This is a genomic window from Streptomyces sp. NPDC016851 (assembly GCF_055562795.1).
In genome coordinates this window covers 170026-226280 of record NZ_JBVHEP010000012.1, presented here as the reverse complement: position 1 = coordinate 226280, position 56255 = coordinate 170026, and the positions used below count along the sequence as shown (strand labels likewise).

Here is a 56255-nt window from a genome sequence, read left to right as displayed (position 1 = left end):
CCTCGCGGACCGCCCCGTGCTGCTGCTCGACGAGCCGACGGCCGCGCTGGACGGGGCCACCGAGGCCGAGGTCGTGGCGGCTGTACGGCGGCTCGCGGCCGGGCGGACGGTGCTGCTCGTGGTGCACCGGCCGGCGCTGCTGGAGGTGGCGGACCGGGTGGTGCGGCTGACGGAGCCCGAGACCGCCGCGGTGCCTGCCGGGTCCGCGGCGGTCCGGAATGCCGGAACGGTTTCCGTAGGAGAGGCCGAGGTGTCCGCTGCGGCCTCTCCTACGGAGCCCGGCGGCAGGCCCGCTTCGGACGGCCGCGTCCTCGCGCGCGTCCGCGCCATGTCCGGTGCCCGGCGCGGACGGCTCGGACTCGCCCTGCTGCTCGGGAGCCTCGCGCTGGGGAGTGCCGTAGGGCTCATGGCGACCTCCGGGTGGCTGATCTCGCGGGCCTCGCAGCAGCCGCCCGTGCTGTATCTCATGGTGGCGGTGACGGCGACGCGGGCCTTCGGGATCGGGCGGGCCGTGTTCCGGTACGCCGAGCGGCTGGTCTCGCACGACGCCGTGCTGCGCATGCTGGCGGACACCAGGGTCGCGGTGTTCCGCAGGCTGGAGCGGCTGGCTCCCGCCGGGCTGCGCCGGACCCGCCGGGGCGATCTGCTGTCCCGGCTGGTCGCGGACGTGGACGCGTTGCAGGACTACTGGCTGCGGTGGCTGCTGCCGGCCGGGGCGGCCGTCGTCGTGTCGGCCGCGTCCGTCGGTTTCACGGCATGGCTGCTGCCGGAGGCCGGGGCCGTGCTCGCGGCCGGGCTGCTGGCGGCGGGGGCGGGCGTGCCCCTCGTCACCGGTGCCGTGGCGCGGCGGGCCGAGCACCGGCTGGCGCCCGCCCGCGGAGTGCTCGCGACACGGGCGGCCGATCTGCTCACCGGAACCGCGGAACTGACCGTCGCCGGTGCCCTGCCCGCCCGGACCGCCCAGACACGCGAGGCCGACGGGGTCCTCACCCGGATCGCGTCCCGCGCCGCCACCGCCACGGCCCTCGGCGACGGGCTCACGGCCCTCATCTCCGGCCTGACCGTCACGGCAGCCGCCCTGGTCGGCGCGCAGGCGGTCGCGGCCGGGCGGCTGGACGGCGTGACCATGGCCGTCGTCGTCCTCACCCCGCTGGCCGCCTTCGAGGCCGTGCTCGGGCTGCCGCTCGCCGTGCAGTACCGGCAGCGGGTGCGCCGGAGCGCCGAGCGGGTGTACGAGGTGCTGGACGCCCCGGAGCCCGTGGGGGAGCCCGAGCAGCCCCGGCAGGCGCCCGCGTCGCCGTTCCCGGTCGTCGTCAAGGGGCTGGCCGCGCGGCACGCGGGGCAGGACCGGGACGCGCTCGCCGGGCTGGACCTGACCCTCGACGAGGGCCACCGTGTCGCCGTGGTCGGACCCTCCGGCTCCGGGAAGACGACCCTCGCGCAGGTGCTGCTGCGGTTCCTCGACGCGGACGCGGGCTCGTACACACTGGCGGGCGTGGACGCGTACGCGCTCCGCGGGGACGACGTACGCGGGCTCGTCGGGCTGTGCGCGCAGGACGCGCACCTCTTCGACAGCTCGCTGCGCGAGAACCTGCTGCTCGCCAGGAAGGACGCCACCGAGGACGACCTGCGTGCCGCACTCGGCCGGGCCCGGCTGCTGGACTGGGCCGGCGGCCTGCCCGACGGGCTCGACACGCTCGTCGGTGAGCACGGGGCGCGGCTGTCGGGAGGCCAGCGGCAGCGGCTTGCGCTGGCCCGGGCACTCCTCGCCGACTTCCCCGTCCTGGTGCTGGACGAGCCCGCCGAACACCTGGACCTCCCGACCGCCGACGCGCTCACCGCCGACCTGCTGGCCGCCACCGAGGGCCGTACGACCCTGCTCATCACGCACCGGCTGGCGGGTCTGGAGGCGGTGGACGAGGTGATCGTGCTGGACCAGGGACGTGTCGTGCAGCGCGGGGCGTACGCGGAGCTGGTGGCCGCGGACGGGCCGCTGCGGGAGATGGCGCAGCGTGAGGCGGCTTCGGAATCGCTGATGGCCGCGCCCTAGCAGGGCCCGACCGGCGCCCCACCGACCGCGTCCCGGCAAGGCCCGACCGGCGCCCCACCCACCGCGCCGGCAGGGCCAGACCGGCGTGGCACTGAGCCGTTCGGGGCAGCCGGTCCCCCGGCCGTACGAGGCGAACAGGGTCAGGGCGGCCCGGCTGGGTGACGATCACTGACATGCGCTCATATCGCCGTCATCGGCTGCTCGTTCCGGTTCTGCTGTGCGCGCTGGCGGTGCTCGCGGCCCGGCCGACGGCGGCGCACAAGGAACCCGGCAGCGGCACCGGCGGGGACTCGACGCTCAGCGCCGAGGTGGCGCGGCTGTACGAGGAGGCCGCCGTGGCGACGCAGCAGTACGAAGCGGGGCGCCAAGAGGCGGAGGAGCAGCGGGCCAGAGCCCAGCGGGCCGAGGAACTCCTGGACGGTCAGCGGCGGCGCATCGCGGCCCTGCACGAGGACCTGGGCCGGATCGCCCGCGCCCAGTACCGCTCCAGCGGCGGCCTGCCGGTGGCCGCGCAGATGATCCTCGCCGACGGCCCCGACGATCTGATGCGGGGCCAGCACGCCTTCTCGCAGACGAATCTCGCCGTGAACAACGCCATTTCCAAGAGCCGCCGGGCCGAGGCACGGCTCGCCGCGGACGAGGCCAAGGCCGCGGCCCACTGGCAGGCGCTGGAGAAACGGAACACCCAACTCGCCGCCCTCAAGGCGGACATCGAGCAGAAGCTGGAAACGGCACGCTCGCAGCTCCAGGGGCAGGCGGACGCCTCGGTCGCTGCCGGGGCGTGCCGCGGGGCCGTGCGGCTCGACCAGCCGGAGACGGGGTTCACGAGCGCGTGGGTCGCGCCCGTGGAGACGTACGAGCTGTCCGCGTCCTACGGCAGCGGCGGTGCACGGTGGTCGAGCCGGCACACCGGGCAGGACTTCGCGGTGCCGATCGGCACGCCGGTGCGGGCCGTGGGCGCGGGCCGGGTCGTGAAGGTGTCCTGCGGGGGTGCCTTCGGCATCGAGATCGTGCTCAGGCACGCGGGCGGCTACTACACGCAGTACGCCCATCTCGCGTCCGTCGCCGTCGACCAGGGGGAGCACGTCGAACCCGGCCAGTGGATCGGCCAGTCGGGCACCACGGGCAACTCCACCGGACCGCACCTGCACTTCGAGACCAGGGTCACGCCGGAGATGGGTTCGTCCGTGAATCCGGTGTCATGGCTGGCGGCTCGCGGCGTGTCGCTCTGACCGTGACAGCTACGGCAGTTCCGTGAGCAGCTGCTCGATCACGACCGCCACGCCGTCCTCGTTGTTCGCGACCGTCCGTCCCGAGGCCGCGGCGATCACGTCCGGGTGGGCGTTGCCCATCGCGTAGGACCGGCCCGCCCAGGTCAGCATCTCGACGTCGTTCGGCATGTCGCCGAAGGCGACGACCTGCTCGTGCGAGATGCCGCGCTCGGCGCAGCACAGGGCGAGCGTGCTGGCCTTGGACACACCGGGACCGCTGATCTCGAGCAGGGCGCTGGGGCTGGAGCGGGTGACGTTGGCCCGGTCTCCGATGGCGAGCCGGGCCAGGGTCAGGAAGGCGTCGGGGTCCATGTCGGGGTGGTAGGCCAGGATCTTCAGGACCGGCTCCGCCGCAGCACGGTGGTCCGGCGACAGCAGTTCCTCCGCCGGGGCGAGGCTGTCGGGGATCTCCATGTGCAGCTTCGGGTAGGCCGGTTCCTGGTAGAAGCCGTACGTCTGCTCCACCGCGTACACCGTGCCCGGAGCCGCGTCGCGCAACAGCCGTACGGCGTCCAGTGCGTTCGCCCGCTCCAGCTCCCGCACCTTCACGAACCGGTGGGAGCCGGGGCCGCCGTGCAGGTCGACCACGGCGGCGCCGTTGCCGCAGATCGCCAGGCCGTGGCCGTGCACGTGGTCGCTCACGACGTCCATCCAGCGGGCCGGGCGGCCGGTGACGAAGAAGACCTCTATGCCCGCCTCTTCGGCGGCGGCCAGCGCGGCCACCGTGCGCGGGGACACCGACTTGTCGTCGCGCAGCAGGGTGCCGTCGAGGTCGGTGGCGATCAGCCGCGGAGGGAGGGTATCGGCGGCGGTATCGGGCTGTCGGGTCGCTGAGGTCACCCGGCCATTGTCCCGCATATGCCTGCACGGGCGTGCGGGAGTCCGCACAAGTGAGTGGATACCGCCCTCACCAGGACCTCCCGAGGGGCTTCCCGCAAGGCCCTCAGCGCAACCGAGGCCAGCGCCACCGAGGGCCCTCAGCCACTGGAGCCCCTCAGCGCAACTGCGCCGGTGCCTCCATGGCGATCCGCTCGAAGGCCTTCTCGTCCGCCGCGAAGGGCGAATCGGGGATGGGCCAGTGGACCACGATCTCCGTGAAGCCCAGCTCCATGTGCCGGCCGGCGAAGTCGACGAAGGCGTCCAGGGACTGGAGCGGCCCGCCGCGGTCCGGAGTGAATCCGGTGAGCAGGACCTTGTCGAGGTCGCTCATGTCCCGGCCGATCTCGGCACAGGTGTCGGCGAGCTTCTCCACCTGCCCGCGGATGGCCTGAACCGACTGTTCAGGAGTGCCGTTCTCGTACAGCTTGGGGTCGCCGGTGGTCACCCACGCCCGCCCGTACCGTGCGGCCAGTCGCATGCCGCGTGGCCCGGTCGCCGCCACCGCGAACGGCAGCCTGGGGCGCTGCACACACCCGGGGATGTTCCGTGCCTCGTGCGCCGAGTAGAAGTCGCCCTCGTACGACACCGCGTCCTCGCTGAGCAGCCGGTCGAGCAGCGGCACGAACTCGGCGAAGCGGTCGGCCCGCTCGCGCGGGGTCCACGGCTCATGGCCGAGCGCGGTGGCGTCGAAGCCCGAGCCACCCGCGCCGATGCCCAGCGTGACCCGCCCGCCCGAGATGTCGTCGAGAGAGATCAGCTCCTTGGCGAGGGTCACCGGGTGCCGGAAGTTCGGCGAGGTCACCAGCGTGCCCAGCCGCAGCCGGTCGGTGCTGGTCGCGGCGGCGGTGAGGGTCGGTACGGCACCGAACCAGGGGCCGTCCCGGAAGCTGCGCCACGACAGGTGGTCGTAGGTGTAAGCGGTGTGGAAGCCGAGCTGCTCGGCACGCGTCCACGCCGCACGGCCGCCTTCCTGCCAGCGGCGATAGGGGAGGATCACGGTGCTCAGACGCAGACTCATGGCATCGAGCCTAAGGGAGCGCTGCGGGTGGCCCGTGTTTCACGTGAAACAGTCACCGTGAGCGGCGCGTCCCGCACAGCACGTCAGCGAGGCCCGGGAAAGCGCAGATACCGCGGCGGTACGGCCTGGGTGAGCCACACGCCGTTCGCGCTCACATGGAAGACATGGCCGTCGCGGTGCATGGCGGCCGCGTCCACGGCGAGCACGACCGGACGGCCACGGCGGGCGCCGACGCGGGTCGCCGTCTCGCGGTCCGGCGACAGGTGTACGGCATGCCGGTTCATGGGCCTGAGTCCCTCGGCCCGGATCGCGTCCAGGGCGCGGGCGACGGTGCCGTGGTAAAGGTACGCGGGCGGAGCCGCCGTCGGCAGCCCGAGGTCGACCTGGACGCTGTGGCCTTGGCTGGCGCGGATCCGGGTGCCTTCGACGGTGAACCGCCGCTTGTCGTTGGTGGCGACGACGTGATCCAGCTCGGAGCGGGTGAAGCGGAAGCCATGGGCGGCGGCTGCGGCGATCAGGGCGTCGATCTCGACCCAGCCGCCCTCGTCCAGGGCCAGCCCGATCCGCTCCGGCTGGTGGCGCAGATGCTTCGAGAGGTACTTCGACACCTTGATGGTGCGTCTTTCGTCCATCCCTTCAGGGTGCGGGAGAGACCTGAATCACGCGATTGAGTTTTACCTTGGAGGTTTGATCCACAGTCAAAGGGTGTTATCCACAGGAGGATTCGAGGATCCTGTGGACAACTAGCCCTCGTGCCAACCCACTTGGCATCACATCGGCGGCTTCAGCCGTGCGATCCCCCGCAGTGCCCCCGGCGCGAACCGCGACAGCCAGCGCGCGCTCCGCGCCTCCGGCGTGACCGGGACCACCGCCTCGTTGCGCACCACCGCCCGCAGGACCGCGGCGGCGACCTTCTCCGGCGGGTAGTTCCGCAGCCCGTACAGACGGGCGGCACGCTGCTGGAGCCGCTTCTCCTCGCCCGCGTCGACCCCGGCGAAGTGCGCCGTGGACGTGATGGCGGTGTTGACGAAGCCCGGGCAGACCGCCGTCACGCCGATCCCCCGGCCGGCGAGTTCCGCCCGCAGGCACTCGCTGAGCATCAGCACGGCCGCCTTGGAGGTGCTGTAGGCGGGCAGTGCCCGGGACGGCTGGTACGCCGCAGCCGACGCCACGTTCACGATGTGGCCGCCCTGCCCGCGCCCGGCCATCCGCCGGCCGAAGAGCCGGCACCCGTGGATCACACCCCACAGGTTGACGTCGAGGACCTTCTTCCAGTCCTCGGGCGTGGTGTCGAAGAAGGAACCGGACAGTCCGATCCCGGCGTTGTTCACGAGGATGTCCACCACCCCGTACTCGGCGGTGACCTTCTCGGCGAGCTTCGCCATGGCCTGCTCGTCGGAGACGTCGACCGTCTCCGCCCAGGCCTCGGGAGCGCCGGCCAGACGGCACGACTCGGCGGTGCGGCCCGCCGCCTCGGCGTTCCGGTCGACGGCGACCACGCGTGCGCCGGACTCGGCGAACGCCAGCGCCGTCGCCCGCCCGATGCCGCTGCCCGCCCCGGTGACCAGCACCAGCTGCCCGCCGAACCGCTGGGCGTACCTGCCGCGCGCCGCCACCGGGGACCGTCCGCTCTCCACGGACGTCACGAACTCCTCGATCCACGTGGCCAGCTGATCGGGACGGGTGCGGGGGATCCAGTGTCCCGCCTGAACCGTCCTGCGGGTCAACTGCGGAACCCACTGCTCCAGCCCGTCGGTGAGCCGCTCCGACAGGAACCGGTCCTCCAGGGGCGTCACGATCTGCACGGGCGCGTGCGCGTACGCGTCCGTACGTGGCCTGCGCAGCCGGGACCGTACGTTGTCCCGGTACAGCCAGGCCCCGTGTGCCGCGTCCGACGGCAGGGACGCGGTCGGATAACCACCCCGGGGCACCTTCTCGACGCGCTCCAGAACTCCGGGCCAGCGCTTGCCGAGCGGGCCGCGCCAGGCCAGCTCGGGCAGCACCGGCGTCTGCAGCAGGTACACGTACCAGGACCTGGCGCCCTGCCCGAGGAGCTGGGCGACCCGGCGCGGGGTGGGGCGCTTGACGCGCTTGTCGATCCAATGGCCGAAGTGGTCGAGGGACGGCCCGGACATCGAGGTGAAGGAGGCGATGCGGCCCTCGGTCCGCTTGACGGTGGTGAACTCCCAGGCCTGTACCGAGCCCCAGTCATGCCCGACCAGGTGCACCGGCCGGTCCGGACTGACCGCGTCCGCGACGGCCAGGAAGTCGTCCGTCAGCTTCTCCAGCGTGAACCCGCCCCGCAGCGGGCGCGGTGCCGTCGACCGTCCGTGGCCGCGGACGTCGTACGCCACGACGTGGAAGTGCCCCGCGAGACGGGCGGCGACCTCGGACCACACCTCTTTGCTGTCGGGGTAGCCGTGCACCAGGACCACCGTCGGCCGCCGCGGATCACCGACCTCGGCTACGCACAGCTCGACCTCGCCGGTCCGCACCCGGCGCTCCCGCGCGCCCGTGAGCAACGTCATCCGGCGAATCTGGCAGTTGTTAGAGACATCGTCAATAGGGCGCCCCGGGGCGCGGTCGCCGGAGTGTTCCCGGTCGTGGTAACCCTCAGGAACCAGGTCCCCTAAGGGCACGTACTACTCCAGGTTGACCTGAATACAGCTCTGCGGAGTGACGACCGCCACGAGCGCGGCCCCTACCTTCGAAGCGTGACTGTGATCGCGACCGAAAGCCTGAGCAAGCGGTTCCCCAGGGTGACCGCTCTTGACCGGCTCTCCGTGGACGTCGGGCCCGGTGTGACCGGACTCGTCGGAGCCAACGGAGCCGGCAAGTCCACATTGATCAAGATCCTGCTGGGTCTGTCCCCCGCCACCGAGGGCCGCGCCGAAGTGCTCGGCCTCGATGTCGCCACCAAGGGCGCCGACATCCGCGAGCGGGTCGGCTACATGCCCGAGCACGACTGCCTGCCGCCGGACGTCTCGGCCACCGAGTTCGTCGTCCACATGGCGCGCATGTCCGGCCTGCCGCCCACCGCCGCACGCGAGCGCACCGCCGACACGCTGCGGCACGTCGGTCTGTACGAGGAGCGCTACCGCCCCATCGGCGGCTACTCGACCGGCATGAAGCAGCGCGTGAAGCTGGCCCAGGCCCTCGTCCACGACCCGCAGCTGGTCTTCCTCGACGAGCCGACCAACGGCCTCGACCCGGTCGGCCGCGACGAGATGCTCGGCCTGATCCGCCGGATCCACACCGACTTCGGCATCTCGGTCCTGGTCACCTCGCACCTGCTGGGCGAACTGGAACGCACCTGCGACCACGTCGTGGTCGTCGACGGCGGCAAGCTGCTGCGCTCCAGCTCCACCACGGACTTCACCCAGACCACGACGACCCTCGCGATCGAGGTCACCGACACCGACGAACACCCGGACGGCACCCGCGCGATGCGCGAGGCGCTGCACGCGCGCGGGGTGAGCGTCGAGGACGGCAGCGGCCTGCCGGGCGCCGGCCACATCCTGCTGCTCACCGCCCAGGGCGAGGAGACGTACGACCTGGTCCGGGACGTGATCGCGGACCTCGGACTCGGCCTGGTGCGCATGGAACAGCGCCGGCACCACATCTCCGAGGTGTTCACGACCAGTGACCAGCACGAGCAGCGGAAGGAGGCGGTCGGCCATGGCGGTTGAGCACTCCACGGGCACACCCGCCCCGGCACCGGGTGACCAGACCCGTATCCACAACATCGGCTACCGCAGCTACGACGGCCCCCGCCTGGGCCGCGCCTACGCCCGCCGCTCCCTGTACTCGCAGTCCCTGCGCGGCGCCTACGGCCTCGGCCGCTCGGTGAAGTCCAAGGTGCTGCCGATGCTGCTGTTCGTGGTGATGTGCGTGCCCGCGGCCATCATGGTCGCCGTCGCGGTCTTCACCAAGGCCAACGCCCTGCCCGTCGACTACACGCGCTACGCGATCATCATGCAGGCGGTCATCAGCCTGTACGTCGCCTCGCAGGCACCCCAGTCCGTCTCGCGCGACCTGCGCTTCAAGACCGTACCGCTGTACTTCTCGCGGCCGATCGAGACCGCCGACTACGTCCGCGCCAAGTTCGCGGCGCTCGCCTCGGCGCTGTTCATCCTCACGGCCGCTCCCCTGCTCGTGCTCTACGTGGGCGCGCTGCTGGCCAAGCTCGACTTCGCCGACCAGACCAAGGGATTCGCGCAGGGAATCGTCTCCGTGGCACTGCTCTCACTGCTCTTCGCCGGCATCGGCCTGGTCATCGCGTCCTTCACTCCGCGCCGCGGCTTCGGCATCGCGGCCGTGATCGCCGTGCTGACCATCACCTACGGCGCGGTCTCCACCCTCCAGGCCATCGCCGACGCACAGGGCAGCGGCGACGCCGTGCCGTGGATCGGACTGTTCTCGCCGATCACGATCGTCGACGGTGTGCAGTCCGCGTTCCTGGGCGCGACCTCCGCCTCCCCCAGCGGGGTGGGCCCGAGCACCGCCGAGGGCGTCGTCTACGTCCTCGTCGCCCTCGGCCTCATCGCGGCGAGCTACGGCCTCCTGATGCGCCGCTACAAGAAGGTGGGACTGTGACCACGCTCTCCATCGACCACGTCTCCCGCTGGTTCGGCAACGTGGTCGCCGTCAACGACATCACCATGACCGTCGGCCCCGGCGTCACGGGCCTGCTCGGCCCCAACGGCGCCGGAAAGTCCACCCTCATCAACATGATGGGCGGGTTCCTGGCCCCCTCCACCGGCACGGTCACCCTCGACGGCCAGGCCGTGTGGCGCAACGAGCAGATCTACAAGCAGATCGGCGTCGTCCCCGAGCGGGAGGCGATGTACGACTTCCTCACGGGGAAGGAGTTCGTCCTCGCCAACGCCGAGCTGCACGGCCTGGGCGCCAAGGCGGCGCAGAAGGCGCTCGCCACCGTCGAGATGGAGTACGCGCAGGACCGCAAGATCCAGACGTACTCCAAGGGCATGCGCCAGCGCGTGAAGATGGCATCCGCCCTGGTCCACGACCCGTCCCTGCTCCTGCTGGACGAGCCCTTCAACGGCATGGACCCGCGCCAGCGCATGCAGCTCATGGACCTGCTGCGGCGCATGGGCGACGAGGGCCGCACGGTGCTGTTCTCGTCCCACATCCTCGAAGAGGTCGAGCAACTCGCCTGGCACATCGAGGTCGTCGTCGCCGGCCGGCACGCCGCCAGCGGTGACTTCCGCAAGATCCGCCGACTGATGACCGACCGGCCGCACCGTTACCTGGTGCGCTCCAGCGACGACCGCGCCCTCGCGGCCGCGCTGATCGCCGACCCGTCGACGTCCGGCATCGAGGTCGACCTCGCCGAGGGCGCGCTGCGCATCCAGGCCGTCGACTTCGGCCGCTTCACGGCCCTGCTGCCGCGGGTGGCCAGGGACCACGGCATCCGGCTGCTCACGGTCTCGCCGTCCGACGAGTCCCTCGAGTCCGTCTTCTCGTATCTCGTCGCGGCGTAGGAGGCCCTGATGTACGACCCCACAGTCGCCCGGCTCACGTACCGGGCCCTGCTCGGCCGGCGCCGGGCCCTCATCCTCGGAGCCCTGCCGCTGCTGCTCATCGTCATCTCGGTGGTGGTGCGCTTCCTCGCCGGGGCGGACGACCAGACGGCGGCGGACCTGCTCGGCGGACTCGCCCTCGCCACGATGGTGCCGATCATCGGCGTCATCGCCGGAACCGGCGCGATCGGACCGGAGATCGACGACGGCTCGGTCGTGTACCTGCTGTCCAAGCCGATCAAACGGCCGACGATCATCTTCACCAAGCTGATCGTCGCGATCGCCGTGACGATGGTGTTCTCCGCGGTGCCGACGCTCATCGCCGGCTTCATCCTGAACGGCAACGGCCAGCAGATCGCCGTCGCCTACACGGTGGCCGCACTGGTCGCCTCCATCGCGTACGCGGCCCTGTTCCTGCTGCTCGGCACGGTCTCCCGGCACGCGGTGGTGTTCGGCCTCGTCTACGCGCTGGTCTGGGAGGCCCTGTTCGGCTCCCTGGTGCCGGGCGCCCGCACGCTGAGCGTCCAGCAGTGGGCGCTGGCCGTGGCCCAGAAGGTCTCCGGCGGCGACTTGGTGACCTCGGACGTGGGCCTCACGACGGCGACGGTGCTGCTCGTGGCCGTCACGGTGCTGGCCACCTGGTACGCGGGCCAGAAGCTGCGCTCGCTGACCCTCGCCGGCGAGGAGTGACGTGCCCCGGCCCTGACGGGGGCTTCACCCCCGTCAGGGCACGCTGGGCGAACGGTATGTAGGGATATCGCACGGAAGTTGGACGGCTGGGAGGGACAGGGATGGCGGACGAGAGGGCTCAGTACGACGACCACGGACAGTCCGCACCCGGGTCCGGGTCCGGGGGCGACGCCTGGGACGACCTCGACGGCGTCGTCCTGGACGAGGAGTTCATACGCTCCGCCGGCACCTCCGAGCCGTCCGCCCGCGCCCGGATGCTCGCCGAGCGCTGGCGCCGCGAGGAGCCTGAGCCGCAGCCCTGGCGCTCCGACGAGCCACCCGCGGGCTGGTTCTTCAGCAAGGCCCGCAGGCGCAGGTGGCGCAGGCGCTGACCGCCCCCCGTCCGACCGTCGATTTAATCGGTGGCGTCCAATTCGTCCGGCAGGCAGAGTGGTTGTCGTCACGGCCGGGCGATGGGTCCGGCGTCACGTTCTGGGAGAGGAGCCGGACGATGTCCATGCACGGCAGTACGTCCAGCTCCCTTCAGGGCAGCCCGCGGCGGGTTCCGGAGTAATTCGCTACCCCTCCGTAGAGCCCGCCCCACACGGGGAGCTGCCCGGGGCGGCCGCTTCGAGCACGCGAATCGCACATCGCGTGAGGCCGCCCACCCGGAGGATTGGCCGAGTGGTAAGGCACTGGCTTGCGCTGTGTTCGATCAAAGCGAGTCATGGTCGGGCTGGAAAGCCCGCGCACGTTCGATCCGTGCATCCTCCGCCGCACCCGCGCGACACGAAGGCTCAGCCCAGCAACCGCTCCAGCACCACCGCGATGCCGTCCTCCTCGTTCGAGGAGGTCACCTCGTCGGCCACCGCCTTCAGTTCCTCATGGGCGTCCGCCATCGCGACACCGTAGGAGGCCCAGGCGAACATCGGTATGTCGTTGGGCATGTCGCCGAAGGCGATCGTGTCGGCCGCCTTCACCTTGAGCCGGCGCGCCGCCAGGGACAGGCCGGTCGCCTTGGACAGGCCCAGGGGCAGGAGTTCGACGATGCCCTTGCCCGCCATGACGACGGTGACGAAACCGCCGGCGGTGCGCGTGGCCACCTCGCACAGTTCGTCGTCCGTGAGCGTCGGGTGCTGGATGTACAGCTTGTTCAAAGGGGCGGCCCACAGGTCCGACGCGTCCGTGAACGGCGTCGCGGGCAGGTTGCCCTGGACCGCGTACCCGGGACCCACCATCACCTCGCCGTCCAGGCCGTCGCGGCTCGCCGCCAGATACAGCGGACCGACCTCCGCCTCGATCTTGGCCAGCGCCACCCCGGCCAGCTGCCGGTCCAGCGTCACCGACGTCAGCAGCCGGTGGGCGCCGGCGTCGTACACCTGCGCGCCCTGGCCGCAGACGGCCAGTCCCCGGTAGCCGAGGTCGTCGAGGATGTGCCGGGTCCACGGGGCCGCGCGGCCGGTGACGACGATGTGCGCGGCGCCCGCCGCGGTGGCCGCGGCGAGCGCCTCACGGGTGCGGGGCGACACCGACTCGTCGGAACGCAGCAGCGTCCCGTCGAGGTCGGTGGCGATCAGCTGGTACGGGAAACCGGTGGTGGTCACTTGGCCACCGGCTCCAGGACCTCCCGGCCGCCCAGGTACGGGCGCAGCACCTCGGGCACCCGCACCGAGCCGTCGGCCTGCTGGTGGTTCTCCAGGATCGCCACGATCGTGCGCGGCACGGCGCACAGCGTGCCGTTGAGCGTGGCCAGCGGGCGGACCTGCTTGCCCTCACGGACGCGAATCGACAGGCGGCGGGACTGGAACTCGGTGCAGTCCGAGGTCGAGGTCAGCTCGCGGTACTTGCCCTGCGTCGGGATCCACGCCTCGCAGTCGAACTTGCGGGCGGCCGAGGAGCCGAGGTCGGCGGAGGCGACGTCGATGACCCGGAACGGCAGCTCCAACGAGGTCAGCCACTGCTTCTCCCACTCCAGCAGCCGCTGGTGCTCGGCCTGCGAGTCCTCCGGGGCCACGTAGGAGAACATCTCGACCTTGTCGAACTGGTGCACGCGGAAGATGCCCCGGGTGTCCTTGCCGTGCGAGCCGGCCTCGCGGCGGAAGCAGGGCGAGAAGCCCGCGTAGCGCAGCGGGAGGCGGTCGGCGTCGAGGATCTCGTCCATGTGGTACGCCGCGAGCGCGACCTCGGAGGTGCCGACCAGGTAGAGGTCGTCGTCGGCGAGGTGGTAGACGTCCTGGGCGGCCTGGCCGAGGAAGCCGGTGCCCGCCATGGACTGGGGGCGCACCAGGGCCGGGGTCAGCATCGGCGTGAAGCCGGCCGCGGTGGCCTGCGCCATCGCCGCGTTCACCAGGGCGAGCTCCAGCAGGGCGCCCACGCCCGTCAGGAAGTAGAAGCGCGAGCCGGAGACCTTGGCGCCCCGCTCCACGTCGATCGCGCCGAGGATCTGGCCGAGCTCCAGGTGGTCCCGGGGCTCGAAGCCATCGGCGGCGAAGTCACGGATCGTGCCGTGCGTCTCCAGCGTGACGAAGTCCTCCTCGCCGCCCACGGGCACGTCCGGGTGGACGAGGTTGCCGAGCTTCTGGAGCAGCTCCTGGGTCTCGGTGGCCGCAGCGTCGCGTTCCGCGTCGGCGGCCTTGACGTCGGCGGCGAGCTGGCTCGCCTTCTTCAGCAGCTCGGCCTTCTCGTCCCCGGACGCCTTGGGGATGAGCTTGCCGAGCGCCTTCTGCTCGGCGCGCAGCTCGTCGAAGCGGACGCCGGACGACCTGCGCCGCTCGTCGGCAGACAGGAGGGAGTCGACGAGCGCGACGTCCTCTCCACGGGCGCGCTGGGAGGCGCGCACACGGTCGGGGTCCTCACGGAGCAGGCGAAGGTCAATCACGTGCTCAAGGCTACCGGTGCGGGGTGACCGTCCACGACTCACTATTCAGGTGTGGCTTACGTACCGCTATGCGGGAATTGCGCACTGTGTCAATAAACCGACCACCTCTCCCCGGAACGAGGCATCGGCAGGGCACGGCATTGACTCGAATCCCTTGCGGTGAGCGGGACTTGGACTCCGGTTGTCCACAGGGATCCACACGTGCCGAAAAGTTATCCACAGGCTGTGGGGAAGATCTGTGGACTTCGGAATTGATCACTCCGGAAGACCCTGTCACGCCGAAGAATTCCCGATGCAAACCCGCTCTACCCTCACTTTCGAGTGGAAATGGGTCACCCTGAAGAGTTACGCAAGGGAAAACGGTGGACGAAGGGTGACCTGCCCGCCGATGGACGCATCGGAGGCCTGTAGGGCGATTTGTCGACTGACTCACGCTTCGTTGTCGACTTGTCCCCAGGTCGAGAAGCTGGCCTGTGGATAACTTCTGTGGACAACGACAATCAGCAGGTACGACCACCCTGGGACCCGCTGGGGACCGGGCTAGAACCGGCCGTCCTGGCACCGCGCGACCCAGTCCGCCGCCGCCACGAACTCGTCGTCCGACGTCCCCAGCCGCGGCGGCTGGACATCCCCGGGCTCCATGTCCGCGCGCGGATAGGAGCCGAGGTAGCGCACCTGGAGGCAGATCCGCTTCAGGCCCATCAGGGCTTCGGCCACCCGGCGGTCGGAGATGTGGCCCTCGGCGTCGATGCAGAAGCAGTAGTTGCCGATGCCCGCGCCGGTGGGCCGGGACTGGAGCAGCATCAGGTTGATGCCCCGGGTGGCGAATTCGCCCAGCAGATCGCGCAGGCCGCCGGGGTGGTCGTCGCGCTGCCAGAGCACGACGGAGGTCTTGTCCGCGCCGGTGGGCGCCGCGGGCCGGGCGGGCCGGCCGACCAGCACGAATCGCGTCTGGGCGTTCTCCGCGTCGTGGATCCCGGTCTCCAGGGCCTCCAGGCCGTAGCGGGCGGCGGCGAACTCACCGGCGAAGGCGGCGTCGTACTGGCCCTCCTGGACCAGCCGGGCTGCGTCCGCGTTCGAGGCGGCCGACTCCCAGTGGACGTCCGGCAGGTGCTTCTTCAGCCAGTTGCGCACCTGCGGCTGGGCGGCCGGATGGGCGGAGACCGTCTTGATGTCCGACAGGCTGGTGCCGGGGCGGACCAGCAGCGCGAAGGTGATCGACAGCAGCACCTCGCGGTAGATCATCAGCGGCGCGCCGGCGACCAGCTCGTCGAGGGTGGTGGTGATGCCGCCCTCGACGGAGTTCTCGATCGGCACGAACGCGGCCTCGGCCTCGCCGACGCGTACCGCGTCGAGCGCGGACTGGACGGACACGTACGGGATGAGCTCCCGGGTGGCGGCCTCGGGAAGCGTGCGCAGGGCGACTTCGGTGAAGGTGCCCTCGGGGCCGAGATACGCATAGCTCGCTGGCATGACCTCACCCTAATGGGCTTGCGGAAGCGCTATCCCCCACAACCCGCACACAGTTCGACTCTCACCCCTCGAGCAACTTCTGCCCCACGTACTCACCCTCCGGGGCCCCACCGGGCACCGCGAACAGCCCGCTCGACTCGTGCCGGATGAACTGCGACAGGGCGTCGCCGCGGTCGAGCTTGCGCTGCACCGGCACGAACCCGCGCAGCGGATCGGCCTGCCAGCAGATGAAGAGCAGGCCCGCGTCCGGGACGCCGTCCTGGTCGATGCCGTCGTGGAAGGAGAACGGGCGGCGGAGCATCGCCGCGCCGCCGTTCTGGTCGGGGCGGGTGATCCGGGCGTGGGCGTTGATCGGGACGACGAGGTTGCCCTTGGCGTCCGTCTTCTCCAGGTCCATCGCGGTCGTCTCGGTGCCGCCGGACAGGGCTGCCCCGTCGGACTTGCGGCGGCCGATCACGTCTTCCTGCGCCTTGACGGAGAGCTTCTCCCAGTCGTCCAGGAGCATGCGGATCCGGCGTACGACGGCGTAGGAGCCGTTCGCCATCCAGGCCGGTTCGCCCTTCTCGGGCACGAAGATCCGCTGGTCGAAGTCGGGCTCGGACGGCTTCGGATTGCGGGTGCCGTCGATCTGGCCCATCAGGTTGCGGGCCGTCATGGGGTGGGCGGTGGCACCCGGCGAGCGGTTGAAGCCGTTCATCTGCCAGCGGACCCGGGCCGCCGAGCCCGCGTCCTTCTGGATGGCGCGCAGGGCGTGGAAGGCCACGAGGGCGTCGTTGGCGCCGATCTGCACCCACAGGTCGCCGTTGCTGCGGTTCTTGTCGAGGTGGTCGGAGGAGAACTCGGGCAGCGGGTCCAGGGCGGTCGGGCGCTGCTTCTGCAGGCCGGTCCTGCCGAAGAAGCTGTGGCCGAAGCCGAAGGTGATCGTCAGCGACGAGGGACCGGCGTCGCGGGCCACGTCGGTGTCGTCGTGCGGGCTCGGCTCGCCCGCCATCAGCCGCCGGGCCGTCTGCGACCAGCGGCGCAGCAGGGCGGCGGCTTCCTTGCGGCCGGCGCCCGCCGCCAGATCGAAGGCGATGACGTGGCCGCGGGCCTGGAGGCCGTCGGTGATGCCGGGCTGATGTTTCCCGTGAAACATCGCCCGGCCGGTGCCGAGTGAGGTGAGCGGGGCGGCGGCATCGGAGGGGGCGGCGGCGTATCCGACGGCCGCGCCCGCCGTGCCGAGCACGAGCCCGGTGGCACCGGCGGTGCCGAGCAGGCGTCGCCGTGAGATGCCGTCGTCGGCCGGGGCCGCTTCGGTCTTCGCCGGGGTGGTGCGGGGAGTGCGGGTTTCCGGGATGGACTGGTCAGCCATGGTGGTTCAGCCGATCTGCGCGTTCTTGGAGACGGTCACCTCGTCGATGTCGGAGGTCCGCACGGTCACGTCGACCTTCCAGTCGCCGGCCATGGGGATCTGCACTCCGTTCGCCGACCAGTGTCCGGTAGCGAGGTGGTCGGGGACGACGGGCAGCGGCCCGAGGTTCTTGGCTTTGAGGGTGAAGTCGACCTTCACTTCGGGGATGTCGAAGGCCCGGCCGTTGGGCCGCTCCACGTAGACGTGCATCTCGTTGCCACCCACGCGTGCGGGGTCGAGGTCGATCGTGACGATGCCCTTGCCGTCCTTGCCGCCGGTGTCGAAGGGCATGTTCAGGGTCAGCGCCCCGGACGCGCCCGTGTCGGGCGAGGTGGACGCGGAGGACGACGTCGCCGCCTTGGCCTCCTCCTCCGTGCGTCCCGGCTCGGTCTGGGTGAGGACGGTGGTGACGGCGAGCAGGACGACGGCGATGCCGGCCTCGGCCAGCACGGAGCGGCGCAGCCCGAAGCGGTGGGGGTCGGCGTCCCGCAGCCGCTTCTGCCGGGCGGCGTCCCGGGCGGCCCGCTGCCGGGCGAGCTGCGCGGCCCGCTCGGTGTCGGCGGGCTCGGAGCCGGGCTGTTCACCGGCGTCGGAGCCGTTCTCTGTGCCCGTGCCGGGCCGGTCGTCGCCGCTCACGGCGGACTCGGCGTCGCCGACAGTGTCAGCGGAGGCACCGGGTCCCGCTCCGGCGGAGGCATCGGCCCCTGCTCCCGTGGAGGCATCGGCCCCTGCTCCGGCGGAGGCATCGGCCATGGCTCCGACCCGCGCCTTCTCCCGCTCCACCGCTGCCGGCACCGTCTCGGCCAGCCGCCCGGTCCACCCTCGCGAGATCCACGCGACGCCGACCAGGACGACCACGAGGGCGATCTTGGCGAGGAGCAGCTGTCCGTAGCGGGTGTCGGTGAAGGCCGACCAGGAGCCGAGCTGGCGCCAGGACTGGTACGTCCCGGTCGAGATCAGCGCGAGGACGCTGCCGAAGGCGACGCGGGAGAAGCGGCGTACGGCCGACGCGTCGACGGGCGCGTCGGCCGGTGCCCGGTACAGGGCGACCAGCAGCGCGCCCAGCCCGCCGAGCCACGCGGCGACGGCGAGCAGATGGAGGACGTCGACCGGCATGGCGATGCCCGCCTGGAGTCCGACCGAGGCGTGCTCGGACATCGCCCAGCTCGCCGCGAGCCCGGCCGCCAGGACGACGCCGCCGATGGCGAGCCCGAAGGTCAGGTCCCGCTTCTCCTGGGGGTCCTCACGCTTGTCGTAGGCACCGAACAGCACGGCGATGAACAGCGCCGCCGCGGCGAGCAGCAGCAGCCGGGACACCAGGGCGGCGCCGGTCTTGGTCTGGAGCACCTGCCCGAGCAGGGACAGGTCGAAGACGTCGGCGACCTTCCCGGAGCCCGTGAAGGAGCCGCGCAGGAGCAGCAGGGCGAGGGTGGCGGCGGTGAGCGTGAGCCAACCGGAGACGACGAACCGCTGCACGGGCCGTACCCCGGAGCCGCGTGGCCAGCAGGCGAGGACGAAGGCGGCGCCGCCGGCCAGCACGATGAACCCGGCGTAGGACATGTACCGCCCGAAGCCGTACAGCCAGCCGACCAGGCCGTTGTCGCCCGTCTGGTCGGAGACCGACACGGACGTCTTCGACGGTGCGCCGATGGAGAAGGTGTAGGCACCGGCGACGGGGTGGCTGTCCGCGGACACCAGCTGGTAGGCGACCGTGTAGGTGCCGTCGGGCAGGCCGGAGTGGAGCCGCACGGCGTACGTCGTGCCGCTGACGTTGGACGGCCCGCCCGTGTCGACGCGCTTGCCCTCGGGGTCGAGTACGCGCAGCGAGTCGTCGGACATCGCGACCTGCTCGGAGAAGGTGAGCGAGATCCGGGCCGGGGCCTTGTCGACCACCGCCCCCTGCGCGGGGTCGCTGCCGGTCACCGCGGCGTGCGCGGAGACCGGTCCGGCGCCGGCAAGGAGTGCGCAGGCCGCGGCCAGGAGCAGCAGCACGACGGTCCGGACGCGGGGGGCGATGGTCTGCGTCACTGTGGTCCCTCCCTCAGTGTCCGGTTTTCGGGGCGTAGGTCGCCGACTTCACCGGCATCTCGACCTCGACCGGGCCGGAGTGGGCGAAGTGCAGCTCGACGGAGACCGTCTGGCCTTCCTTCGGCTTGCGCTTCAGCTGTTCGAACATCAGATGGTTGCCGCCGCTCTTCAGCACGAGTTCGCCGTGGGCCGGGACCTTCAGGCTCTTGACCTCCTGCATGGCCGAGCCGACGGTCTCGTGCACGGTGACCTGCCCGGCGACGTCGCTGGTGACCGAGGTCAGCTCGTCGGCGGCCCCGCCCTTGTTGGTGACGGTGAGGAAGCCGGCCGCCATCTCGTCGGAGACGGGCTGCGGCATGTACGCGGAGCCGACGGAGAGTTCCGCCTTACCGCTGCCGGAACCGGAGTCCCCGGAGTCCGAGTCAGAGCCGCCGCAGCCCGCCAGGGCCAGTGCCCCGGCTATGACGAGGGCCGCCGGGCCGAGTCGCCGCCTCACGGGTTCTCCCCCTTGACGATCTTGGGGAGGTCCTTGGTGTAGTCGTCGACCGTGGCGTCCTCGCCGTAGAGCACATAGCCGCCGTCGGTCTTCGGCGAGAAGGCGATGACCTGGGTGCCGTGCTCGGAGATCATCTTGCCGTTCTTGTCCTTGCGCGGCGGGTCGAAGGAGATGCCGAGGGTACGGGCGCCGGCCTGGATGGTCGGGAAGTCGCCGGTGAGGCCGATGAACTGGGGGTCGATGCCCTTGAGCCACTTGCCGAGCTCGGCCGGCTTGTCGCGGTCCGGGTCGGTGGTGACGAACACGACGCGCAGTTCGTCCTGTTCGGCCTTGGGCAGCTGCTTCTTGGCCACGGCGATGTTGCTCATCGTCGACGGGCACACGTCGGGGCAGTGGGTGTAGCCGAAGTAGATCAGCGTGGGCTTACCCTCGGTCTCCTTGCGGAGGTCGTACTTCTTGCCCTGGGTGTCGGTGAGGACCAGGTCCGGCTTCTCGAAGGGCTTGTCGAGGACGGTGGCGGCCTTCTCGCTGCCGGCCTGCTCCGACACGACGGCGACGGGCTTGTCGCTGTCGTTGCCGCTGCCGCAGGCGGTCAGGGTCAGGGAGGCCGCGGCGAGCAGAGCGGCCGCGGCGAAGGTTTTGGTGCGCATAGAAAAATGTCCCAGATGTCGGTGACCCGGCGCGCACCGGGGTGCCCCGCCCGGAGCGGGAACCCGGCGCGCGCCGTGCAACGGAAACGGCGTCAGGCGGTGGTGCGCCGACGCCCGGCCAGCACGCCGTAGGCGACGCCCGCCGCGCCGACCACGATGCCGACGATGCCCAGGACGCGGGCGGTGGTGTCGGTGCCGCCGGATGAGGTGGTGTCGGCGGCGGTGTCGGCGGAGGCCTTCTCGGCTGACTTGGCGTCGGAGGCGTCATCGCCCGAGGAGGCGTGGTGCCCGTCCTCGGAGGCGGCGGACAGCTCCAGCACCGGGGCCGGGTTGTCAGGCTCCTCCTGGCCCTCCTGCGGCACCTCGATCCAGCGGACGACCTCCTTGTTGGAGTACGTCTGGAGGGCCTTGAAGACCAGCTGGTCGGTGTCCTCGGGCAGTTGACCGATCGAGACCGGGAACTTCTCGAAGTAGCCGGGCTCGATGCCCTTGCCGTCGGCGGTCCAGGTGACCTTGGTGACGGCCTCGGAAATCTTCTCGCCGTGCAGCTCCAGCGGCTTGTCCAGCTTGGACTTGGTGACGTCGATCTTCCAGCCGGGCATCGGCTCCGGCATCACCGAGGCCAGCGGGTGGTCGGTGGGGAAGGTGACCTCGAGCTTGGTGGTCGAGGCGTTGTCCCGCTCGTTGGGGACCTTGAAGTCGACGACCGCGTAGCCGCCCTTGGCGGCGGTGCCCTCGGGCTGCACGCTGACGTGCGCGAAGGCGGGGACGGACAGGGCGAGAACGGTGACACCGGCGGCGGCACCGGCCGCGGCGATACGGGAAGCCTTCATAGAAGGGAACACTCCGCTGTGAGTCGAGTCGGGAGGATGAAGAGAGATGCGCGCACGCGCGCGTGCCGCACGACGGCGATCCCTCTCCGAAACGTCCGAAAGGCGGAGTGGTGGTCGCGTCGCGTCAGGCGGCGAGGGCGAGTGCGGAGGCGCGAGTCATGGCGGCCGGCGGACCGCGCCGGATCACCGTGTGCTGAAGCGCGATCGTGCGCGGCATCGCAGGCGCGGGCCGCACGGCGTGCACGGGGCGCGGACATGCTTCCGGCGCCCGCGGCAGCCCGGCGCGCAGAGCGCGCACCAGCGCGAGCGCGGCCCGCAGGGAGCGCACGAGCGCCCCTTCCGTGACCCCCTGCGCCGACAGTTCGGTGAGCCGCAGCAGGGCCAGGTCGCCATGGCGCAGCAGCCAGCCTGCGGCGATCGCCGCGAGGACATGGCCGAGCAGCATCGGCAGGGACGGCCACAGCGAGGCCGACGCCCCGGCGTCCGACGCCAGATGCGTGTGCGCACCCGTGGACGGCTGGATCCGGGCGTCGCTGAGGATCTTGTGTGCCTGCGCCGGACTGATCGCCGCGGCCGTCGTGCCGCACACCAACCGCGCGGCCTGCTGGACCAGCGCGGCGTCACTCGTGCCCGCGGGCGCCGACGACGTGACGGCGGCCGTGCCGTGCTGACCGAGTCCGAACAGCGTGTGCAGCACAGTCTGGCCGGCCGCGAGCAGCGCCGCGATCCCCGTCAGAGAGCGCACACGCCCGGCGAACGGCGCCGCCACGGCGAGCACCCCGAGGAACCCGGCGCCCAGTGTCCACAGCGGAATGCCGTCGCAGGAGGCGAGTGCGTGACCTGCCCCGGCCAGCACGACACAGACCGCGGCGAACACCGCGGCCCGCAGGATCCGGAGCGTGAGTCCGGAGCGCGTCGCGCACGCGTGGGGGGCAGTCATGGCGGGCTCATCATCGCACTGGCCACCCAGGCCTCGTGCGGCAGGTCCGCAAGATGCCATACGACCGGAACGTCACCCTCTGGCCCCGCCCGTCCCTCCACATACACCGATCAGGGCTAGGGCGCATCCGCCGTATGGGCGGCGTCACGTCAACTTCACGCTTACATGCGGGGACTCAGGGCAATACGTAACGGTATGTCGAGCCGCGGCCAGGAGGCTGGAGCATGAGCATCTGGTGGTCACTCCATCTGCGGCGTGAAGCTGCGAGCGTGCCGCTCGCCAGGCGCCTTCTGATCGGCACGATGGAGACCGCGGGAGTCGATCCCGATGTCTCCTACGACCTCTCCGTCGCCCTCAGTGAGGCCTGCGCGAACGCCGTGGAGCACGGCGGGGACACGGCACTCGGCGGCCCCGGTTCGGAGGCGTACCGGGTCACGGCGTATCTCGACGGCGAGAAGTGCCGGATCGAGGTCGCCGACGCGGGCCCGGGGTTCCCCGCGGGGTCCGCCGGCCGGTCCCGCCCGCCGATCCGGCCCGCGCACACCGACGCGGAGAACGGCAGAGGGCTGTGCCTCATCGAGCAGCTCGCCGACCACGTCCACATCGGCAACAAGCCGGGCCGGGGCGGTGCTGTGGTGAGCTTCGACAAGGTCCTCAAGTGGCGCGAGGACGCCGCGCCCCTGATGGCGGTCTGACCTCCGCCGACACCCGATCGGCTCGGAGGCGGTGTTTCACGTGAAACGTCCGCCCCCTGACCGTCCGCCGCCCCACTGTCCGTCCCCTGGCCGTCCGCCCCCTACAGCGCACCCCAGTCCAGCGTCGTACGCGCCAGCTCCGCCACCTGCGTGAGCAGCGCCAGCCGGGCCGCGCGGACCGCCGGATCCGGGTCCATCACCAGCACCTCGTCGAAGAAGGCGCTGATCGCCTCCACCAGCGGGGCGGAGACCTCGATCAGTGCGCCGAGGTCGTCCTCACGGCCCTGCAGCGCCTGGCGTACGGCCTCGGCGCACTCGGCGAGACGCAGCTCCGCGGGCGCCGTCAGCAGGGACGGATCCGCCGCCTCGACGCCGCCCTCGGGAAGGATGCGCACCACCCGCTGGAACGCGGCAGCGAGTGCCTCGAACTCCTCCGTGCCGATGTGCCGCTCCAGCGTGGCCAGGGTGCGGTCGCCGTGGGAGGGCCGGTCGGCCCACACCAGGACGGCCTGCACGAGCCGGTGCTCGTGCCCGGCGTCCGTGAGCTGCTGCTCGTAGCGCCGGGTGATCAGCTCGGCGGCCTCGGCGACCCGCTCGGCCGGCACCTCGACGCCCTGCGCGGCGTACCGTACGGCCGCCGCGCGCAGCCCTTCGCTCACCCGCACCCCGGCCACGGCGGGAAGACTCCGCAGCACGTTCAGCAGCCCGATCGCGGCCCGGCGCACCCCGTACGGGTCGGAGCTCCCGGTCGGCGCGGCCCCGATCACGAACATGCCGGTCACCAGGTCGAACCGGTCGGCGAGCGACAGCACGGCCCCCGCGTCCCCGGCCGGCAGGGCGCCGCCGGCGGAGCGCGGCAATTCCATCTCGGCCAGGGCCCGCGCGACCTCGGCGGACTCACCGGCCCGGCGCGCGTACTCCTCCGCCATCACCCCGGCCAGTCCGGAGAACTCGATCACCATCTGCGACGCCAGGTCGAACTTGGCCAGCGCACCGGCGCGCCGGACGACGTCCACCGCCTCCTGCGGAAGCCCGGCCCGCCCCGCCAGGTCCACGGCGAGGGAGGCGAGCCGGTCGGCCCGGTCGGCGACCGTACCGAGCCGGTCCTCGAAGGTCAGCTTGTCCAGCCGGCGCCGGAACTCCGCCGGCGGCACCTTCAGATCCGCCCGCCAGAAGAACGCGGCGTCCTCGTAACGGGCCCGCAGCACCGCCTCGTTGCCCGCCCGCACCACGTCGTCGTCGCACAGGGCGTTGGCGAACGTGACGAAGTGCGGCATCAACCGCTCGCCGTCCAGCACCGGCAGATAGCGCTGGTGCTTGCGCATCACGGTGGTCAGGACGCTCGCGGGCAGTTCGAGGTAACGCTCGTCGAACGACCCCCGCACGGCGTACGGGAACTCCAGGATGTCGGTGATCTCGTCGACCAGATCGGCCTGCCCCTCCACGTCGATCCGCCCGCCCACCTCGGCCGCCGCCTCCAGGGCACCGCGGACCACCGCACCGCGCCGGGCGTCCCGGTCCAGCAGGATGCCGTGCATGTGCAGGAAATGCGGGTAACCCTCGGCGGAGGTCACCCGGACCTCCGGGTAAGGGGCCTGGCGCTGCACCCGCGTCGTGTCGCTCGAGGCGAGCGAGGAGACCACCACGGGCAGGGGAGTACGGCCCAGCAGGGCGAGCAGCCAGCGCACGGGCCGTGAGAACGACAGACCCGGGTCGCTCCAGCGCATGTTGCGGCCGGCGCGCAGCCCCGACACGACCTCGGCCAGCAGATCGCTGAGCACCTCGACGGCCGGACGGCCCTCTTCGTGGCGGGTGACGGCCACGTACTCGACACCCTTGACGTTGACGATCCGCACATCGGTCGGCTCGGCCCCCTGACTGCGGGCGAAGCCCAGCAGGGCAGGCGTCGGAGCGCCGTCCTTGAAGGCGGCGGCGACCTTGGGGCCGCGCACGGTCCGCATGGTGTCCCGCTCGCGCGGCTGCACACCCTCGACGGTGATCACGATCCGGCGCGGCGTGGCCATCACGGTGATCGCGCCGTGCCCCAGCCGGGTCGCGGCCAGCTTGGCGGTGACCGACTCGCGCACCGCCTCCGTGGTGGCGGGGACATCGGCGTACGGCAGTTCCTCCACGCCGATCTCGAACAGCAGTGTCTCGGCGTCGGGCACCCTGGGCAGCGCGGCCCGCCGGGCCGGGGCCGGAGCGGCCGCCACCCCGAGCGGATGCTCCAGCGCCGCCCGCCGCCGCTCCCACAACTTGGCCGACTCGTGCGTCAGGCCGCGCATCAGCGCGAACGCCTTGGCCCGCTCGGTGGTGCTGATCGCACCGCGCGCGTCGAGCACGTTGAAGGTGTGGCTGCACTTGAGCACGTACGTGTACGCCGGGACCGGCAGCTCCAGATCGAGCAGGCGCCGGGCCTCGGCCGCGTACGCGTCGAACAGCCGCTGGTTGGTGTCGAGGTCGGCGTCGTCGAGGTAGTAGCGGCTCATCTCGTACTCGTTCTGCCCGAACACCTCGCCGTACGTGATGCCCGGCGCGTAGACGATGTCCTTGAAGTGGGACACGCCCTGAAGGTTCATCAGGATGCGTTCGAGGCCGTACGTGATCTCCACCGACACCGGGTCCAGGGCGACACCGCCGACCTGCTGGAAGTAGGTGAACTGGGTGATCTCCATGCCGTCCAGCCAGACCTCCCAGCCCAGCCCCCAGGCGCCGAGCGCGGGCGAGGCCCAGTTGTCCTCGACGAACCGCACGTCGTGCGCGCCCAGGTCGACACCGAGCGCCTTCAGGCTGCCCAGGTACAGCTCCTGCGGGTTGCCCGGGTCGGGCTTGAGGATGACCTGGAACTGGGTGTGGGTCTGCAGCCGGTTGGGGTTCTCGCCGTAGCGCGAGTCGTCCGGCCGCACGCTCGGCTCCACGTAGGCGACGCTCCAGGGCTCGGGACCGAGCACCCGCAGCGCCGTGGCCGGGTTGGCCGTACCGGCTCCGACCTCGGTGTTCAGCGGCTGCGTGATCATGCAGCCGTTGTCGCTCCAGTACTTCTGCAGGGTGAGGATGGCGTCCTGCATGGTCAGCGCCGTCTGGACGTTCTTCATGATGATCGCGCCTGTTCCCCGAGTCGGACCGGCAAGGTCGGCCATGATCTCACACGCCAACTACCGTTGACCTGCGGTTTTCTGACCACTGTCCGGATGCCGCCGGTCGATTCACAGCCGGCTCTCAGCCCGGCCTCACACACCTGACGGGTGCCGTCCCTAAGTTCCCCCTTCCATGACGGGAAACCACCGGAACACCTCCACCACCCCAGGTACGGCGATGAACAGCCCCGCGGACGAGGCGCTCGCACACGCCGCCGTCGACGCGCTGGTCGGTCAGCTGGCCCTGGCCCCCAAGCCGGGCCTTCCCGACCCGCGCGACCTGACGGCCCGGGCCACCCGCCGGGACCACCGCGCCCTGTGCTGGTCGGCCAGGGCACTGCTCCCCGGCCTCACGGCCATGGCCGCCGCGGCCCGCCGCACGGGCGAACCCAGTGCCCGTCTCCGTGCGGAACTGGGCGCGATCGGCCGCTCGACGGAACACACGGTGGGACTCGCGGGCGGCGGCCACCGGGGCGCTCTGTGGACGCTCGGCCTGCTGGTCGCGGCGGCGGCGCTGCAACCGGGCGCCGCCCCGGCCGAGACGGCGGCCCTGGCCAAGCACATCGCCGCCCACCCCGCCCGCCGCGCCCCGCGCCGCCCGTCCCGCGGCTCCACGGTGTCGGCCCGCTACGGCGCGGCCGGTGCCCGGGGCGAGGCCAGAGCGGGATTCCCGCACGTCCGCCGGGCCCTGAACACCCTCACCGCGGCCCGGGCCCAGGGCGCCACAGAGCCCCAGGCCCGCCTGGACGCCCTGCTCACGGTGATGTCGACCCTCCAGGACACGGAACTGCTGTACACGGCGGGCCCGATGGGCCTGCGCGAAGTCCAGGCGAGGGCGCGCGGTGTGCTGGAGGCGGGCGGCACGGCGACGGAACCGGGTGCCCTGGCTCTGCGAGCCCTGGACACCTACCTCGTCAGCCGTGCCTGGAGCCCCCGAGGCAGCGCCCCTCTGCTTGCAGGGGCGCTGTTCCTGGACGGGTCAGGAGCGCGGAACAGCGTCGATGTGCGGCTCCGCCGCGGGGCGCGACCCGCCCTCACGCACCCGCAGACACACCTCAGCCCTTGACGGAAGCCATCCACGCCTCGACCTCGTCCGCCCGACGAGGCAACGCGGCACTCAGATTCCGGTTGCCGTCCTCCGTCACGAGGATGTCGTCCTCGATCCGCACACCGATACCCCGGTACTCCTCCGGCACCGTCAGATCGTCGGCCTGGAAGTACAGCCCCGGCTCGACGGTCAGGCACATCCCCGGCTCCAGCACACCGTCGACGTACGTCTCGGTCCGCGCGGCAGCGCAGTCGTGCACGTCCATCCCGAGCATGTGCCCGGTCCCGTGCAGCGTCCACCGCCGCTGAAGCCCCAGCTCCAGCACCCGCTCAACCGGCCCTTCGACCAGACCCCACTCGACCAGCTTCTCGGTCAGCACGCGCTGCGCGGCGTCGTGGAAGTCCCGGTACTTCGCCCCGGGCTGCACCGCGGCGATCCCGGCCTCCTGGGCCTCGTACACGGCGTCGTAGATCTTCCGCTGGATCTCGCTGAACCGGCCGTTGACCGGCAGCGTCCGTGTGACGTCGGCGGTGTAGTACGTGTGCGTCTCCACGCCCGCGTCGAGCAGCAGCAGATCGCCCGACCGCACGGGCCCGTCGTTGCGCACCCAGTGCAGCGTGCAGGCGTGCGGCCCGGCCGCGGCGATCGTGCCGTAGCCGACGTCGTTGCCCTCCACCCGCGCGCGGAGGAAGAACGTGCCCTCGATGTACCGCTCGGAGGTCGCCTCGGCCTTGTCGAGGACCTTCACCACGTCCTCGAAGCCGCGCACGGTCGAGTCGACGGCCTTCTGGAGCTCGCCGATCTCGAACTCGTCCTTGACCAGCCGCGCCTCGGAGAGGAAGACCCGCAGCTCCTCGTCGCGCTCGGCGGTGACCTTGTCGGTCAGCGCGGCCTCGATGCCGGCGTCGTACCCGCGCACGACCCGCACCGGTCCTGTGGCCTCGCGCAGCGCCCCGGCCAGCTCGCGCACGTCGGAGGCGGGGATGCCGTACAGCTGCTCCGCCTCGGTGAGGGAGTGGCGGCGGCCGACCCACAGCTCGCCCTGGCCGTCCAGCCAGAACTCGCCGTTCTCCCGGTTCGAACGCGGCAGCAGGTAGATCGTCGCCTCGTGGCCGTCGCCCTTCGGCTCCAGCACCAGGACGCCGTCCTCGGTCTGGTTGCCCGTGAGGTAGGCGTACTCGACGGAGGCGCGGAAGGCGTACTCGGTGTCGTTCGAGCGGGTCTTCAGGTTGCCCGCGGGGATCACCAGCCGCTCGCCCGGGAAGCGCGCGGACAGCGCGGCCCGGCGGGCGGCGGTCTCGGCGGCCTGGGGAACGGGCTGGAGGTCACGCAGCTCGGTGTCGGCCCAGCCGCTCTTCATGTTCTCGGCAAGCTCGTCGGACACGCCGGGGTACAGTCCGTTCTTCCGCTGCTTGATCGGCTCCTCTTCGGCAGTCTCCGGGGTGTCCGAAGGCTCTTCTGCCACGGCGGTCATCCTCCTCGATACGGCGCTGGACCGCCCTCCACTCTACGGCGGCGGCGAAGCGGCCTCAGGGCGATGACGAGGAGCGTTACTCGAACCGCACCGCCAGCAGGACGACGTCCTCCGCTCCGTCCGCCGCGTCGAGTCCGTCCGGCAGCACGTTCCGCAGGACATGGTCGGTAAGGGCGCCGGGGTCGCACCGCAGTGCCCGGGGTGCTCCGGCCGCCGCCGCGTGCAGCCGGGCGAAGGCGCGGTCGGTGGTCTCGCCGGTGCGGTGCAGCAGCCCGTCGGTGTACAGCAGAACCGTCTCTCCGGGCTCGGCGAGGATCTCCACGCTCGGCGCCTCCCAGCAGGCGAGCATGCCCAGCGGGGCGGAGACGGACGTCTCCACGAACTCGGTGCGGCGCTGCCCGATCAGCAGCGGCGGACTGTGCCCGGCACCGGCCAGCGTGATCTTGCGGGCGGCCGGTTCGCAGTAGCCGAACAGGGCGGTGGCCGAGCGGGCCGGCTCGGTCAGCCGCAGCAGCAGCTCCAGGTCGGACAGGACGGCGACCGGGTCCTCCCCCTCCATCACGGCGTACGCGCGCAGGGACGCCCGCAGCCGGCCCATCGCCGCGACCGCGCTGGGCCCCGCTCCGGTGACGGATCCGACGGCGAGGCCGAGGGCGGCGTCGGGCAGCGGCAGCGCGTCGTACCAGTCGCCGCCGCCGCGCGGGCCGGTGCGGTGCCGGGCGGCGAGCTGGACACCGGCCACCCGTGGCAGCCGCGCGGGCAGCAGCTCGTCCGTCATGGTCGCCATGGCCGCGCGCGTGCGCTCCAGTTCGAGCAGCCGGGCGAGGTGCTCGGCGGCGTACCGGACGTACAGGCCGACGAGGTGGCGCTGCCGTTCGACCGGTTCGGCGGGTTCGTCGTAGAGCCACACGACGGCGCCGAGGCGGTCGGCGGACTCGGGGGATTCGGCGGATCCGGTGGACGCGGCCGACTCGGGGACCAGGGGGAGGGCGTAGCTGGCGGCGTAGCCGAGGCGGGCCGCGACCTCGCGGTGGCGGGGGTCGAGCCCCTCCTGGGCGAACAGGTCGGGCTCGGCGATGCCGTCCTCGCCACCGGCCAGTCCGTCGAGGATCCGGCCGTACGACAGGGCGCTGCGGGGCACGGTCTCGATGTGGCCGAGGTCGGCGCGGGCGAGGCCCAGGCCGATGGTGGTGTCCGGGCCGAGTCCGTCGCCCGGTTCCAGGACGACGAGGCCGCGGCGGGCGCCCACCAGGGCGGCGCCGGCCCGCAGCAGTTCCTGGAGCGCCTGGTCGAGCGCGGACGTGCGGGTCAGACGCTCGGTCAGCTCGTGCAGAGTGGTGAGGTCGGAGACCCAGCCGGCGAGACGGTCCTGGAGTACCGCGCCCGGTGGGGCCGGAGGGTTTGGCGGGGCAGCCGGGGAGGAACCCGCCGCGACGGGCGCGACAGTGTGTGCGGGTGCCGGAACCGTTGAATCGATTCCAGCCACTTTCGGAGGGTGCGGGGCGTTCATGGCGTCCGGCTTTCCGACCAGCGCGTACTGCTCAAAAGCATCGCAAACCCCCATGTCATTCTGCGCCGCTAGCAGTGTCTCCACATGTACACGCACTCGTGAGGAGATGTCCAGCATTGTCCTGCTGGGATTCCTGGTGTCCGTGAGGTCTGAGGGAAGAAGTCTCCTTCCTCTTGCGTAATTGCAAAGTTGGCTTAAAACTGCCGCAAGGGACGGCTTATTGCGGTCGACTGGGCTTGCTCGACGGAGCGTCACAGCGGTCGTGATGGGTACGTACTCGGTGAAGGCCAGGGGTGGTTGCGAACCACCCGGAACCTGGTGACGGACCCGGGCGTCCTATCCACCGACGACCGTGCCCCATCCTCCCGTGGCGGAGGCGGAGAGAAATACGCGCGACGGCAAACGCCATACTTCGCCACCCCTACGCCACGCCCGTGCTTTTGATAGACGCAGTATGGGCGGGACGGCCGCGGAGGCAGCCAAAGCTCGACTCACAGGGGTTCCCCTTGCCCACGGCAGGGTGTGATGCGCCAACAGGTACGCACAGTGAAGTGATCGACACATGATGTGATGTGGACCACGGTGTTGCCGGCGTGCAACGGAAAGGAACGAGCGCTCATGCGCGAGATCCTCGGAAGGCGACGCAGGCTCCTGTCCAAGCGCAGCGACGGGAGGCCTGAGCTGATCGGCGCGGCCCTGACCTACGCGACGGAATGGCAGTGGCCCGTACTCCCGGGCGTGGCGGCGGACCCCGAGGGGCGCAGCCGCTGCGGTTGCCCTGACCCCGAATGCACAGTGCCCGGCGCGCACCCCTTCGACCCCGGCCTCCTCGCGGCCACCACCGACGGGCGCATGGTCCGCTGGTGGTGGAGCAACCGGCCGACGGCGCCGATCGTCCTGGCCACCGGCGGCAAGGCCCCCTGCGCGGTCTCCCTGCCGGCCCTGCCGGCGGCCCGCGCCCTCGAAGCGCTCGACCGCTCGGGGCTGCGGCTCGGCCCGGTCGTCGCCTCCCCCAGCCGGTGGGCGATCCTCGTCAAGCCGTACTCCATGGAGCAGCTCGGCGAACTGCTCTACGCCAAGGACTTCGTGCCCGGCTCCCTCCGCTTCCACGGCGAGGGCGGCTACCTGGCGCTGCCCCCGTCCGAGACGGGCCAGGGCGAGATCCGCTGGGAGCGGGCGCCGCTGCCCGGCTCGGCGTCGCCGTGGGTGCCCGATGTGGAGGCCGTGGTGGACGCCGTGGTCGAGGCCCTCACTCGTACGGGTGTGAGCGCGCCCGAGTTCTAGGACTGTCGGGCGCGCCGAGCCCGGGTTCCGCCCCGGGGCGTTAAGTTCCGGGGCCATGCCGCGTCATTCCCGGGGCCGTCCCCGGGACCTCAGAAAGTTCCGGTTTCTCGCCCTCGCGGGTGTCGTGGCGGCGTGCGCGGTCGCACTGCCCCTGGCGGTGGCGTCCGCGGGCTCCCCGGGCTCCCCGGATGCCCCGGGCTCCCGCGGCTCAGGGGACACGGCCCGTGCCGGGGGCTCGGCGGCCCCTGTCGGCGGGCGTTCCTCCCCGCCGTCCGCGGACGGCAAGGCGCCTTCCGCCGAGGCCGGCCTCCCCGCCCTCGGCCCCGGCCTGTCGACCGCCGCGCGCTGCGGTCCCGAACTCTCCTCTCCCGAGGGCGTCGAGGCGCAGACCTGTGTCGTGACGCAGGCCGCGGACACCTGGGCGCGGACCTACTACCGCAACGCGACCGGCGAGGCGCTGGACGCCGTACTGAGCCTGATGGGGCCCGGCGCCCGGACCGTGCGGATCACCTGCGCGGTGGGCGCCGAGGACGAGCCGGGGACCTGTGAGACGCCCCGCGAGCCCGCACGCGGGGATCTGCGGGCGTACACGGCGGTCGCGGAGTTCGCCCGGCGGGCCGGCCAGGGGCCGCTGCTGCTGCGCTCGGGTAGCAACTCGCCCATGACAGCGGGCAGTTGAGGAGCGGCTGCGTTCGGTGAACGGCCGCGCGCATGAAAAGACCCGGTTGCTGGCGACGGGGGATGCACCAGCAACCGGGCTACAGGAACGGTAACAAGAGATCGGCGGTTCGCAAATTCGATCTCGCCCTTTCCGGTCACCGATCGGCCTGTCCCGACGGGGAGTTGTGAAGGGCGTCACCTGTCCGAGCGCGAGGGCCCGGCCGGCCGTCCGAACGGCCGGACCGGTCCCTGTGACGAACCGTCAGCTGAGCGTGACCTGCCGGTTGGTGAGACCGCCACGCGCGCGGCGCTCGTCCGGAGTCAGCGGCGCGTCCGCGGCCAGGGCGGCGGCGAGACGCTCGGCGAACTCCGCCGCCGGCTTCTCCACGTCCTCGGCCGTGACCCCGCTCGGCAGGTCCCAGACCGGCACGGTGAGCCCGTGAGCGCGGAAGGAGCCCACCAGACGCGTGCCCTCGCCCAGGCTCGACCGGCCCGCGGCGTGCAGCCGCGCGAGAGCGTCCAGAAGCTGCTCCTCGGGGTGGGGCATGACCCACCGCAAATGGTTCTTCTCGGGCGTCTCACACCAGTACGCGGCGTCCACGCTCTGGAGCTTGACGGTCGGGATGGCCGCGGCGTTGGCCCGCTCCAGGGAGGCGGTCACCTCCGGTGTGGCGTTCTCCGGGTCCGGCACCCAGAACTCGAAGCCGCTGTGCACTTCTGGCTCGAAGGCGCCCTCCGGGTCGAGCAGATCCTGGAGCCGCGGCCCGTCGGCCGGGGCGCGGCGGCCCTGCACCGGGGTGCCGGGCTCGGCTTCCAGGGCGCGCTGGAGGATGTCGGCGAGGTCGCGGCTGAGGTCGCCCGACGAGGTGTCGTTCTGGAGGCCGAGGAGGACCGAGCCGTCGTCGCGGCGCAGGGCGGGCCAGGCCATCGGCAGGACCGTGGCCAGCGTGACCGACGGGACGCCCTCGGGGAGGCCGTCCTTGAGCGTCAGCCCGGCCGTGGCCGCCGGGACCAGCTCGCGCAGGGCCACCCAGTCGCACTCGCCGGGCAGGCCCTCGAAGGGGCGGTGCACCAGCTCGGTCACGGCGTGGGCCGCGGCCCGGCCGTGACAGGCCTTGTAGCGGCGGCCGCTGCCGCAGGGGCAGGGCTCACGAGCGCCGACGACCGGGATCTCTCCGTCCGTGATCTGCGGGCGCTTGGCCTTCGTCTGGGGTCGCTTCTTGGCCATCGATGGGTCTCCCGGTTACGGCTCGTCTCGTACGGTCGCGAGCCTAGCCGTTCGTGCCCCGGGGGGCGGGGTCCTGTGGACAACGCGGGTCCGGGGCGACGCGGGCCTGTGGACAACCGGGCCTGTGGATGACGCGGGTCTGCGGACAGGGCGGCCCTTGCGACAAGTCGGCCCCTGGGACATGGCGACCCCTGCGACAAGGCGCCCCGGTGACAGGGCCGACCCGGTGGGTGGCAGGTCGGCCGGCGCCGGGTCAGTCCATGTCGTCGAAGGCGTCCGCGAAGTCCAGTCCGGGTATCTGGGACACCGCCGGCGCCGTGACCCGGGTCGCGAAGTCGTCGCGGCGGTGGCCGGCGTCCGGGTCGTGCACGTCGGCGTGGACGACGACCCACACGGTGACCTCGCCGCGGATGTCGTCCCGGACACCCCAGTCGTCGGCCAGCGCGGTGATGATGTTCAGCCCCCGGCCGCCGTGCGCCGTGACCGACGGGGTCGCGGGGGCGGGGCGGGTCGGGCCGCCGCCGTCCGTGACCTCGACGATGAGCCGGCCGGACGGGTCCACGCGCCACGCGGCACGGACGTCACCGTCCCCGGAGAACGCGTCGCCCAGGGGCCTGCCGTGTTTGCACGCGTTGCTCAAAAGTTCGGAAAGGATCAGTACGGCGTCGTCGATGACCGATTCCGCTACGCCACCTCTGCGCAACTGTGCACGCATACGGTGTCTCGCTTCCCCCACGCCCGCAGGGCCATGGGGTACGGCCATGCTCGACGACGTGGGCACCTCCTGTGCCACCACCAACGCCACCCCCGAGACCTCCTTCGCCCCACGCCACGGTGTGGATGCCCCATTGGCCTGTACCGGAAACCGGCCAATCCGCGTCCGGTGACGCATTCACCACGATCGAATACGGACCGAACGCGCCGGAGCACTCCCTGTAATCGTGTGGCTGGATTTCATCGGTATGGCCGAGACGCGAGGATCCCGTCCGGCGAGGGACGAGGTCAAGAGGTGTGCATGGGTCTGGTGGGACTTGTGGGGTCTGCGGACCTCAGCGGCCGAGTTGGTCGAGCACCGCGCGCGGGCGGTTGGTGATGATGGCGTCGACGCCCAGGCCGACGCAGAGGTCCACGTCCTCGGGCTCGTTCACGGTCCACACGTGCACCTGGTGGCCGGCCCGTTTCAGCCGCTCCACATAAAGGGGATGGTTGCGCACGATCCGGAGGGACGGGCCCGCGATCGGCACGCCCGGGGGCAGCCGTCCGTCGCGCAGCCGGGGCGAGGCGAACTGCGCCAGGTACACCGTCGGCAGGGTCGGGGAGGCGGCGCGCACGCGGTGCAGCGAGCGGGCCGAGAAGCTCATGACCCGCACCTGGGACTCCTCGGCGGTGGCCGGGGCGTCGAGGCCGAACCGCTTCAGCAGGACCAGCAGCCGCTCCTCGACCTGCCCCGCCCAGCGCGTGGGGTGCTTGGTCTCGATGGCCAGTTCCACCCGGCGCCCGGCGTCGGCGACGAGTTCGAGCAACCGCTCCAGCGTGAGGACGGACGTCGCCTCACGGTCCTCCGGGCGGTGCTCCCAGTCGGGGTCCTCGTCGCGCCCCTTGTAGGCCTCGCCGCTCTTCCAGGAGCCGAAGTCCAGCGCGGCGAGATCGGCGAGTTCCAGCGCGGAGACCGCGCCGCGGCCGTTGGACGTACGGTTGATCCGGCGGTCGTGCACGCACACCAGGTGGCCGTCGGCGGTGAGGCGCACATCGCATTCGAGGGCGTCCGCGCCGTCCTCGATCGCCTTGGTGTACGCGGCCAGGGTGTGTTCCGGGGCGTCCTCGGAGGCCCCGCGGTGGGCCACGACTTGAATCACATGCTGTCGAGCGTGAGTCACCGCGTCATGGTGCCACCGCGCGCGGGTACGCGTCTGGTCGGACGGACCCGGCGGATTCACAGGTCCGGACGGAGGCACTGGAATTGCATCCTTTTCGTCAGTAATGACCTATATAAAGAATGGCCCCGGACCCACAGCCACCGCTTATGGTGCTCTGACGGCCAGTGGGAAAAGCTGACGGCATACAAAGGGACAAGCACAGCTGTATCGCGCCGGACCGTCGCCAGCGTGAAAAAGCGTGACCGAGTGCGACCCAGGAAACAGCCGTGGATCGAGGAGAGAAGCTGTGAGCACCGAGAACGAGGGCACCGCGGTACCCCCCGCCCCGTCCGCACCCCCCGTGCCGGTGGACGCTCCCGCTGCTCCGGCGCCCGAGGGACAGACATCTCAGGGGCCGGGACCGTACGGACAGGACGCCCAGGGCCGGCCCGCCCCCGGCCAGGGCGCTCCCGGTGACGCCGAGCATCACGGCGTCTCCTCCTCCGCCCCCGACCCCTCCTGGCCCCCGCCCCCGCCGCCCACCTCCCCGTACGGCGACGGCGGTTCCGGTTCCGGCGGCGGCTGGGGTTCCTCGTACCAGCAGCCGGCGCCGAAGTCCGGCCGCGGCCGTGGTGGTCTGGTCGCCGCGCTCCTGGTGGCCGCGCTGGCCGCGGGTGGCCTGGGCGGCGGTCTCGGCTACACGCTGGCGAAGAACAACGACGACAGCAGCGGCTCGACGACGGTCTCCGCCTCCAGCAGCGGGGGCGACGTCAAGCGCGACCCGGGCACGGTCGCGGGCGTGGCCGCCAGGGCGCTGCCGAGCACGGTCACGATCGAGGCCGAGAGCAACAGCGGCGAGGGCGGCACGGGCACGGGCTTCGTCTTCGACAAGCAGGGCCACATCGTCACCAACAACCACGTCGTCGCCGGCGCGGTGGACGGCGGCAAGCTCACCGCGACGTTCCCGAGCGGCAAGAAGTACGACGCCCAGGTGGTCGGGCACGCGCAGGGCTACGACGTGGCGGTCATCAAGCTCAAGAACGCCCCGTCGGACCTGAAGCCGCTCACCCTCGGCGACTCGGACAAGGTGGCCGTCGGCGACGCGACCATCGCGATCGGCGCCCCCTTCGGCCTGTCCGACACGGTGACGACGGGCATCATCAGCGCCAAGAACCGCCCGGTCGCCTCCAGTGACGGCAGCGGCAGCCAGGCGTCGTACATGAGCGCCCTGCAGACCGACGCCTCGATCAACCCGGGCAACTCTGGCGGTCCGCTGCTGGACGCGCAGGGCAACGTCATCGGCATCAACTCCGCGATCCAGTCCACCGGCAACGGCGGCTTCGGCACCGGCCAGTCCGGCTCGATCGGCCTGGGCTTCGCCATCCCGATCAACCAGGCCGAGTACGTCGCCCAGGAGCTGATCAAGACCGGCAAGCCGGTGTACGCGAAGATCGGCGCGTCCGTCTCCCTGGAGGACAGCTCGGGCGGCGCCCAGATCTCCAAGGAGGGCGCGGGCGGCGCCGCCGCACCGGTCGAGCCCGGCGGCCCGGCCGCCAAGGCCGGCCTCAAGCCCGGCGACGTCATCACCAAGCTCGACGACAGGGTGATCGACTCCGGCCCGACCCTGATCGGCGAGATCTGGACCCACAAGCCCGGCGACAAGGTCACGATCACCTACGAGCGCGACGGCAAGCAGCAGACGGTCGAGGTGACCCTGGGCTCGCGCGTCGGCGACAACTGACCGGCAGCCGCCCGCAGCGACCCGTTACCCTTGTCCCGCGCCGCCGATCACGGTCGGCGCGGGGAGGCGTGCCCGAGCGGCCGAAGGGAACGGTCTTGAAAACCGTCGTGGCAGCGATGTCACCGTGGGTTCAAATCCCACCGCCTCCGCAGAGGTCATAGATGGTGCAGGTCAGAAGGGGCGTCCCGGTCTCGGGGCGCCCCTTCTGCGGGACTTCGGTGTGGTGGCAGGCGCAGGTGGGCGGTGATCTGCTTTCCCACGGTGCGGAATCCGACGACGACTGTGTCGCTGACCTTGTGCACCAGGTGGAGTCCGTGCCCGCCGACGCGGTGGCGGTCGCCCTTCCGTACCACCGGTTCGTCGGGGGAGGTGTCCCACACCGTGATCGCCAGTGCGCCGGCTGACAGCTGCAGGACCAGCCCGCACGGGCCGGGAGCATGCCGGATGGCGTTCGTGGCGAGTTCGCTGACGACCAGTTCGGCGTCCATGGCCGGCAAGGCCGGTACGGGTGTGCGGCCGGTCAGCGGGACGCGGGCGAGGAAGGCGCGGAGAACGCGGCGCGCGTCAGCGGCGCTGGCCGCGCCGCTGTCCCACGCCACGTCGGAGCGGAGCGTGGCGTGCTCACCCATGCCCTGCTCATCTGCCGCCTGCTTCATAAGCGGGATGACCATGTGGGGCTCTTTCGTTGTGCTCACCACTCTGGAGCGGCTTTCCGTGCTGCGCATACCCGGGCGCCGCCCGCGCACACCGGGGCGGGCTCCCGGCGCCCGTGGTGCCGAACGGCCCATGCGGGGCACGTCGGTAGGCTGTCAGCGCTCCTTCCCAGGTGGGACGGGGTGGGAGGGGGCGGATCCAGTGGCCGGAGGGATCGGTTTGAAGACCGTCGTGGCAGCGCGAGTTCCGGCGTGAGCGGGCGCATCGTCGTCGTCACCGCCGTGCACGGCCCGTCGGCCCGGTTCCTGCCGGAGGCCCACAAGTCCCTGTGCGAGCAGTGGCTGCCGGAGGGCTGGGCGTGGCACTGGGTGATCCAGGAGGACGGGGAGAGCGCGGACGTACGGCCGTACGTGCCCGACGACGAGCGGGTGACGTTCCGGCAGGGCCGGGCCGGAGGGCCCGGGGTCGCTCGGACCATGGCGCTGGCGCATGCCGAGGGTGCGTACGTGAAGGTCCTGGACGCCGACGACCAGCTGGCGCCGGGCACGCTCGCGCGGGATCTGGCGGCGCTGGAGGCCGACCGCGGCCTCGGGTGGGCGACGTCGCGGGTGCTGGACCTCATGCCCGACGGGTCGACGGCCGGTTTCCCGGGCGACCCCGACCCCGGGCCGATCGAACGCGGGGCCGTGTTCGCGCACTGGAAGGCCAACGGCTTCCTCGCCCCGGTCCATCCGGCCTCGCTGTTCGTACGACGGGAGCTGCTGCTCGCCCTCGGCGGCTGGATGGCGCTGCCCGCGTCGGAGGACACGGGGCTGCTGCTCGCACTGAACGCGGTGAGCCGGGGGTGGTTCTCCGGCGAGGTGGGGCTGCTGTACCGGAAGTGGGAGGGCCAGGTGACCGGCCAGACCGCCCACGTGGACCGGGCCGAGCGGGCTGCCCGGATGGCGGTCGTGGAGGCCAGGGCCCAGGCATTGGGCAGTTTTCGGTGGCCTTTTCCGGCCCGGCACTGACGTGAGCTGATCAACCGCCTAGGACTTGAGCTCGGTCTCCCTCGGCGCCTTCGCGGACAGGTCATGGCGGATGTACCACTCCGTACCGAGCAGCCGCTCCCGCTCGGGCGCCGGCAGCGCGGCGATCAGGCCCGGGGCCGCTCCCCGTTCCACCTCCGTGCGGTGCGCCAGCACGGCGGCGATTTTCCGGTCCAGCCAGCCGGTGACGTCGACGGTCGCCGTGACCCGGTCGTCCGGGACCGTGCGCATCGTCTTGCCCGTGGGGGCCAGGTGGCCGCCCCACGCCCGGACGGCGGAGTGCGGGTGCGTGGACAGGTACAGCGCGCTCGGCTGCCAGGGCTCACCGGCGTCCGGGTAGAGGCGTTCGAATCCGGCGGCGTGGACCGCCGACAGGGTCACGCGGTGGGTGTGCACATGGTCCTCGTGGCCGGTCAGGCCGCCGTAGGCGTCGTGGGTGACGACGATGTCGGGGCGGAAGTCCCGGATCTGGGCGACCAGGGCGCCCACCGCCTCGTCGAGCGGTGCGTCGCACAGGCGCGGGCTGCCCGGGGCCGACCGCGGGACGCGGGAGTCGGCGTAGCCCAGCATGCGTGGCCGGCCGGCGCCGAGGATGTGGAGCGCCTCGGCCAGTTCCGCGGCGCGCGGGGTGTCCCTCGCCCAGGTGGCCGTGACGACGGCCGTGCGGGCGCCCGCCGCCGCGTGCCGGGCAAGGGTGCCGCCCGCCATCAGGGACTCGTCGTCGGGGTGGGCGAAGACCGCGAGCAGGCTCGGTGCCGGCACAGGCCCTCGCTACGGGCGGTCCGGTGATGAGGGCGCGTCGGTGGCGGTGGCGGTGGCGGAGGGGGTGGCGGCTGTGGCGGTGATGCTGATGGCCTGGCTGGGGCACTTCTCCGCCGCCTCCAGGATCTCCGGGGCCTCGCCGGCCTCCTCGCGGCCCGGGCGGACGGCACCGAATCCGTCGACGAACTCGAAGACCGCCGGGGCCCTGTGGACGCACTCGGCGGAGCCGTAGCAGAGGTCGCGGTCGACAGAGACCTTGTGTGCCTTCATTCCCTTCATCCCCCTCATCCCCACCGGCCGATACCGGGAGCCGGTGGACCCGAGGTGTTGACTGCCCAGCGCGAGGCCGGCTGAACCGACCCGCCCTACCGTGCGGCGGCAGCCGCCAGCCAGTGGGCGACCCGGCGTACGGCGGCCTCGTCGAGTCGTTCGGCGAGGGCCTGGACGGTCGCGTCGTCCTCGGGGGAGAGGTCGTAGAGGCCCGCCTTGCTCAGCCCGGACAGGAGGACCTGGTGGCGGCGGCCGGTCATGCGTTCCGTCAGTCCGGTCGGTTGAGGGGCAGAGGTGTCGGACTCCGGGGGTGTGCCGGACGTCAGGGGTTTGTCCGGCTTCAGAGGTGTGTCGAAGCGGTGCCAGTCGCCGTCCTTCGGGCCCCACAGGGCGAAGGTCACCTCGTCCCCACGCGCGCGCAGGGTCTGTGTCATCTCGCCCAGGGCGTGCAGTACGGGCGAGCGGTGGGGCGACTCCGCGGCCGTCCGCCAGGTCTGCTCGGCCGGGCGGCAGTACATCGCCACCCAGCGCGGGGCGCCCTGCGGGCGCGGGCTCTCGGGACGTGGCTCCACTGTGCTCACCCCTGTACGTCGCTTGCAGCGGCAGGGCGACCATAGCTGACGGGTCGTCAGTTATCCAGGGTTGGAGAGCGCGGGCCGCTGGGGAGGATCACCACGTCGTCCGGCACCGGTCCCTCCCCTCGTGGGGACCGGTACCGAACGGTGGGGGTCAACTCGTCCGGCTCCGCTGGAAGCCGCCCGGATCAGTGCGCTACTGCGTCCGGATCCTGCCAGTTCCGGCCACCGACGAGGAGTCTCCGGTTCCGGCTAGGCGGTATTACCGCAGGTCAGGCATATAGAGTGAGTTTTCCGGTCCGGACGTCCAGGCGCGGAGAGTTAAGGAGTGGAGACCTTGGGTTCCGACTCCGGGGCACGTACCGCCTTCGCGGAGCGCCTCGCACTGCTGTACAAGGAAGCCGGGAACCCTCCGCTCAAGCGGGTGTCCGAAGCGGTCGTCCGGCTCCAGCGGGTCGACGAACGCGGGCGTCCCGTCCGGGTCTCCGCGCAGCGCATCAGCGACTGGCGCCGGGCCCGTAACGTACCCGCTCAGTTCACCGCCCTCGCGGCGGTGCTGCACGTGCTGATCCCCGAGGCGCGGCGCGCGCGGCCCACGCCGGTGTCCCCGGGCCTGTACGACCTCGGGCAGTGGCAGCGGCTCTGGGAAGCGGCGGTGGCCGGTCCGGTCGGTGAGCGCGGCTCGGAATCGGCGGAGCAGGAGCGGCCGGAGGCCGAGGCCCCGCCCGTGCCGCCCGGCGGGGTGTGCCCGTACCGGGGGCTGGCCTCCTACCGCAGGGAGGACGCCCGGTGGTTCTTCGGCCGGCAGCGCAGCACGGACGCGCTCGTCGACCAGCTCCGGGCCGTGGCGGGGACGGGCGGCCTGGTCATGCTCGTGGGCGCGTCGGGGGCCGGGAAGTCCTCGCTGCTGAACGCCGGGCTGGTGCCCGCGCTGCGGGACGGGGCGCTGGGTTATGGCGGCGAGCGTGGCGATGGCGGGGACCGCGGGGACCGCGGCGACCGCAGCCCCGGTGGCGCCGGTTTCGGCAGTGGCATCGGTGACGCCCGTGACGACTCCAGTGACGCCGGTGGGGCGGGCGAAGCCCGTCACGCGACGGAAGTCGTGCAGCTCGTCCCCGGCGTTCATCCCCTGGCCGAGCTGACCCGGTGCATCCCCGAGCTGGCACCCGTCGTCTCGGCTGTGATCGCGGCCGACCCCCCCGACGCCCCCGGCGCGGAGGACTCCGTCGTCCCCACCACCGTGGGCCCCGTCGTCCCCACCACCGTGGGCCCCGTCGCCCCCACCACCGTGGGCCCCCGCGTCCCACGAGGCCCCGACGTCCGTGCCGCCGTCGCCGCCTGGGCGCGGCGCGAGGCGCCGTCCGGTGCGCGGCCGGTCGTCATCGTGGACCAGTTCGAGGAGACGTTCACCCTCTGCTCCGACGAGGCGGAGCGCCGTGCGTTCGTCGAGGTCCTGAACGCCGCATGTTCGCCGGCCGGTGACGGAGACCCCGCCCCGGCGGTCGTGGTGCTGGGCATACGGGCCGACTTCTACGAGCAGTGCCTCAGGTATCCCGAACTGGCCGACGCGCTCCAGCACCGGCACATGGTGCTCGGCCCCCTGACCACCGCGGAGCTGCGGGAGGCGGTGACGGGCCCGGCCAAGGCCGTCGGTCTGGAACTGGAACCGGGCCTGGCGGAGCTGATCGTCCGGGAGGTGAGCGCCGACGGCCCGCGCGGGGCGCACGACGCGGGAGTGCTGCCGCTCCTCTCGCACGCCCTGCTCGCCACCTGGCAGCGCAGGAAGGCGGGCCGGCTGACGCTCGCCGGGTACCGCGCGGCCGGCGGCATCCAGGGCGCGGTCGCGGCGACGGCCGAGCGGGCCTGGTCCGGTCTGGACCCGGCGGCACGCATGGCGGCCCGGCTGCTCCTGCTCCGGCTGGTCCGGCTGGGCGAGGACACCCAGGCCACGCGCAGGCGGGGCACCCGCCGCCAGCTGGCGGCGGAGTCGACCGACCCGGGCAAGACCGAGGAGTCCCTGGAGGCCCTGGTCCGCGCCCGGCTGGTGACGCTCGACGCGGAGACCGTGGAGATCACCCACGAGGCGCTGCTGCACGCCTGGCCGCGGCTGCGCGACTGGATCGACGACGACCGGCAGGGCAACCTGCTGCGCCAGCGCCTGGAGGAGGACGGCCGGGCCTGGGAGGAGTCGGACCGCGACACCTCACTGCTCTACCGGGGCTCCCGGCTGGAACAGGCCCACGGGTGGGCGAAATCCGCCGGGGACACCTTCCTGACCCGGAGCGCGGTGGAGTTCCTGGCCGCCTCGGTCCGGCTGCGCCGGCGCATCATCTGGATCAGCCGGGGCGCGGTGGCGACCCTGGTCGTGCTGGCGGTGCTGGCCGTCGGGGCGGCCGTCGTCGCCTGGAAGCAGCGGGACGAAGCCGTGTTCGAACAGGTACTCGCCCAGGCGGATCGCGTCCAGTACACCGACCCCTCGCTGTCCGCGCAGCTGGACCTGGTGGCACACCGGCTGCGCCCGGACGACAAGGGCGCGAACAGTCGCCTGATCTCCATCGTGAACGCCCCGCTGTCCACGCCGCTGGCCGGCCACAGCGGCGCGGTCTACCTCACGACGTTCAGCCCGGACGGCCGTACCCTCGCGACCGCCAGTTACGACCGGACCGTACGGCTGTGGAACACGACCGACCCGAAGCGTCCGAAGCCCCTGGGCAAGCCGCTCACCGGTCACACCAGCTGGGTGAGCAGCGCGGTCTTCGGCCCGGACGGCCATACCCTCGCCAGCGCCTCCGACGACGGCACGATCCGGCTGTGGGACGTGACCGACCCCGGCCACCCGAAGCGGCTCGGCAAGCCCCTCACCGGCCATGACGGCACGATCTACCTGGTCGCCTTCAGCCCGGACGGGCGCACGCTGGCCTCCGTCGGCGACGATCACACCGTCCGGCTGTGGGACGTGGCCGATCCACGCCGGCCGCGGGCGCTCGGCAAGCCCCTGACCGGGCACGAGGCCGCCGTGCGGTCGGTGGCGTTCAGCCCGGACGGCCGGACGCTGGCGGCCGGCGGCGACGACGGCACGATCCGGCTGTGGGACGTGGCGGACCCCCGGCGTCCGGAGCCGGTCGGGGAGCCGCTGACCGGCCACACCGCCACGGTGCACTCCGTGGCCTTCAGCCCGGACGGCCGTACGCTCGCCAGCGGCAGCTCGGACAACACCATCCGCCTCTGGGACATGGCCGACCGGCGTCGCCCGGCAGCGATCGGAGCGCCGCTCACCGGGCACACGGGCCCGGTGTGGTCCGTGGCCTTCAGCCCCGACGGCAGCATGCTCGCCGCCGCCAGCGCGGACAGCACGGCGAGTCTGTGGAAGGTCGGTGATCCCGCGTACCCGTCGCAGGTCGGCGCGCCTCTCGCGGGCAGCAGTGGCGAGATGTACGCGCTCGGCTTCAGCCCCGACGGGCGCACCCTGGCCACCGGGTCGGGCGACAACAAGGTCCGTCTGTGGGCGCTGCCGACGGCGGACATGATCGGCCGGACCGGAGTGTTCCGGCCGGACGGGCGGGTGCTCGCGACGGCGGCGCTCGACGGGCGGGTCCGGCTGTGGGACGTGCGCAAGCCCGGAAGGCCGGTGCCGATGGGTGAGCCCTTCCGGCCGAAGGGCGGCGTGCGCTCCCTGGAGTTCTCCGCGGACGGCCGCACCCTCGCGATGGTGACGGGGAACCGGGCCCTGCAACTGTGGAACGTAGGCGACCCGGACCGCCCCGTCCCCCACGGGTCGCCCGTCCCGCTGCGCATCCGGTTCGCCGACCCGCTGGCCTTCAGCCCGGACGGGCGCCTGCTGGCGACCGCCGACGACGACCGCACCGTGCAGCTGTGGGACATCGGCGACCCGGCCCGTCCGCGCCCGCTCGGCGCGCCCATCACCGGGCACAAGGGGTACGTCAACTCCCTCGTCTTCAGCCCGGACGGCCGTACGCTCGCCAGCGGCAGCGCCGACGGCACCATCCGGCTGTGGAACGTGACGGACCCCGGGCGGGCCGTCCTGCGCGGCGCACCCCTCACGGGGCATCTCGGAGCCGTCAACGTCCTCGCCTACAGCCCCGACGGGCGGACGCTGGCCAGTGGCGGCGACGACACCTCGGTCCGGCTCTGGGACCTGGAGAACCCGGCCGAGCCCTCGCAGCGGAAGAGCCTCAGGGGCCACACGGAGGCGGTCGTGTCACTGACGTTCAGCCGCAGCGGCCACACCCTGGCCAGCGGCGGCAACGACAGCACCGTACGGCTCTGGAACCTCTCCGACCCGGCCAAGGCCACCGCGATCGGCCAGTCGATGAGCCCCAACGCCAAGAGCGGCGGCACATTCCTGTCGTTCAGCCCGAACAGCCACATGATCGGGGTGTCGAGCGGCACCGACACCATCAGGCTGTGGAACCTGGACGTCGAGGCGGCCGCACGCCGCGTCTGCACGATGACCCGGGGTGTTCTGACACCGGAGACCTGGAGCGAGTACCTGCCCCGGCTGTCCTACGACCCGCCGTGCGAGCCCTGACGGGGCCGGTCGCCCAACAGGCCGCTCTCGCCCGGCAGTTGAGTGATACGAGTCACAACCTGGGCTTTGCTGACGAACAGTCGGTTCCGATGGGCAAGCGCTTGTTACCCTTGGCCATAGCCCGACCGCTGGTGCATCCCCCGTCGCCAGCGGTCGGGCCTTTGCGTGGGCGCGTCCGGCCTTATGCGTGCGCGTGAGCCCGCAGGTCGAGCCGCATCAGGATCCGGGGGTGGCCGGCCAGTACCGAGGTGGTGGCGGCCGCGTAGGTGAAGCCGGCGCGTTCGAAGTTCTTGCGGAGGCCGGCGTACGCCATCGTCAGGTCGACCTTGGCGTCGCCGTTGTCCAGGGGGTAGGCCTCGATCGCCGGTGCGCCGTGGGCGCGGGCGAACTCGACGGCGCCGGCGATGAGGGCGTGCGAGATGCCCTGCTTGCGGTGACCGGGGCGGACCCGGACGCACCACAGCGACCAGACGGGCAGGTCGTCGATGTGGGGGATCTTGCGGTTGCGGGCGAAGGAGGTGTCCGCGCGCGGGGCGACGGCGGCCCAGCCGACCGGTTCACCGCCGTCGTAGGCGAGCACGCCGGGCGGGGGGTCCTGGTGACACAGCTCGGCGACGTACTCGCCGCGGGCCGGGCCGCGCAGCTCGTTGTTGAGCTTCGAGGGAATCCGGTAGCTCAGACACCAGCAGACGTTCGCCCCGGGCGACTTGGGTCCCAGCACGGCACGGACGTCCTCGAAGACCGTGGCCGGCCGAACGTCGATGCTCATGCCCCCACGATGTCACGAACCGCCCGGCTAGGCCCTCGGACCCGGTGACACGGCCTGGCTGAACGCGTCGTAGAAGGGCTGCGCCATCCCGGCGATCGCCGACGCGCCCTGCGCGAACGGCGTGATCGGATCGATCGCCCCCGACCGCCCGCCCCCGCCTTCGCCACCGGGTTCGGCGGCCAGGGCGGAGGAACCGCCCTGGAGGGCGACGAGCACGAGGAGCAGCACAGCGGCACGGGAGAGCAGACGACATCGCATGCCCGCTTCAACGAACTGCTTCGTCGCTGGTCACAGGGCTGCCATTAGTGATTTAGGAGTACGGATACGCTTCCGTCATGGACGTCCATGTCGAGATCATCCGGGAGCCGAGCGAGGAACTCGTCGACGCCTTCGGCCGATTGCTTCCGCAGTTGTCCACGACGGCTCGGCCCCTGGACCGGGCGGCGGTCGACCGGATGGTCCGCTGCGACGCCGTCACCGTGCTCGTGGCCCGGGCCGGTGGCGTGATCGCCGGCACTCTGACCCTCGTGCTGCTGCCCCTGCCGTCCGGGCTGAGGGGCCGGGTCGAGGACGTGGTCGTCGACGACGCGGCGCGCGGGCAGGGCGTCGCGGGCCTGCTCATCGAGGAGGCCGTGCGGATCGCCCGCGAGGCCGGGGCCCGCACGGTCGACCTCACCTCCCGGCCGGACCGTGCCGCCGCCAACCGCCTCTACGAGCGGCTCGGATTCCGGGCCCGCGAGTCCACGGTCTACCGCACGGCGCCTTAGGGCCTGTCGTTTGCATCACGCCGCAGACGCGGGGCCTGGCACGCGCATCTGCGGCGTTGTCGTCGGTCACCGACTCCCCCACGCTCGGCTTCGCTCACGCGGGCAGTGCCCCCATCGCGTCGACTCCCTCCTCCGCCTTTCCCTCCTCCGCCTTGCAGCTGCACGCACCAGACCCCGCTCACCGGCGCTGAGAAGCGCTGCCGATTTCCTGCGACCTGATCCAAACGACAGGCCCTACGCGGAAGCCGCCCGCAGCATCCGCAGCTGGCCGATCTCCGTCACGTTCTTCATCAGTTCCGCGTTCACCCACGCCACCATGTGGGCGACGGTGTACTCGGGATCGTCCGGTGAGGGGAACATCGCTGTCGTGTCCAGGTCGGTGTCGGTGAGGCCGTCCAGGACGGTCAGCCATTGGGTGTGCAGGCCGCGCAGCCAGTCGATGGCCGGGGTGCCCTCGCCAGGCCACACCACGTCCGTGCGGTCGCGGGGCGGGCGGCCCTGGGCGTGGTCGAGGGTCACGCTCCACCACCAGCCGATGTGCCAGCTCACCCAGGCGATGGTGGGGACGGGCACGGGGTCGGGCTCGGTGTCCGCCCAGTCCGGTACCCAGGTTCCGTCGGGGCCCCTGCGCATCGTCCAGCAGAGCGGGGCCGGCTCCCAGAGGAAGTCCTCCGGCTCCAGCCGCTCCAGGTGGTACTCGAACAACGACCAGGTTAACTCGTGCTGCCAGCGCAGCAGTTCTGTGCGGGAAGCGCTCATTGCACGACCCTACGCAAGCGCCCGTGCGTCCCGGGCCAGTCCCGCCCAGTCGAGGTCGCGCAGTCCGGGCTCCGCGTCGCAGCCCGAGGGCAGGCGGGGCGTGGCCTGGAACCAGACGACGGTGAGCCGTGAGCGGTAGGTGACCGGGTCGTGGGCGGGATCGAGAGCCGTGGAGTGGAACGTGCCGACGCAGGCCACGGCGGGCAGGACCTCGACGGGCCCGAGGCCGCCCGCGTACTGGTCGGGGTAGGCACGCCGGGGCGGGAGCAGGTGGACCGGTGTGCCGGGGCGGGCCCGCTCGGCGGCGCGGAGCAGGCCGCGGATCCGCCGGTCGTTCACCGGCTTGCAGGGATAGCCCTCCAGCAGATCGCCGTACGTCGACGTGAACCGCAGCTCGGCGAGATCCACCGGGCGGCCGGAGGCCAGGACGAGGCGGGCGAGCGCCAGGGCCGGCGTTTTGACGTGCTGTCGCATGGAGGTCTTTCGGTGCTCATGGGCAGGCCCTGGCTCAGGGCCGGTGCCCCGTCAGCCGCGCTGCCGACGCGATCGTCGCCCGGGCCTCGCGTTCGGTGAGGCCGGTGCCCCGGGCGGCGTCGACCAGCGCGTCCACGAGCGCGGGGCCGATGCCGTCCTCGTAGGCCCGGCAGGCCGCCCAGAACAGCCGGGTGTTGCGCTGGCCCTCGTGCGCGGCGAGGACGAACTGGACCAGGCCCTGGCCGTGTCCGCCGGCCGCCGGGGGTGTGGGGTGGTGGGCGCGGGGCGGCGGGAGGAGCAGACGCAGGAGGGAGCGCGGGCAGGGGGCGGGGGCGAGATGGGCGGTTCCCGGGGCCGCGGCGTACACGCCCTGGCCCGTGCGGGAGCCGGGACCGACGAGGTAGCCGCCGGCGCCCCGGATGTCGATGCCGGGGGCGAGGCGGCCCGCCGAGTTGGGGACGACCACGTCGGGCGGGCCGCTCAGCCAGAGGTGACGGCCGCCGGACGGGGTCACGACGACCACGGTCGGCGGGATGGTGAACAGGTGCCGCAACGCCAGCTCGCGCAGGGCGGCCGAGGCGTCCGTGCCGGTCTTCACGTCCAGGTCGAGGCCGATCAGATGGTGCGGGGGCAAGCCGCAGGCGATGCCGTACCCGGTCGCCCAGGGCGCCGCGGCGAACAGTTCGCGGATGCGGGCGGGGTCGCTGGAGGCGTCGTAGATCCCATGGCCGAGCCGGCCGCACTCGCCGTGGCAGGGGGAGGGGGCCGGGTCGTCGCGGTGCGGGGAGCGCAGGGCCGGGAGCTTGGTGCGGGACAGGGGGATGACGGCCAGTCCGCGTTCGGCGGCTGACAGGGCGTGTGCGAGGGCCAGCGTCGTGGCCTGCCGGTCGGTGGTGGCCATGCTCCTAGTTTCGTACGTACGTTCGAAAAAGGAAAGAGGGAACGGGTGCGACGCGCCGGGGCGGAGAGGCGGACGGGAAAACACGGGAACGCTTCGGCCCTTGCGGCACCTGGGTTCGAACGCCCCCTTCTGCTCCCGTCCGGGACGGAAGTGACGCAAAGGGGTTTATCGACATGTCATCACGCTTGCGTGCGAATGGTGGCTTCCGGTCTGGTTCGCCGGGGATTCGGTGGGCAACTCTGGACTCGCGACGTCGCGTACCGCACCGGGGTGGTCGGCCGATTCCCCTGGTGGCAGCAGTAATTCTGAAGTCCTGGAGGACAACAACATGGCACGTATCCGTACCGGCCGCGTCATCGCCGCCGTCTCCGCCCTCCCGCTCGCGGCCGCCCTCTTCGCCGGTGTCGCGACGGCGGACAACGGCGCCTTCGCGGACAACGGATCGATCGCGTCCGCCACGGAGGCCGAGCAGGGCCTCCTCGGCAGCGGCGTCGGCGGCGACAACTTCGGCAACGCGGCCACCACCCAGCAGCAGGCCGTCGGTGAGGGGGCCTCCAACCAGAGCAACACCGCCCAGGTCAACGGCACGGAGCCCACGATCGTCAACCAGGGCAACGCCAACACCGCCATCAGCTTCTCCCCGCTGTGGTGGTGAGCTGAGCGGGCCGGTGCGCCGGCATCGGCCCGCGTCCTGTGTGGGTGTGCTTCGTGGGGTGACAAGCGCCTGGGCGGCGGTACTTCGGTACCGCCGCCCAGGCGCTTTCGGCGACTGCGGGGCCTTGACGGAACCACGTATCTGACGGACAGTCAGAAACTGTGAACGGTGAGCCGGAGGTCCACGAGGAGTTCGAGGCGCGCCTGAAGGCCTACGAGGGCCGCCCGGCCGCCGCCACCGGGGTCGGCCGGGACCCTGTCAACGCCCCGATGATCAGGCACTGGTGCGAGGCCATGGGCGACACCAACCCGGCGTACACGGGCCCGGACGCCATCGCTCCCCCCACCATGCTCCAGGCGTGGACCATGGCCGGCCTCTCCCGCCGCCCCGAACGCACGGCGGCCTACGACGAACTCCTCGGCCTGCTCGACGAGTCGGGCCACCACGCGGTCGTCGCCACCGACTGCGAGCAGGAGTACCACCGCCCCCTGCGCCCCGGGGACGAGATCACCTTCGACTCGGTGATCGAGTCGGTGTCGCAGCGCAAGACCACGAAACTGGGACCGGGCTACTTCGTCACCACCCGCACGGACGTCAGGGCGGCCGGCGAACTCGTCGGCACCCACCGCTTCCGCATCCTCAAGTACGCCCCCGCACGCCGGCCGAAAGCGTCGAACGCCCCTGAAGAGCGCCGCCCCCGCCCCGTCGTCAACCGCGACAACGCCGGCTTCTGGGAGGGCGTGGCGCGCCGTGAACTGCTGATCCAGCGCTGCACCGGCTGCGGCACCCTGCGTTTCCCCTGGCTCCCGGGCTGCAACAGCTGCGGCCGGCCGGGCTGGGACACCGTCGAGGCGAGCGGCGAGGGCACGGTCTATTCGTACGTGGTCATGCACCACCCGCCCTTGTCGGCTTTCGAGCCCCCCTTCGCGGTGGGGCTGATCGAGCTCGCGGAGGGGGTGCGGATCATCAGCAACGTGGTGGGGGTGCCGTACGACAAGGTGCGGATCGGCATGCCGGTGCGGCTGGAGTTCCGCCGGTACGACGACGAGCTGGTGCTGCCCGTCTTCCAGGGGGTGACGCGGTGAACCCCGGCGACCGCCTCCCGCCGCTGGAGATCCCGGTCACCCGCACACTCGTCGTCGCCGGGGCGATCGCCTCCCGGGACTACCAGGACGTGCACCACGACCCGGAACTCGCCCGGCAGAAGGGCTCCCCCGACATCTTCATGAACATCCTGACGACCAACGGCCTGGTCGGGCGCTACATCACCGACCACTTCGGGCCCCGGGCGGAGCTGCGCCGGGTGGCGATCCGGCTCGGCGCGCCCAACCACCCCGGGGACACGATGGTGCTGACGGGCACGGTCGAGGAGGTCGACGGGGACACGGCGACCGTCAGGGTCGTCGGCGTGAACGGCCTCGGCGAGCACGTCACGGGCACGGTGACGGTGAGGGTTCCGGCATGAGTCTGAGAGGACGGGACGATCTCGGCGGGCGCGCGGCCGTCGCCGGCATCGGGGCCACCGAGTTCTCCAAGGACTCGGGCCGCAGCGAACTGCGCCTGGCCGTCGAGGCGGTGCGCGCGGCCCTCGCGGACGCGGGGCTGACACCCGCCGACGTGGACGGGATGGTCACGTTCACCATGGACACCAGCCCCGAGATCACCGTCGCCCAGGCGGCCGGCATCGGCGAGCTCTCCTTCTTCTCCCGCGTCCACTACGGCGGCGGCGCGGCCTGCGCCACCGTCCAGCAGGCCGCCCTGGCGATCGCCGCGGGCGCGGCGGACGTGGTCGTCTGCTACCGGGCGTTCAACGAGCGCTCGGGCCGCCGCTTCGGCTCCGGGGTGCGCCACCGGGAGCCGTCGGCGGAGGGCACGGCGCTCGGCTGGGCGCTGCCGTTCGGCCTGCTCACCCCGGCCTCCTGGGTGGCGATGGCGGCCCAGCGCTACCTCCACACGTACGGGCTGACACCCGAGGCCTTCGGGCACGTGGCCGTCGTCGACCGCAAGTACGCGGCGACCAACCCCGCGGCGTACTTCCACGGCCGTCCCATCACCCTCGCCGACCACGCCGCGTCCCGCTGGATCGTCGAGCCGCTGCGGCTGCTGGACTGCTGCCAGGAGACGGACGGCGGTCAGGCGCTCGTCGTCACCTCCGTGGAGCGGGCCCGCGATCTGCCGCACCCGCCGGCCGTGATCGCGGCGGCCGCCCAGGGCGCCGGACGCGCGCAGGAGCAGATGACCAGCTTCTACCGCGACGACCTGACCGGCCTGCCCGAGACGGCGGTGGTGGCCCGGCAGCTGTGGCGGACCTCGGGACTCGCGCCGGCCGACATCGACGTGGGGATCCTCTACGACCACTTCACGCCCTTCGTGCTGATGCAGCTGGAGGAGTTCGGCTTCTGCGGCCCCGGCGAGGCACCGGACTTCGTGGCCGAGGAGCGCCTGCCGCTCAACACGCACGGCGGCCAGCTGGGGGAGGCGTACCTGCACGGGATGAACGGCGTGGCGGAGGCCGTCCGGCAGATCAGGGGGACGGCGGTGAACCGGATACCGGGTGCGCAGCGGGTCCTGGTGACGGCGGGGACGGGCGTGCCCACCTCGGGACTCGTACTGACAGCCGACTCTCAGGGTTGACCCGCAGTACCCCGGGCCCTTCGCTCCACCTACAGGAGGTGCGGGGAACCCCACCCGTACAACCTGAGGGGGACCCCGCTTCGGGACCTGCGGCCGATCCGCTGACGGTGGCCCCGCTCATAGCGTTGAGCCATGACCACACTCGTCTGCACCAGCGCGTCGAAGGCCGCTGCACCAGCGGCGCAGGCTCCTCCGTACCCGTCGTTCTCGTCGTACGTCAGGGCCCGCCAGCCGGTGCTGCTGCGTACCGCCCGCTCGCTCACCGGCAACCCGAGCGACGCGGAGGATCTGTTGCAGACCGCGCTCACCAAGACGTACGTCGCCTGGGAGCGCATCGAGGACCACCGCGCCCTCGACGGCTATGTGCGCCGGGCCCTGCTGAACACGCGGACCTCGCAGTGGCGCAAGCGCAAGGTCGACGAGTTCGCCTGCGAGGAGCTGCCCGAGCCGGATCCGGTGCCCGCCGGTGACGACCCGGCCGAGCAGCAGGCGTTGCGCGACGCTATGTGGCGGGCGATCATGCGGCTGCCGGCCCGGCAGCGGGCGATGGTCGTCCTCAGGTACTACGAGGACCTCAGCGAGGTCCAGACGGCGGAGGTGCTCGGCGTCTCGGTGGGCACGGTGAAGTCGGCCGTCTCCCGTGCGATCAGCAAGCTCCGGGAGGACGCTGAGCTGGGGCTTGTCCGTAGTTGAGCGGACGTGTCGGTCGCCGCTGAGCGGTTCCGTCGGCAGCCGTGACCTGATCGATCACCCGGTCCTAGTGACATACCACGCGGTATGTGCGCAGAATCAGCGCAACCTTTACCACCGCGCAGGCAATGTCGCCCCGGGAGGACGCCGTGCTGAGCACCATGCAGGACGTACCGCTGCTGATCTCGAGAATCCTGACCCACGGGTCGACGATCCACGGGACATCGCAGGTGACCACCTGGACCGGGGAGGACGAGCCGCACCGCCGCTCCTTCGCCGAGATCGGCGCCCGCGCCGCCCAGCTGGCACACGCCCTGCGCGAGGACCTCGGCGTCGCCGGTGACGACCGGGTCGCCACCCTGATGTGGAACAACGCGGAGCACGTGGAGGCCTACTTCGCGATCCCCTCCATGGGCGCGGTCCTCCACACCCTGAACCTCCGGCTCCCGCCCGAGCAGCTGGCCTGGATCGTCAACCACGCGGCCGACCGCGTGATCATCGCCAACGGCTCGCTGCTCCCCCTGCTCGCCCCGCTGCTCCCGCACCTGAAGACGGTCGAGCACGTGGTCGTCTCCGGCCCCGGGGACCGCTCCCTGCTCGCGGACGCGACCGCGCGGGTCCACGAGTACGAGGACCTGATCGCCGGGAAGCCCACCTCGTACGACTGGCCCGAGCTGGACGAACGCCAGGCCGCCTCCATGTGCTACACCTCCGGCACCACCGGCGACCCCAAGGGCGTGGTCTACAGCCACCGCTCCATCTATCTGCACTCCATGCAGGTCAACATGGCCCAGTCGATGGGCCTGACCGACGAGGACACCTCGCTGGCCGTGGTGCCGCAGTTCCATGTGAACGCGTGGGGGCTGCCGCACGCGACCTTCATGACCGGCGTGAACATGCTGATGCCGGACCGCTTCCTCCAGCCGGCCCCGCTCGCCGCGATGATCGAGAGCGAGAGGCCGACCCACGCCGCCGCCGTCCCGACCATCTGGCAGGGTCTGCTCGGCGAGCTGACCGCGCACCCCCGCGACGTCTCCTCCCTCACCCAGGTCACCATCGGCGGCTCGGCCTGCCCGCCGGCCCTCATGGAGGCCTTCGACAAGCTGGGCATGCGGGTCTGCCACGCCTGGGGCATGACGGAGACGTCCCCGCTCGGCACGATCGCCCGTCCCCCGGCCGGAGTGGCCGGCACGGAGGAGGAGTTCGCCTACCGCCTCACCCAGGGCCGCTTCCCGGCCGGTGTCGAGGCCCGGCTGACCGGCCCGGGCGGCGAACGCCTCCCCTGGGACGGCGAGTCGGCCGGTGAGCTGGAGGTGCGCGGCCCGTGGATCGCCGGCGCCTACTACAACGGCCAGGGCGCCGACCCGCTCCGCCCCGCCGACAAGTTCAGCGAGGACGGCTGGCTCAAGACGGGCGACGTCGGGACGATCTCCGCCGACGGCTACCTCACCCTCACCGACCGGGCCAAGGACGTCATCAAGTCCGGCGGCGAGTGGATCTCGTCGGTGGAGCTGGAGAACGCCCTCATGTCCCACCCCGAGGTGGCCGAGGCGGCCGTCGTCGCCGTCCCCGACGAGAAGTGGGGCGAGCGCCCCCTGGCCACGGTCGTCCTCAAGGAGGGCTCCACCGCCACCTTCGAGACCCTGCGCGCCTTCCTCGCCGAAGACGGCGGCATCGCCAAGTGGCAGCTCCCGGAGCGCTGGACGGTCATCGAGGCGGTGCCGAAGACGAGCGTCGGCAAGTTCGACAAGAAGGTGCTGCGCAGGCAGTACGCGGAGGGGGAGCTGGACGTGACGCGGCTCTGAGCCCGTGGCACACCCGGGAGGCCTGACCGCCGTCACCGCCGTACGGCGGTCAGCCCCCACCCCAGCACCAGCCACAGGCCCGCCACCCCGCACACGCCGCCCCAGCCGAAGTGGCTGAAGGCGAACCCGGCGAGGGCCGAGGCGCCTGCGCCGCCCGCGAACCCGGCGACGACATAGGCGGTGTTGGCGGTGGCCGGGGTGGAGGTGGTGGTCAGGGCGAGGGTCTGGTTGGCGACGTGGGACGCGACGAGCGCCGCGTGGATCAGCACGGCGGCGGCGAACAGCGCCCCCAGCACCTGCCCGCCCAGCCAGAACAGCGGCACGGACACGGCGGCGAGCAGGTACGCGGACCGCACGACACGCGCCGCCCCGAACCGGTCCACGAGCCCGCCGGCCAGCGGCGCCACCGCACTCGCCGTCAGCCCGAACAGCCCGAAGAGCCCGGCCGTCGCCGTGGACAGCCCGTACTCCGGCCCGGTCAGCAGCAGGGCGAGCGAGGTCCACAGCGCGCTCCACGCCCCGAACATCCCGGCCTGCCGCAGGCAGGCGCGCCACAGGTCGGGCGAGTGGCGCAGCACCGCGGGCAGCGCGGCGAGCCCGGCGAACAGCGGGCCCTCCCGCCGCCGCTGTGACGGCAGGACCAGGGCGGTCGCGAGCCCCAGGACGAGGGTGAGCACGGCCGCGCCCGCGAACACCCACCGCCACCCGAAGGCCTGCCCGGCCAGTCCGCCCAGCACCCGGGCGGCGACGATGCCGGTGAACAGGCCCGCGATGACGGCCGCGACATGGCGGCCACGCCGCTCGGCCGGGGCGCGTTCGGCGACCAGCGGGACGAGCAGCTGCGGGATCACGGTCGCGGCCGAGGCGACGAACACGGCGACCGCGAGGGCGGTGACCCCCGGGGCGGCCGCGCTGGCGGCCAGCGCGGCGGTCGTGACGAGCGTGAGTCCGCCGACCAGCCGGCGCCGGTTCACGCTGTCGCCGATCGGGGCGAAGAAGAGCAGGCCGACCGCGTAGCCGAGCTGCGCGACCGAGGCGATCCAGGCGACGGCCGAGGGCGCCGAGCCGAAGTCGCGGGCCATGAGCGAGAGCAGGGGGGCGGCCAGGTAGATGTTGGCGGCGGTGACCGCGCTGCACACGGCGATCAGGGTGAGGAAGACACCGGGGCCGGGAGTACGCGCCTCGCGGGCGGGGGCGGTGCCGACCGGGCGGGACGTGGTCGTGGCGGTGGTGGCTGACGGCATGGGAGGAGGACTCCTTGGAGTCGGCTCTAGCAACTAACTGGTTGGTTGGATGATGAGGAAACAGTGTGGGGCGCCCTTCGATTCCCTGTCAACCAAACAGTTGGTTACTTGGCGCGCTACCCTCTCCCCCATGGGAGCAGCAAGGGACCCCGAGGCCACCAAGGCCCGGATCTTCGAGGCGGCGGTCGCCGAGTTCGCCCGGCACGGCATCGCCGGCGCCCGCATCGACCGCATCGCCGCCGAGGCGAAGGCCAACAAGCAGTTGATCTACGCCTACTTCGGCAACAAGGCGGAGCTGTTCGCGATCGTCCTCGAGAAGAAGATGCTCCATCTCGCCGAGGCCGTCCCCGTCGACCCGGACGACATCGAGGGCTGGGTCGACCGCCTGATGGACTACCACTCCGCCCACCCGGAGCTGCTGCGCCTGCTCTTCTGGGAGGGCCTGGAGTACGGCACCGACGAACTGCCCCACGAGTCCGACCGCCAGGAGCACTACGCCCGCAAGGTCGCCGCCCTCCAGGACGGCCAGGACCGCGGAGTCGTCACCGACGCCATCCCGGCGGCCGACCTGCTGTTCCTGCTGACGGCCCTGGCCAACTGGACCGTGGTCGTGCCGCAGATGCGGCGCATCCTGGTCGGGGGCCAGGAGCCCGACCAGGACCGCCTGCGCAGCTCGGTCAAGGAGGCGGCGCGCCGCCTCACGGCCCGGTAGGACCAGCCAGGTAGGACCGGCCAGGCAGAACCAGCCAGGCAGTCCCTAGTTGGTCCCGATCCGGGAGAGCAGCTCGACGATCCGGGTCTGCACCTCGCCGCTGGTGGACCGCTCCGCGAGGAACAGCACCGTTTCGCCGGAGGCCAGCCGCGGCAGGTCGGCCTGGTCGACGGCGGCCGTGTAGACGACGAGCGGGGTGCGGTTGAGCTGCCCGTTCGCGCGCAGCCAGTCCACGATCCCAGCCTGCCGCCGGTGC

52 protein-coding genes and 2 tRNA genes (2 of these 54 only partly in view) are annotated in these 56255 nt (G+C 72.0%); 24 read left to right on the top strand and 30 right to left on the bottom strand.

The annotated features are described in order from the left end of the window. Together cydD and ACZ3I3_RS21370 are read left to right on the top strand one after the other, a co-directional pair. A protein-coding gene (gene cydD / locus ACZ3I3_RS21375; protein ID WP_467367267.1) for a thiol reductant ABC exporter subunit CydD crosses the window boundary here: on the top strand, window positions 1-2050 show its 3' portion. 1451 nt of this gene lie to the left of the window's left edge; 2050 of the gene's 3501 nt are visible here — the last part of the coding sequence; the start codon falls outside the window, past its left edge; it ends in the stop codon at window positions 2048-2050. Window positions 2051-2223: 173 nt separating this feature from the next. Beyond that, a complete protein-coding gene (locus tag ACZ3I3_RS21370; protein ID WP_467367265.1) occupies window positions 2224-3282 on the top strand; it encodes a M23 family metallopeptidase in 1059 nt (352 codons plus the stop codon). Window positions 3283-3291: 9 nt separating this feature from the next. On the opposite strand, the gene ACZ3I3_RS21365 is transcribed toward ACZ3I3_RS21370, so the two are convergent. The 4 genes from ACZ3I3_RS21365 to ACZ3I3_RS21350 all read right to left on the bottom strand — a co-directional run bounded on the left by ACZ3I3_RS21365 (window position 3292) and on the right by ACZ3I3_RS21350 (window position 7746). Next, window positions 3292-4179 carry a Cof-type HAD-IIB family hydrolase gene (locus ACZ3I3_RS21365; protein ID WP_467367263.1) on the bottom strand — a complete coding sequence of 296 codons (888 nt, stop codon included), beginning with the start codon at window positions 4177-4179 and terminating at the stop codon, window positions 3292-3294. Window positions 4180-4315: 136 nt separating this feature from the next. Continuing rightward, window positions 4316-5218, bottom strand: coding sequence for an LLM class flavin-dependent oxidoreductase (locus ACZ3I3_RS21360; RefSeq protein WP_467367261.1), 903 nt, complete (start codon window positions 5216-5218; stop codon window positions 4316-4318). 83 nt (window positions 5219-5301) lie between these two features. Then, window positions 5302-5850: an RNA 2'-phosphotransferase gene (locus ACZ3I3_RS21355; protein WP_467367259.1), complete on the bottom strand. Its 549-nt coding sequence runs from the start codon at window positions 5848-5850 to the stop codon at window positions 5302-5304. Window positions 5851-5988: 138 nt separating this feature from the next. Then, entirely contained in the window at window positions 5989-7746 is a 1758-nt protein-coding gene (locus tag ACZ3I3_RS21350) for an SDR family oxidoreductase (RefSeq protein WP_467367258.1), read from the bottom strand. Window positions 7747-7938: 192 nt separating this feature from the next. Here ACZ3I3_RS21350 and ACZ3I3_RS21345 point away from each other — a divergent pair, with 192 nt between their 5' ends. From ACZ3I3_RS21345 to ACZ3I3_RS21320, 6 genes are all read left to right on the top strand, one after another. Further along, complete coding sequence (locus ACZ3I3_RS21345; protein ID WP_391088101.1) at window positions 7939-8907, top strand: ABC transporter ATP-binding protein; 969 nt, start codon at window positions 7939-7941, stop codon at window positions 8905-8907. After that, entirely contained in the window at window positions 8897-9814 is a 918-nt protein-coding gene (locus ACZ3I3_RS21340) for an ABC transporter permease (RefSeq protein ID WP_467367257.1), read from the top strand. The genes ACZ3I3_RS21345 and ACZ3I3_RS21340 overlap by 11 nt, the downstream gene beginning before the upstream one ends. Further along, window positions 9811-10722, top strand: coding sequence for an ABC transporter ATP-binding protein (locus ACZ3I3_RS21335; protein ID WP_467367255.1), 912 nt, complete (start codon window positions 9811-9813; stop codon window positions 10720-10722). Before ACZ3I3_RS21340 ends, ACZ3I3_RS21335 begins: the two co-directional genes overlap by 4 nt. 9 nt (window positions 10723-10731) lie before the next feature. Then, the gene (locus tag ACZ3I3_RS21330; RefSeq protein WP_467367253.1) at window positions 10732-11451 is read left to right on the top strand and encodes an ABC transporter permease subunit; all 720 of its coding nucleotides are present in this window, start codon (window positions 10732-10734) and stop codon (window positions 11449-11451) included. Window positions 11452-11552: 101 nt separating this feature from the next. Continuing rightward, window positions 11553-11822, top strand: coding sequence for an SGM_3592 family protein (locus ACZ3I3_RS21325; protein ID WP_467367251.1), 270 nt, complete (start codon window positions 11553-11555; stop codon window positions 11820-11822). 278 nt (window positions 11823-12100) lie between these two features. Continuing rightward, window positions 12101-12204 (top strand) — tRNA-OTHER (locus tag ACZ3I3_RS21320). Between the two features lie 23 nt (window positions 12205-12227). Here ACZ3I3_RS21320 and ACZ3I3_RS21315 read toward each other — a convergent pair. From ACZ3I3_RS21315 to ACZ3I3_RS21275, 9 genes are all read right to left on the bottom strand, one after another. After that, window positions 12228-13034 (bottom strand): HAD family hydrolase, encoded by an 807-nt coding sequence (locus ACZ3I3_RS21315; RefSeq protein ID WP_467367249.1) that lies wholly within the window; start codon window positions 13032-13034, stop codon window positions 12228-12230. Further along, window positions 13031-14308, bottom strand: a complete 1278-nt coding sequence (serS, locus tag ACZ3I3_RS21310) for a serine--tRNA ligase (protein ID WP_356928263.1) — start codon at window positions 14306-14308, stop codon at window positions 13031-13033. The genes ACZ3I3_RS21315 and serS overlap by 4 nt, the downstream gene beginning before the upstream one ends. Before the next feature lie 540 nt (window positions 14309-14848). Beyond that, complete coding sequence (pheA, locus tag ACZ3I3_RS21305) at window positions 14849-15781, bottom strand: prephenate dehydratase (RefSeq protein WP_467367247.1); 933 nt, start codon at window positions 15779-15781, stop codon at window positions 14849-14851. A gap of 61 nt (window positions 15782-15842) precedes the next feature. Further along, window positions 15843-17132 carry an iron uptake transporter deferrochelatase/peroxidase subunit gene (gene efeB, locus ACZ3I3_RS21300; RefSeq protein WP_467367245.1) on the bottom strand — a complete coding sequence of 430 codons (1290 nt, stop codon included), beginning with the start codon at window positions 17130-17132 and terminating at the stop codon, window positions 15843-15845. Window positions 17133-17138: 6 nt separating this feature from the next. Beyond that, entirely contained in the window at window positions 17139-19199 is a 2061-nt protein-coding gene (locus tag ACZ3I3_RS21295; RefSeq protein ID WP_467367243.1) for a copper resistance CopC/CopD family protein, read from the bottom strand. Window positions 19200-19212: 13 nt separating this feature from the next. Then, window positions 19213-19695 (bottom strand): copper chaperone PCu(A)C, encoded by a 483-nt coding sequence (locus ACZ3I3_RS21290; protein WP_467367241.1) that lies wholly within the window; start codon window positions 19693-19695, stop codon window positions 19213-19215. Continuing rightward, window positions 19692-20345 carry an SCO family protein gene (locus ACZ3I3_RS21285; protein WP_467367239.1) on the bottom strand — a complete coding sequence of 218 codons (654 nt, stop codon included), beginning with the start codon at window positions 20343-20345 and terminating at the stop codon, window positions 19692-19694. Before ACZ3I3_RS21285 ends, ACZ3I3_RS21290 begins: the two co-directional genes overlap by 4 nt. Window positions 20346-20437: 92 nt before the next feature. Continuing rightward, window positions 20438-21178, bottom strand: coding sequence for a YcnI family copper-binding membrane protein (locus ACZ3I3_RS21280; RefSeq protein WP_467367237.1), 741 nt, complete (start codon window positions 21176-21178; stop codon window positions 20438-20440). Window positions 21179-21302: 124 nt separating this feature from the next. Next, on the bottom strand, window positions 21303-22118 hold the full coding sequence (locus ACZ3I3_RS21275) for a hypothetical protein (protein ID WP_467367235.1): 816 nt from the start codon (window positions 22116-22118) through the stop codon (window positions 21303-21305). 224 nt (window positions 22119-22342) lie between these two features. On the opposite strand from ACZ3I3_RS21275, the gene ACZ3I3_RS21270 reads away from it, so the two are divergent. Continuing rightward, entirely contained in the window at window positions 22343-22813 is a 471-nt protein-coding gene (locus tag ACZ3I3_RS21270) for an ATP-binding protein (protein WP_467367233.1), read from the top strand. 101 nt (window positions 22814-22914) lie between these two features. Here ACZ3I3_RS21270 and ACZ3I3_RS21265 read toward each other — a convergent pair whose 3' ends face one another. Continuing rightward, entirely contained in the window at window positions 22915-25908 is a 2994-nt protein-coding gene (locus ACZ3I3_RS21265; RefSeq protein ID WP_467367231.1) for a glycine--tRNA ligase, read from the bottom strand. Between the two features lie 220 nt (window positions 25909-26128). Here ACZ3I3_RS21265 and ACZ3I3_RS21260 point away from each other — a divergent pair, with 220 nt between their 5' ends. Then, the gene (locus ACZ3I3_RS21260) at window positions 26129-27016 is read left to right on the top strand and encodes a triphosphoribosyl-dephospho-CoA synthase (RefSeq protein ID WP_467367229.1); all 888 of its coding nucleotides are present in this window, start codon (window positions 26129-26131) and stop codon (window positions 27014-27016) included. On the opposite strand, the gene ACZ3I3_RS21255 is transcribed toward ACZ3I3_RS21260, so the two are convergent. Both ACZ3I3_RS21255 and ACZ3I3_RS21250 read right to left on the bottom strand, forming a co-directional pair. Then, the gene (locus ACZ3I3_RS21255) at window positions 27006-28472 is read right to left on the bottom strand and encodes an aminopeptidase P family protein (protein WP_467367228.1); all 1467 of its coding nucleotides are present in this window, start codon (window positions 28470-28472) and stop codon (window positions 27006-27008) included. The genes ACZ3I3_RS21260 and ACZ3I3_RS21255 overlap by 11 nt on opposite strands. A 76-nt stretch (window positions 28473-28548) precedes the next feature. Then, window positions 28549-30099 (bottom strand): PP2C family protein-serine/threonine phosphatase, encoded by a 1551-nt coding sequence (locus tag ACZ3I3_RS21250; protein ID WP_467367226.1) that lies wholly within the window; start codon window positions 30097-30099, stop codon window positions 28549-28551. 501 nt (window positions 30100-30600) lie between these two features. Here ACZ3I3_RS21250 and ACZ3I3_RS21245 point away from each other — a divergent pair. Together ACZ3I3_RS21245 and ACZ3I3_RS21240 are read left to right on the top strand one after the other, a co-directional pair. Next, window positions 30601-31266, top strand: a complete 666-nt coding sequence (locus tag ACZ3I3_RS21245; RefSeq protein WP_467367224.1) for a bifunctional DNA primase/polymerase — start codon at window positions 30601-30603, stop codon at window positions 31264-31266. Between the two features lie 55 nt (window positions 31267-31321). Further along, complete coding sequence (locus tag ACZ3I3_RS21240; protein WP_467367222.1) at window positions 31322-31945, top strand: hypothetical protein; 624 nt, start codon at window positions 31322-31324, stop codon at window positions 31943-31945. A gap of 243 nt (window positions 31946-32188) precedes the next feature. On the opposite strand, the gene ACZ3I3_RS21235 is transcribed toward ACZ3I3_RS21240, so the two are convergent. The 3 genes from ACZ3I3_RS21235 to ACZ3I3_RS21225 all read right to left on the bottom strand — a co-directional run bounded on the left by ACZ3I3_RS21235 (window position 32189) and on the right by ACZ3I3_RS21225 (window position 35031). Then, entirely contained in the window at window positions 32189-33154 is a 966-nt protein-coding gene (locus ACZ3I3_RS21235; RefSeq protein WP_356928249.1) for a DUF5926 family protein, read from the bottom strand. Window positions 33155-33407: 253 nt separating this feature from the next. Continuing rightward, window positions 33408-34046, bottom strand: coding sequence for an ATP-binding protein (locus ACZ3I3_RS21230; RefSeq protein ID WP_467367220.1), 639 nt, complete (start codon window positions 34044-34046; stop codon window positions 33408-33410). 157 nt (window positions 34047-34203) lie between these two features. Further along, entirely contained in the window at window positions 34204-35031 is an 828-nt protein-coding gene (locus ACZ3I3_RS21225; protein WP_467367218.1) for a glycerophosphodiester phosphodiesterase, read from the bottom strand. A gap of 286 nt (window positions 35032-35317) precedes the next feature. Between ACZ3I3_RS21225 and ACZ3I3_RS21220 the strand changes: the two genes are divergently transcribed. Together ACZ3I3_RS21220 and ACZ3I3_RS21215 are read left to right on the top strand one after the other, a co-directional pair. Then, the gene (locus ACZ3I3_RS21220) at window positions 35318-36751 is read left to right on the top strand and encodes a S1C family serine protease (protein WP_467367216.1); all 1434 of its coding nucleotides are present in this window, start codon (window positions 35318-35320) and stop codon (window positions 36749-36751) included. A 62-nt stretch (window positions 36752-36813) separates the two neighbouring features. After that, window positions 36814-36900 (top strand) — tRNA-Ser (locus ACZ3I3_RS21215). 6 nt (window positions 36901-36906) lie between these two features. On the opposite strand, the gene ACZ3I3_RS21210 is transcribed toward ACZ3I3_RS21215, so the two are convergent. Further along, complete coding sequence (locus ACZ3I3_RS21210) at window positions 36907-37422, bottom strand: ATP-binding protein (protein WP_467367215.1); 516 nt, start codon at window positions 37420-37422, stop codon at window positions 36907-36909. A 234-nt stretch (window positions 37423-37656) separates the two neighbouring features. On the opposite strand from ACZ3I3_RS21210, the gene ACZ3I3_RS21205 reads away from it, so the two are divergent. Further along, on the top strand, window positions 37657-38415 hold the full coding sequence (locus ACZ3I3_RS21205; protein WP_467367213.1) for a glycosyltransferase family 2 protein: 759 nt from the start codon (window positions 37657-37659) through the stop codon (window positions 38413-38415). Window positions 38416-38433: 18 nt separating this feature from the next. On the opposite strand, the gene ACZ3I3_RS21200 is transcribed toward ACZ3I3_RS21205, so the two are convergent. From ACZ3I3_RS21200 to ACZ3I3_RS21190, 3 genes are all read right to left on the bottom strand, one after another. Then, the gene (locus tag ACZ3I3_RS21200; RefSeq protein ID WP_467367211.1) at window positions 38434-39195 is read right to left on the bottom strand and encodes a PIG-L deacetylase family protein; all 762 of its coding nucleotides are present in this window, start codon (window positions 39193-39195) and stop codon (window positions 38434-38436) included. Window positions 39196-39204: 9 nt separating this feature from the next. After that, window positions 39205-39465 carry a ferredoxin gene (locus ACZ3I3_RS21195; RefSeq protein WP_467367209.1) on the bottom strand — a complete coding sequence of 87 codons (261 nt, stop codon included), beginning with the start codon at window positions 39463-39465 and terminating at the stop codon, window positions 39205-39207. Between the two features lie 95 nt (window positions 39466-39560). After that, a complete protein-coding gene (locus ACZ3I3_RS21190; protein WP_467367207.1) occupies window positions 39561-40037 on the bottom strand; it encodes a hypothetical protein in 477 nt (158 codons plus the stop codon). Window positions 40038-40368: 331 nt separating this feature from the next. On the opposite strand from ACZ3I3_RS21190, the gene ACZ3I3_RS21185 reads away from it, so the two are divergent. Continuing rightward, entirely contained in the window at window positions 40369-44589 is a 4221-nt protein-coding gene (locus ACZ3I3_RS21185) for an nSTAND1 domain-containing NTPase (protein ID WP_467367205.1), read from the top strand. A 181-nt stretch (window positions 44590-44770) separates the two neighbouring features. Here ACZ3I3_RS21185 and ACZ3I3_RS21180 read toward each other — a convergent pair whose 3' ends face one another. Next, window positions 44771-45358: a GNAT family N-acetyltransferase gene (locus ACZ3I3_RS21180; protein ID WP_467367204.1), complete on the bottom strand. Its 588-nt coding sequence runs from the start codon at window positions 45356-45358 to the stop codon at window positions 44771-44773. 27 nt (window positions 45359-45385) lie between these two features. Further along, a complete protein-coding gene (locus ACZ3I3_RS21175; RefSeq protein ID WP_467367202.1) occupies window positions 45386-45616 on the bottom strand; it encodes a hypothetical protein in 231 nt (76 codons plus the stop codon). Between the two features lie 77 nt (window positions 45617-45693). On the opposite strand from ACZ3I3_RS21175, the gene ACZ3I3_RS21170 reads away from it, so the two are divergent. Continuing rightward, entirely contained in the window at window positions 45694-46125 is a 432-nt protein-coding gene (locus ACZ3I3_RS21170; protein WP_467367201.1) for a GNAT family N-acetyltransferase, read from the top strand. 234 nt (window positions 46126-46359) lie between these two features. On the opposite strand, the gene ACZ3I3_RS21165 is transcribed toward ACZ3I3_RS21170, so the two are convergent. Genes ACZ3I3_RS21165 through ACZ3I3_RS21155 form a run of 3 tightly spaced genes read right to left on the bottom strand, consistent with a single transcriptional unit; the run spans window position 46360 to window position 48259 of the window. After that, a complete protein-coding gene (locus tag ACZ3I3_RS21165; RefSeq protein WP_467367199.1) occupies window positions 46360-46884 on the bottom strand; it encodes a DinB family protein in 525 nt (174 codons plus the stop codon). Between the two features lie 9 nt (window positions 46885-46893). Further along, window positions 46894-47358 (bottom strand): hypothetical protein, encoded by a 465-nt coding sequence (locus tag ACZ3I3_RS21160; RefSeq protein WP_467367197.1) that lies wholly within the window; start codon window positions 47356-47358, stop codon window positions 46894-46896. Window positions 47359-47392: 34 nt separating this feature from the next. Next, entirely contained in the window at window positions 47393-48259 is an 867-nt protein-coding gene (locus tag ACZ3I3_RS21155; RefSeq protein ID WP_467367195.1) for a bifunctional DNA primase/polymerase, read from the bottom strand. A 328-nt stretch (window positions 48260-48587) separates the two neighbouring features. Here ACZ3I3_RS21155 and ACZ3I3_RS21150 point away from each other — a divergent pair, with 328 nt between their 5' ends. The 6 genes from ACZ3I3_RS21150 (at window position 48588) to ACZ3I3_RS21125 (ending at window position 54043) form a co-directional block, all read left to right on the top strand. Next, on the top strand, window positions 48588-48914 hold the full coding sequence (locus tag ACZ3I3_RS21150) for a hypothetical protein (protein ID WP_467367193.1): 327 nt from the start codon (window positions 48588-48590) through the stop codon (window positions 48912-48914). Window positions 48915-49075: 161 nt separating this feature from the next. Continuing rightward, entirely contained in the window at window positions 49076-49999 is a 924-nt protein-coding gene (locus tag ACZ3I3_RS21145) for a bifunctional MaoC family dehydratase N-terminal/OB-fold nucleic acid binding domain-containing protein (protein ID WP_467367191.1), read from the top strand. Beyond that, window positions 49996-50379: a MaoC family dehydratase gene (locus ACZ3I3_RS21140; protein ID WP_467367189.1), complete on the top strand. Its 384-nt coding sequence runs from the start codon at window positions 49996-49998 to the stop codon at window positions 50377-50379. Before ACZ3I3_RS21145 ends, ACZ3I3_RS21140 begins: the two co-directional genes overlap by 4 nt. After that, entirely contained in the window at window positions 50376-51548 is a 1173-nt protein-coding gene (locus tag ACZ3I3_RS21135; RefSeq protein WP_467367188.1) for a lipid-transfer protein, read from the top strand. The genes ACZ3I3_RS21140 and ACZ3I3_RS21135 overlap by 4 nt, the downstream gene beginning before the upstream one ends. Window positions 51549-51680: 132 nt before the next feature. Then, window positions 51681-52241, top strand: coding sequence for a SigE family RNA polymerase sigma factor (locus ACZ3I3_RS21130; protein ID WP_467367186.1), 561 nt, complete (start codon window positions 51681-51683; stop codon window positions 52239-52241). Between the two features lie 125 nt (window positions 52242-52366). Then, window positions 52367-54043: a long-chain fatty acid--CoA ligase gene (locus tag ACZ3I3_RS21125; protein ID WP_467367184.1), complete on the top strand. Its 1677-nt coding sequence runs from the start codon at window positions 52367-52369 to the stop codon at window positions 54041-54043. A 32-nt stretch (window positions 54044-54075) separates the two neighbouring features. On the opposite strand, the gene ACZ3I3_RS21120 is transcribed toward ACZ3I3_RS21125, so the two are convergent. Next, complete coding sequence (locus ACZ3I3_RS21120; protein WP_467367182.1) at window positions 54076-55287, bottom strand: MFS transporter; 1212 nt, start codon at window positions 55285-55287, stop codon at window positions 54076-54078. 130 nt (window positions 55288-55417) lie between these two features. Here ACZ3I3_RS21120 and ACZ3I3_RS21115 point away from each other — a divergent pair, with 130 nt between their 5' ends. Continuing rightward, on the top strand, window positions 55418-55999 hold the full coding sequence (locus ACZ3I3_RS21115) for a TetR/AcrR family transcriptional regulator (protein ID WP_467367180.1): 582 nt from the start codon (window positions 55418-55420) through the stop codon (window positions 55997-55999). A gap of 45 nt (window positions 56000-56044) precedes the next feature. Here ACZ3I3_RS21115 and ACZ3I3_RS21110 read toward each other — a convergent pair whose 3' ends face one another. Then, window positions 56045-56255: the final stretch of a PAS domain-containing protein gene (locus ACZ3I3_RS21110; protein WP_467367178.1), read on the bottom strand. 4715 nt of this gene lie beyond the right edge of the window; 211 of the gene's 4926 nt are visible here — the last part of the coding sequence; its start codon lies off the right edge, out of view — the gene reads right to left on this strand; it ends in the stop codon at window positions 56045-56047.

Coding starts and splice junctions, on each gene's coding strand:
- ACZ3I3_RS21370 (WP_467367265.1), top strand. CDS start 2,224: ATGCGCTCATATCGCCGTCATCGGCTGCTCGTTCCGGTTCTGCTGTGC.
- ACZ3I3_RS21365 (WP_467367263.1), bottom strand. CDS start 4,179: ATGCGGGACAATGGCCGGGTGACCTCAGCGACCCGACAGCCCGATACC.
- ACZ3I3_RS21360 (WP_467367261.1), bottom strand. CDS start 5,218: ATGAGTCTGCGTCTGAGCACCGTGATCCTCCCCTATCGCCGCTGGCAG.
- ACZ3I3_RS21355 (WP_467367259.1), bottom strand. CDS start 5,850: ATGGACGAAAGACGCACCATCAAGGTGTCGAAGTACCTCTCGAAGCAT.
- ACZ3I3_RS21350 (WP_467367258.1), bottom strand. CDS start 7,746: ATGACGTTGCTCACGGGCGCGCGGGAGCGCCGGGTGCGGACCGGCGAG.
- ACZ3I3_RS21340 (WP_467367257.1), top strand. CDS start 8,897: ATGGCGGTTGAGCACTCCACGGGCACACCCGCCCCGGCACCGGGTGAC.
- ACZ3I3_RS21330 (WP_467367253.1), top strand. CDS start 10,732: ATGTACGACCCCACAGTCGCCCGGCTCACGTACCGGGCCCTGCTCGGC.
- ACZ3I3_RS21325 (WP_467367251.1), top strand. CDS start 11,553: ATGGCGGACGAGAGGGCTCAGTACGACGACCACGGACAGTCCGCACCC.
- pheA (WP_467367247.1), bottom strand. CDS start 15,781: ATGCCAGCGAGCTATGCGTATCTCGGCCCCGAGGGCACCTTCACCGAA.
- efeB (WP_467367245.1), bottom strand. CDS start 17,132: ATGGCTGACCAGTCCATCCCGGAAACCCGCACTCCCCGCACCACCCCG.
- ACZ3I3_RS21285 (WP_467367239.1), bottom strand. CDS start 20,345: ATGCGCACCAAAACCTTCGCCGCGGCCGCTCTGCTCGCCGCGGCCTCC.
- ACZ3I3_RS21280 (WP_467367237.1), bottom strand. CDS start 21,178: ATGAAGGCTTCCCGTATCGCCGCGGCCGGTGCCGCCGCCGGTGTCACC.
- ACZ3I3_RS21275 (WP_467367235.1), bottom strand. CDS start 22,118: ATGACTGCCCCCCACGCGTGCGCGACGCGCTCCGGACTCACGCTCCGG.
- ACZ3I3_RS21270 (WP_467367233.1), top strand. CDS start 22,343: ATGAGCATCTGGTGGTCACTCCATCTGCGGCGTGAAGCTGCGAGCGTG.
- ACZ3I3_RS21265 (WP_467367231.1), bottom strand. CDS start 25,908: ATGAAGAACGTCCAGACGGCGCTGACCATGCAGGACGCCATCCTCACC.
- ACZ3I3_RS21260 (WP_467367229.1), top strand. CDS start 26,129: ATGAACAGCCCCGCGGACGAGGCGCTCGCACACGCCGCCGTCGACGCG.
- ACZ3I3_RS21255 (WP_467367228.1), bottom strand. CDS start 28,472: ATGACCGCCGTGGCAGAAGAGCCTTCGGACACCCCGGAGACTGCCGAA.
- ACZ3I3_RS21250 (WP_467367226.1), bottom strand. CDS start 30,099: ATGCTGGACATCTCCTCACGAGTGCGTGTACATGTGGAGACACTGCTA.
- ACZ3I3_RS21245 (WP_467367224.1), top strand. CDS start 30,601: ATGCGCGAGATCCTCGGAAGGCGACGCAGGCTCCTGTCCAAGCGCAGC.
- ACZ3I3_RS21240 (WP_467367222.1), top strand. CDS start 31,322: ATGCCGCGTCATTCCCGGGGCCGTCCCCGGGACCTCAGAAAGTTCCGG.
- ACZ3I3_RS21235 (WP_356928249.1), bottom strand. CDS start 33,154: ATGGCCAAGAAGCGACCCCAGACGAAGGCCAAGCGCCCGCAGATCACG.
- ACZ3I3_RS21230 (WP_467367220.1), bottom strand. CDS start 34,046: ATGCGTCACCGGACGCGGATTGGCCGGTTTCCGGTACAGGCCAATGGG.
- ACZ3I3_RS21210 (WP_467367215.1), bottom strand. CDS start 37,422: ATGGTCATCCCGCTTATGAAGCAGGCGGCAGATGAGCAGGGCATGGGT.
- ACZ3I3_RS21195 (WP_467367209.1), bottom strand. CDS start 39,465: ATGAAGGCACACAAGGTCTCTGTCGACCGCGACCTCTGCTACGGCTCC.
- ACZ3I3_RS21180 (WP_467367204.1), bottom strand. CDS start 45,358: ATGAGCATCGACGTTCGGCCGGCCACGGTCTTCGAGGACGTCCGTGCC.
- ACZ3I3_RS21175 (WP_467367202.1), bottom strand. CDS start 45,616: ATGCGATGTCGTCTGCTCTCCCGTGCCGCTGTGCTGCTCCTCGTGCTC.
- ACZ3I3_RS21170 (WP_467367201.1), top strand. CDS start 45,694: ATGGACGTCCATGTCGAGATCATCCGGGAGCCGAGCGAGGAACTCGTC.
- ACZ3I3_RS21165 (WP_467367199.1), bottom strand. CDS start 46,884: ATGAGCGCTTCCCGCACAGAACTGCTGCGCTGGCAGCACGAGTTAACC.
- ACZ3I3_RS21160 (WP_467367197.1), bottom strand. CDS start 47,358: ATGCGACAGCACGTCAAAACGCCGGCCCTGGCGCTCGCCCGCCTCGTC.
- ACZ3I3_RS21155 (WP_467367195.1), bottom strand. CDS start 48,259: ATGGCCACCACCGACCGGCAGGCCACGACGCTGGCCCTCGCACACGCC.
- ACZ3I3_RS21150 (WP_467367193.1), top strand. CDS start 48,588: ATGGCACGTATCCGTACCGGCCGCGTCATCGCCGCCGTCTCCGCCCTC.
- ACZ3I3_RS21135 (WP_467367188.1), top strand. CDS start 50,376: ATGAGTCTGAGAGGACGGGACGATCTCGGCGGGCGCGCGGCCGTCGCC.
- ACZ3I3_RS21130 (WP_467367186.1), top strand. CDS start 51,681: ATGACCACACTCGTCTGCACCAGCGCGTCGAAGGCCGCTGCACCAGCG.
- ACZ3I3_RS21125 (WP_467367184.1), top strand. CDS start 52,367: ATGTCGCCCCGGGAGGACGCCGTGCTGAGCACCATGCAGGACGTACCG.
- ACZ3I3_RS21120 (WP_467367182.1), bottom strand. CDS start 55,287: ATGCCGTCAGCCACCACCGCCACGACCACGTCCCGCCCGGTCGGCACC.
- ACZ3I3_RS21115 (WP_467367180.1), top strand. CDS start 55,418: ATGGGAGCAGCAAGGGACCCCGAGGCCACCAAGGCCCGGATCTTCGAG.